Origin of the sequence: Roseobacter sp. HKCCD6576-2 (genome assembly GCF_013179285.1) — a bacterium.
Taxonomy (GTDB): Bacteria; Pseudomonadota; Alphaproteobacteria; order Rhodobacterales; family Rhodobacteraceae; genus Rhodophyticola; species Rhodophyticola oceani.
The window spans coordinates 395,912-453,203 of sequence record NZ_WVNW01000002.1 but is presented as its reverse complement, the minus strand read 5'-3'; the positions used below and the strand labels follow the sequence as shown (position 1 = coordinate 453,203).

Here is a 57,292-nt window from a genome sequence, read left to right as displayed (position 1 = left end):
GGTGCGCGAATTTGCTGAGGAACTTCAGGCTCAGATCAAACCGATCCGACAGATCGCCGTCATGCAAAACCTTTTCGCGCATCAGGGTGATCGCGGTCATGAGATCGTCTTTGTCATCGAATCTGAGTTGACGACACCGGGCCTCGCGGAAGCCGAAAGCTTTATCCTGGAAGATAGTGGCGCGCGCGTCCGTGCAGCGTGGCGCCCGTTGGATGAATTCCGCTCCGAGCGTGCAGAGCTTTTCCCTGACGGCCTTCTGTCGCTGCTTTGACGTCTTGCGGAAGTGACGTGGCTTGCCTATTGCGATCCTATGAGCAGCACACCCCAATCCCGCCATCATGAGCGTCTGCTGATTATCGATTTCGGCAGCCAAGTCACGCAACTCATCGCCCGCCGTCTGCGTGAGCTGAATGTCTATTGCGAGATCCACCCGTTTCAAGCTGTGACGGACGCCTTTCTAGACGCCTTCGCGCCGAAAGCCGTGATCCTCTCCGGTGGCCCCTGCAGTGTGATCGATGAAGGCTCGCCGCGCCCACCCGAAGCGGTGTTTGAGATGGGCGTGCCCATCCTCGGCATTTGTTATGGTCAACAGGTCATGATGCAGATGCTCGGCGGCAAAGTCGAACGCGGCCATGGCACGGCCGAGTTCGGGCGCGCCTATGTGACGCCTGAGGCGGAGCGCATTGATCTGCTCAATGGCTGGTTCCTGGATGCCAAGGAACAGGTTTGGATGAGCCATGGCGACCATGTCTCCGCCATCGCGCCCGGCTTTGAGGTTTATGGCACCTCGCCCAATGCGCCTTATGCGATCACCGCCGATCTCTCGCGCAATTTCTTTGCCGTGCAGTTCCACCCCGAGGTGCATCACACGCCCAATGGCAAAACGCTGTATGAGAATTTCGTCAAGCTGGCCGGGTTCTCCGGCGACTGGACCATGGGCGCCTATCGCGAGGAAGCGATCCGCAAAATCCGGGATCAGGTGGGCGACAAACAGGTCATCTGCGCGCTGTCGGGCGGGGTCGATTCCAGCGTTGCCGCCGTGTTGATCCATGAAGCAATTGGCGATCAACTCACCTGTGTCTTTGTCGATCATGGGCTGTTGCGCCAGAACGAGGCCGAGGAGGTCGTGGGCATGTTCCGCGATCACTACAACCTGCCGCTGATCCATGCGGATGAAAGCGCGCTGTTCCTGGACAAACTCGACGGCGTGAGCGACCCGGAGACCAAGCGCAAGATCATCGGCGGCCTCTTCATCGATGTGTTCCAGAAATACGCCGATCAGATCGAGGGCGCGGAATTTCTGGCCCAGGGCACACTATACCCGGATGTGATCGAGTCGGTGAGCTTCTCCGGCGGCCCCTCGGTGACGATCAAATCGCACCACAATGTCGGTGGCCTGCCCGAAAAGATGGGCCTGAAACTGGTCGAGCCCTTGCGCGAGCTGTTCAAGGATGAGGTGCGCGCTTTGGGGCATGAGTTGGGCCTGCCCGCCAGCTTCATTGGGCGTCACCCCTTCCCTGGCCCCGGTCTCGCGATCCGCTGCCCCGGAGAGATCACCCGGGCGAAGCTCGATATCCTGCGGAAGGCCGATGCGGTCTATATCGATCAAATCCGCCGCCACGGCCTCTATGACGAGATTTGGCAGGCCTTTGTCGCGATCTTACCCGTCCGAACTGTGGGTGTGATGGGCGACGGGCGGACCTATGATTACGCCTGCGCCCTTCGCGCGGTGACCTCGGTTGATGGCATGACAGCGGACTATTACCCGTTCAGCCATGAGTTTCTGGGCGAGACCGCGACCCGGATCATCAATGAAGTCTCCGGCATCAATCGGGTGACCTATGACATCACGTCAAAGCCGCCGGGCACTATTGAGTGGGAATAGATAAAGCGAAGATACCCTTTGCCCACGGCCCTGGGGGACGAAGCAGGCAAAGGGATTTTCATGTTGCGGGGCTGGAGCACCCCTGCAAAAGAACCTTTGTGCGAAACAAGTTACCAAAAGGTTAACGCCGCGCGAGGATATTAATATTAGCGAAAAACGTCTCCGACGACAGCGGCGCGCATCTATCATTTTGTCTGGGGTACGGCCCGGTCTGCAGACCCGTGGCAATGCGCGGCGGTCGAAGGTTCCGCGTATAGCGGGGGGCGTGAGACGCCGCGCCGCCCGTCTCCCGCACAAATCCGAAGATCAGCGATAGGCGTGCAGCCGCCCGTCTTCACTGACAACATAAAGCGTGCCGCCGGCGACCACCGGATTGGCTGCCGCCCCGCCACGGAGCGGCAAGGTTGACAGCAAGTCCCCTGTCTCGGGCGAGAACATCCTGATCATCCCGTCACCCGACGCCACAACCAATTGCCCGCCGGCCAGCACCGGTCCGAAATGGGTGAACACGGCCTTCCGCCGCCGTTCACGCTCCCGCACATAAAGCGGCAGTTCGACGCCCCAGATCCGCTCTCCGGTCTCGGCATCGACCCGTACCAGTTCGTTTCGATCGGACACGAAGAAAATGCTGTCGCCGGCTGGCATAACCGGTGAATAGGCGCCATCGGTTGCGGTCCAAATCCGGTTCCCCGAAGCAGCTTCGAGGGCAACAACCCGGCCCGACTGATTGCCGGCATAGATGACATCGCCCTGGACCACCGGATCACCGGTGATGTCGTTCAGGTTGTTATAGGCCACGCCGCGCCGAGACCCTGCAACAGTCGTTCCCCAGACCCGCACACCGGACAGCCGAAGGGTGGCGACCAACTCACCAGAGCCAAACGGGAACACAACCAAACGGTCGGTGATCGCGGGGGCGGCACCGCCTGTCAAAACCGCCCCGGTTGGTGCCGCGGGCAATTGCCAGCGGATGCGCCCATTCTCGGTATTGATCGCCCAGGCCTGGCTGTCGCGGCTCACGATATAGGCCGTGTTGTTATCAATTGTTGGCGTGGTGATCCCCGCGCCAAGACGCTGCCGCCACTGCACCGCGCCATCGGCAACGTTCAGCGCAACCAGTTCGCCATAGGCCGTGGTCGCATAGACTGTATCGCCCGCGACCGCCAAGCCCCCGCCAGATACATTGCCGCCGCGATCAAACCCTGGTGTCAGATTGACCGACCAAAGCGGCGCGCCGCTGGTGGAGGTCGCCTGCAGGCCAGCCTGCGCATCCAGTGTGAAAATCCGGCCATCCGCGACAACCGGATCGGCCGTTATCCGCGCCCGGCGACTGTTGCCTGTGCCGATATTTGTCGCCCAGAGTTCGACCGGCGTTGAGGCAAGCGCGGCATGCGGCGGCAAATTCTGAACATTCGCGCCGCGTTGAGGCCAATCGGCATTTGTTTCAACGGCGGCAAGGGTAATTGGCCGCGCCGCGTCGATTTCGTCAGACGCCGCTGTCTCGACCTCGGCCCCCTCCTCCACCGGCAAGCTGGCCGATAACGGCTCCCGCGTCCCGAAACGCTCACCTTCCAAAACCACTTCCCGGTCACAGGCCGCAAGCGCCGTAACCAGGCCGATCCCCAAAATTCCGATCCGGACTGTGCTCATCTTGCCGTCTGCCCCTCTTACCCGTCGTCTCTGCCGATCACTGGCTGGCCGCATCTTCGACCGCATCGTCGGAGCCGTTTTCATTATCCGACGGGCTTGTATCCTCTTCCATCGCTGGCGCGCTGTCATCCTCGACCGGTGCCGTTTCGACGGCATCACTCGGGTCGGCCAACACGGCACCTGCTTCCAGCGCCACAATCAACTGCATCGCGCGTTGTTGCAAGCCTAGCGTGGCTTGCGGGTCGTCTTGCGCCTGCCGCAAGAGATCGATCCCCGCCTCGACATCTCCTTCGGAGAACCGGATATAGGCCTGCTGCTCCATCGCCAGGGCGCGATAGGGCGCACCGGGCTGTGCCAACCGATCCATTGTGGCCATGGCCATGCTCGGTTCCTCCGGCGACAGCATTTGCGCTTTCAACAGCGCCAAATCCCGATAACGCCGGGCAAGACCGGTATTGCCCGCGAAGGCGCGAAGCCGGGCCGCCGCCGCTTCAGCCCCCTCGCCTGCTTCTTCACCCGCCTGCAACAGGGCCAACACGATTTCCGCCTCCGGCGTCTCCGCAGGCACCTCGGCCAGCGCGGCGAGGCGCGCATCGGCATCATCATTGTCAAAGGCTGTCAGAAGCGTATCGCCAAAGGCTTCCGCCTGCTGCGTGTCTTGGGCGTTTTGGTATTCATTCCAAGCGGCACCGCCGACCAAAATCAAAATCGCCAGGGCGGCGACCCAGCCCCATTTTTTGAGAATACGGAACAGCCGCTCTCGGCGGACTTCTTCGCTGACCTCATCGATGAAACTGTCCGTATTGGCCATAAAAGACGCCTCATTTTTTGCCGCTTTGGGGCGGATTTGACCGCTTGTGCCCTCTTACCGCGAAGCAACCGGGGTGAACAAGGGGCGGCGCATGCGGATTGCCTCATTCTGGCCCTTTGGCATCCATATGGCAGGAGTGTTTCCAATCCTTGCTGAACTGGTTCGTTCAATCTTGCACGGAGCCCCGGAAATAACTAATCTAAACGGAGCGGTTTAGCGTAGTGCACTTTAGATCGCCGCGAACAGGATATCGCCTGTCGGCAGCAGGCAAGCGAGGCTTTGATGAAGATATTTCCGATTGTGACCGCAGTTATTGTCTGCGCGGTCCTCTATATGGTCATTTTGGAACGCGATAGATTGGTTGAATTTGCAGCCGGTTTCTCTGCTGATCCTGCGGAAGATGCCGCGACCGACGACATGGCCGAAGACGCCGAAACCCTTGCAATCGCGCCGGATGAAACGGGCGCTCATGTCGTGCATGTGGTGGCCCGGCGCAGCGAATCCGCGATCGCCGAAAACGCCGTGCGCCTGCGCGGACGGACGGAGGCGCTTCGTCAAGTCAATGTGCAGTCCGAGACATCGGGGTTGATCATCTCGCCACCAATCCGCGCCGGTGCCTTCGTCGAGGCCGGGCAATTGATGTGCGAGATCGATATGGGCACGCGCGGCGCCGCCTTGGCCGAAGCCGAAGCGCGGCTCGCCGAGGCGCAATCGCGCTTGCCGGAGTCCGAAGCCCGCCTCGCCGAATCCCGGGCGCAGTTGACGGCGGCTGAGATCGACAACAATGCGGCCTCTCGGTTGAGCGAAAGTGGCTTTGCATCGGAAACCCGCGCGGCAACCACGGCCGCCACCGTGTCGGCGGCCGTTGCTGCCATTCAATCGGCCGAAGCCGGTGTTGAAGCCGCGCGCAGTGGCATCCGCTCGGCGGAGGCAGGTGTTGATCAAGCCCGCGAAGAAATCTCACGGCTGCAGATTCGCGCACCTTTCGAAGGCCTGCTGGAAAGCGATACGGCCGAGTTGGGGTCGCTGATGCAACCCGGCGCGCTTTGCGCCACGGTGATACAGCTTGATCCGATCAAACTGGTCGGCTTTGTGCCCGAAGCCCAGGTGGACCGCGTCGAAATCGGTGCGCCGGCTGGCGCGCGTCTGGCCAGTGGACGGGAAGTCCAGGGTGAGGTGATTTTCCTGTCCCGGTCCGCCGATCTGCAGACCCGGACATTCCGTGTGGAGATCGAGATCGACAATGCTGACCTGGCCATCCGAGACGGTCAAACCGCAGATATTCTGATTTCGACCGACGGTATCCCGGCCCATTTGCTGCCGTCTTCGGCCCTGACATTGAACGACGCCGGTGCGCTCGGCGTTCGTGTTGTAACCGAAGAGACCGAAGCACTGTTCATGCCGGTTACGATGTTACGCGACACGGCACGTGGCGTGTTGTTGACTGGACTGCCGGATCAAGTGGATGTCATCACCGTCGGCCAGGAATTCGTCACCGATGGCGTCGCCGTCGAGGTGACATATGAGGAGCTCACCCAATGACAGGCCTTGTCGATTGGGCCGCCTCGCGCGCCCGAATGGTGATCGCCTTTGTGGTCCTCTCCCTGACCGTCGGGACCGCGGCTTATGTTGGCCTTCCGAAAGAGGGCGAACCGGATATCGACATTCCGGGCCTCTTCGTCTCGGTCCCCTTCCCCGGCATTTCGGCGGAAGACAGCGAGCGGCTGCTGATCCGCCCGATGGAGGCGGAATTCCAGGATCTTGATGGGTTGGACTCGATCAACGCGACAGCGTCTGAAGGGTTTGCCGGGATTTTCTTGGAGTTTGAATTTGGCTGGGACAAGTCCGCGACCATCGCCGATGTGCGCGACGCGATGGGGCGCGCCGAGGGCGAATTCCCCGATGGATCGGAGAACTGGCAAATCTCTGAGATCAACTTCTCCGAATTCCCGATCATCATCGTGGCGCTTTCGGGGGACGCGCCCGAACGGACCTTGCTGCGCTTGGCCAATGAGATGCAGGACCGGTTGGAAGCGCTCTCGCCGATCCTAGAGGCTGGCTTGGCCGGTGATCGGCAAGAGATGCTGGAGGTCATCATCGATCCGCTGGCGCTCGAGGCCTACAACGTCACCGCCGCCGATCTGATCAATGCCGTGGTCAACAACAACCAGTTGATTGCCGCAGGCGAGGTCGAAACGGAGTCGGGGGCGATCTCCGTCAAAATACCGGCGAGTTTCGATGGCGTCGAGGATGTCTATGATCTGCCGATTTCGGTGAATGGCGACCGGGTCGTCACGCTTGGCGAGTTGGCCGATATTCGTTTGACCTTCGAAGATCGCGCCGGCACGGCCCGGTTCAATGGCGAAACGACCGTCGCGCTGCAAGTGGTCAAGCGCCAGGGCTTCAATATCATCGACACCGCCGCGTTGGTCCGCGCGGAGGTGGAAGCCGTGCGCGCGTCCTGGCCGATTGAGCTGCAGGATTCGGTGCGGGTCTCGGCGACACTCGATCAATCCGTGACCGTCGGTAGCATGGTGCGCCAGCTGGAAGGTTCGGTCCTGACCGCTATCGCGCTGGTGATGATCGTGGTTCTGGCCGCGCTTGGCACACGTTCGGCGCTTTTGGTCGGATTTGCGATCCCGACCTCGTTCCTGCTCTGCTTTATCCTGCTTGGGATCATGGGGATCGCGATTTCGAATATCGTGATGTTCGGCTTGATCCTTGCTGTGGGTGTGCTGGTCGATGGCGCGATTGTGGTCGTGGAATATGCCGATAAACGGCTAAATGCCGGCGCGCGCCCGATGCAAGCCTATACCGATGCGGCCAAGCGGATGTTCTGGCCCATCGTGTCGTCCACCGCGACGACGCTGTGCGCCTTCCTGCCAATGCTGTTCTGGCCCGGTGTCCCAGGCGAGTTCATGGGGATGTTACCGGTTACGCTGATCTTCGTGCTCTCGGCCTCTCTGATCGTGGCGCTGATCTACCTGCCGGTTCTGGGCGGTGTGGCGGCGCGATTCACACGTGTTGTCGAGCGCGGGACCGCGTTGGTTTCCGCTTTGATCCCTTGGTATGCCGTGCGCCTCGCCGTGACCATCGCGGTCGGGTACGGCATGTTTATGGCCGCGATGATCACGATCAATCCGGGCATTCTCATTGAGCAAGATCCCGATACATCGGCCCTCATCGCAATGCTTCCGGGTGCGGTCTTGTTCGTGCTTGCCTCGGCGTTGATGTCGGTCTTCATCGGATCGATACAGATCAACCGCGCACCGCGCCCGGTTCAGGCCGGGTATCGCCGAACACTCTTTGGATCGTTCATCCACGCCATCGTCGGCAATCCATTTATGCCCTTGGTCATGATCGGCCTGGTCGGAGCGTTCGTCGTCAGCGTGTTTTTGTACTTCGCCGAGAATGGAAACGGCGTGGAGTTCTTCGTTGAAACAGAGCCGGAGAACGCGGTCGTCTATGTTCGAGCGCGCGGCAACCTGTCGGTCGGCGAGATGGACGCGCTTGTGGCCCAAGTCGAAGAGATCGTGTTGGAGGCAGAAGGTGTGCGTGATGTCTTCGCTTTCTCCGGCGATGGCGGGTTGAACAACAACACTGGCGGCGCCGCCGCCCCTGCCGATACCATTGGTCAGGTGCAGATGGACCTCGAACCGTGGGGCACCCGGGAAGACGGCAACGTGATCCTCGATCGATTACAGGTCGAGTTGGACCGGATCCCAGGTATCGAAACTGAAATCTTCGAGCAGGCGCAGGGCCCTGCCGATGGCAAGCCAGTCAGTCTTCGCCTGTCCGGCGATGACTGGGATGAGTTGCAAGACGCCACCCGGATCGCCCGGGCGTATTTCGAGGACCTGCCTGGGCTGACCCTTGTGGAAGACAGCCTGCCGCTCCCCGGTATCGATTGGCAGATCAATGTCGATGTTGAGGCGGCGGGCCGCTACGGTGCCGATGTCGCAACGGTCGGCGCAATGGTGCAGCTCATCACCCGCGGCATCCTGCTCGACACGATGCGTGTGCCAACTTCGGATGAAGAGATCGATATTCGGGTGCGCTTCCCTGATGAGGCGCGCGTGCTGTCGACCCTCGACACACTCCGTGTCCGGACCTCGGACGGGCTCATCCCGCTGTCGAATTTCGTCACCTATGAGCCGACGCCGCAACTGGCCACGATTGAGCGCATCGACCAAAGCCGGGTCTTCGACGTGAAGGCCGATGTGCTGACAGGTCTTTCTCGTGTTGATACGACCGATGGCGATACCTTGGGCCTCATCCAAGCGGTGCCGGAGGGCGCGAGCGCGGAGCTGACAGGCTCCGACGGGACAGGGTATCGGATTTTCGTTCTTTCTGCCGATGTGGCCGCTGCCGATGTGATTGACGGGGTTGAGGCCAGCGACCTTTCCGTGACACCGGTAAACGCGAACGAGCGGATCGCAGAGATCACCGAGTGGCTCGAAGCAGAGGCCCCCTTCCCCAACTCCGTTAGCTGGGAATGGGCCGGCGACCAAGAAGAGCAACAGGAAAGCCAAGCGTTCCTTGGGCAGGCCTTTCTAGGGGCGCTTGGCCTGATGTTCATCATCCTTCTGGCGCAGTTTAACTCGATCTATAACGCTGTCCTGGTTTTGCTTGCCGTAGTTTTGTCGACGACTGGCGTGCTGATCGGCATGTTGGTGATGGATCAAACCTTCTCGATCATCATGACCGGGACGGGGATCGTCGCCTTGGCCGGGATTGTGGTGAACAACAATATCGTTCTGATCGATACCTATCAGGAGTATTCCCGTTACATGCCCCGTCTTGAGGCGATCACACGGACGGCAGAGGCCCGGATTCGTCCGGTTTTGCTGACCACGATCACGACCATAGCGGGTCTAACGCCGATGATGTTTGGCGTTAGCCTCGATTTCGGTGCTGGCGGCTATACGATCAATAGCCCAACAGCGCTCTGGTGGAAGCAACTCGCGACGGCCGTGGTCTTTGGTCTCGGGCTCGCAACTGTGCTGACGCTCGTCTTCACACCGTCGCTCCTGGCCCTCAGGGCCTGGTCGGGCACCATCGCGATGTGGAGCGGGCGAGCGCTTGGACGTTTGGGCGCGAATACGATGAGCCGCCGGGCGCAGGACTGGTCTCTGGCCCGCGCCGCAAACCACACATATGATCCGATGATCCTCTGGGAAACGGCATCAGAAGCCGCCGGTGCGGGAGGCCAAGATGACGGTCCAATGGCGGCCCCGGCCGCGTCAACCAAAACAAAAGCCGCAGACACATCGGTCGAGTCATCCGAAGAGGACGCCGCCCCAACGGGTCGCCCTCCACTTCGGGCCGCAGAATAAACGGTACAGACCATGGGTGGAGGCCGTCTTCGCTTTGCAGCCATGGTCCAATTTCCGGCTCGTGAACAATCATGTAGGCGGTTCTTGCTGGACGATTGAGAACCTCGTCAGCGTCGCATCTCTGTCTTCGAAGCGCCCAAAATGCATAACGCGCCACCTCACAGGAACGGCAGCTTTCTTTATTGCCACTGGGGATCAAGCTGACTACGCTCGATTTCAAAGGAGTTAGACCATGACCTTTACTCTCGTCGTCGTAGTAAACCAGAGGTGCATGGTCTGATAAAGTTCTCCATGAACGTTTCCATGCGCCCCCGACATTCTCGGGGGCTTTTTGTTTCTACAGATCAGAACGCCAAGATGACCCGCATAAGAACACCTCCGCATTTAGATACACTGATCCTGTTGACCGGGTTCTCACCCATGTCGCTCAACATGTTCTTGCCTTCTCTGGCCAACATCGCTGTCGATCTTGAAACCGACTACGGCACCGTGAGCTGGGCAATCTCTAGATATCTGGCAATGACTGCTATCATTCAGCTCATCATAGGCCCCTTGTCGGACCGGATTGGCAGGCGACCGGTCCTGTTGGTGGCTCTGCTTGTGTTTGCAGTTGCGTCCGTGGGGTGCGCCTTTGCCCCGAACATCGAGACCTTTCTGCTCTGCCGGATGCTCCAGGGTGGCGTCATCGGCGGGTATGCTCTGTCTCTCGCGATAGTCCGGGACACAAGAACGGAACGAGAGGCCGTGAGCCTGATCGGATATATCGGGATGGTCATGGCAATCGCCCCAATGATCGCTCCCATGCTGGGTGGCGTTCTGGACACCTTCTTTGGGTGGCGGTCTGTCTTTGGTTTCTACGCTGTCGGGGGCTTTGGATTGCTATTGCTTTGCTGGTTGGATCTTGGAGAGACGAAGCCACAAAGAGCACCGGATACCGGCCCTCCAGTGTCTGTCACGACGACGCTTATCCGCGAACCACTTTTCTGGGCCTACGCGCTCTGCGGCACTCTCTCTGTCGGCGCATTCTACATCTTTTTGACGGGCGTACCCCTCGTCGCCCAGTCCAGCTTTGATGTCACAACCGCCGAACTTGGGGTCTACATCGGGACAATCACGGTTGGCTTTATGATCGGCGGGTTCCTTGCCGGTCGCTTAGGGAAGCGCTTTGAGCCGACAACCATGATGATTGCGGGTCGGGTTGTTGCGTGCTCTGGCCTAGTGGCTGGCTTGGTGCCGCTCGCTTTGGGGATCACCTCGACGGAACTCTTCTTTGCCAGCACTCTCTTCGTCGGGCTTGGGAACGGGATTACAATGCTCGGAAGCAATGCCGGGGCTATGTCGGTGCGTCCTGATCTCGCCGGGAGCGCTGCAGGACTAAGCGGTGCTCTCATCGTTGCAGGCGGTGCCCTCCTTACCGCCGCGACGGGCAATCTCGTCTCAGAGAGCAACGGTCCACAAACCTTGCTTGTCCTGATGCTTATGGCATCCGCGATGGGTCTGGGCTTCGCCATCTGGGCGGCCTGGCTCAAGCAAAGATATGCTGATCGTCAGGCCTAAGAGCGGCCATCGGCGCACCAGTTCCGCAATCGCATCTGGGCCGACGATCAGAGCCTCAATCTAACACCCCAACTTCGATCGAGATATAGAAGCATAAACTGACCCGAGCCAAAACTCCGTGGCAACGCCGGTCAAGAAGGGCTCCCGAAGGGGGCGTGACGCGGCCCGCCGCCTCCCTGCTTTAAGCGGCGTTCTCTTCCTCGGCCATCTGGCGATGCCACATCGCCGCATAACGCCCGGCGCGGGCCACCAACTCATCATGGGTTCCACCCTCGACGATTTCCCCCCGCTCCAACACGATGATCTGATCGGCGTCCACAACTGTCGAAAGCCGGTGCGCAATGGTGATGACGGACCGCCCCTGCCCCATCATTCGCAACTCTTCCTGAATATCGCGCTCGGTTTCGGTATCGAGCGCCGAGGTCGCCTCATCCAAAAGCAGGATCGGCGGGTCTTTCAGCAAGGTCCGGGCAATGCCCACCCGCTGCTTCTCGCCGCCCGACAGTTTCAAACCGCGTTCGCCCACCGCGGTCTCGTACCCCTCGGGCAGTGCGGCAATAAAGTCATGAATCTTTGCCGCCCGCGCCGCCGCCTCGATCTCAGCAAATGTCGCCTCAGGGCGGCCATAGGCGATGTTGTAGCGGATGGTGTCGTTGAACAGCACCGTGTCCTGCGGCACCACCCCAATCTGCGCATGCAGACTGTCTTGCGTGATCTCGCGCAGATCCTGCCCGTCGATCCGGATCGCGCCGCCATCCACATCATAAAACCGGAAGAGAAGCCGCCCGATGGTGGATTTGCCCGACCCCGACGGCCCGACCAAGGCAACGGTCTTGCCTGGGGCCACGCGGAAACTGACACCTTTCAAAATCGGGCGCGCCGCGTCATAGCCAAAGGCCACATCCTCGAAGACAACGTTCCCTTCGGTGCAATCCAGTTCCGGCGCACCTGCACGATCCGTCACCTCGGCGGGCTGCTCCAACAGATCGAACATCTCGCCCATATCCACCAGGCTCTGCCGGATTTCGCGATAAACCGTGCCCAGGAAGTTCAGCGGCATGGTGATCTGAATCATATAGGCGTTGACCATAACAAAATCGCCCACGGTCAGGCTGCCATCCTGCACGCCCAAAGCCGCCATCACCATCACAATCACCAACCCCGTGGTGATGATCAGCGATTGCCCGAAATTCAACGCCGCCAGAGAATAAGACGTCTTCAGCGCCGCTGTCTCATAGCCCGCCATCGCGCCATCATAGCGCATCGCCTCGCGGTTCTCGGCGCCAAAATACTTGACGGTTTCGAAGTTGAGCAGACTGTCGATTGCCTTCTGGTTCGCATCCGTATCTTGGTCATTCATCTCTTTGCGAATTTTCACCCGCCATTCGGTGACCTTGAAGGTGAACCAGATATAGATCGCAATCGTCACCGACAGCACGATCAGATAATTGATGTCGAACACGACCGCCAGAATGATGCCGGTCAGCGCGAGTTCCAAAATCAGTGGCCCAACCGAGAACAACAGAAACCGCAGCAAAAACTCGACGCCCTTCACGCCACGCTCGATGATCCGACTCAAGCCGCCCGTCTTCCGTGTGATGTGATAGCGCAGGCTCAGCGCGTGGATATGGCGGAAGGTCTCGAGCGCCAACTGTCGGAGCGCGCGTTGCGCTACCCGGGCAAAAATCGCGTCCCGAAGCTGTTGGAAGCCGATATTGGCCGCGCGCGCGACGCCATAGGCGATGGTCACGCCCACCGCGCCGAAAATCAAAAGCCACGCGGCGGAGCCTTCCCCCTCTCCGGCCAGCGCATCAACGGCGGCTTTATAGAGAAACGGTGTGAACACCGCGACCAGTTTGGCCACGACGAGCATGACCAGCGCCAAGACAACCCGGTACTTCACCCAAGCTTGGCCTTTCGGCCACAGATAGGGCGCGACTTTGCGGATCGTGCGCCAGCCGCTGCGGCGCTCGCGGGCTTCAATATCGGTGCTGTCGTCGGAGATCGAGATGTCGGAAGGCATGGGCTGGCACGGAATTCCTGCTGGCGGCGCTAGAAGAGGTAATCTAGGCGCTCCGCCAGGGGATGACCAGGGGACAAGGCTTACTCTGCCGCCAATTCCGGGATGGTGAAGACCTGACCTGGGAAGATCAAATCCGGGTCGCGGATCAGATCTTGGTTCGCCTCATAAACCTGAACATATAGAATGCCTTCGCCAAAACGGTCTTTGGCGATCCCCCATAGGGTGAAGCCCGGCTGGACGGTGACGACCGATACACCGGAGTCCGCTTGCGGCAACGCGGCCAAAACCGCGGGCTCTTCACGCAAGAACGGCGTCTCGACGCGGCTGACAACTTGGCCCCCGGCATCGACCTGATCGACGCGCAGCGTGTAGGTGCCCGGGTCGACCTCCGGCAGTTCGGCGCGCCATTGCCCTTCGGGATCGATCTCAGCCAGTCGGATCGGTTGATTGTCGAGATAGACCTGCAATCCACTGGTCGCCTGCCCACGCCCGGCGAGCACCACCTCGCCCTCCAGATCATAGGTGATGGTATCGAGCACGATCTGATCTTGCACCGAGGGACCGGCACCGTCCGACGGCTGCAGCACACGCACACCGCTGTCATCGGCAACCAGAACCGTGGGGGCCTCCGGCTCCGATGTGGGCGTGGGTTCCGCCGCGCTCTCAGTCGCGTCTATCGCAGCTGCCAACTCTGTCTCGGCCGTGCTCGCATCACCTGATGGCGCTTGTGTCTCCTCCGCCGCGGTTTCGATTGGCCCGGTGGTCGGCGCGATAATGAGGCTCTCCTCTGCGGCCAAAACCTCGCCGCCGTCCGACGTCGTCTCCAGGCTCAAAACGCGCGGCGTTTCGGAGGCCGGCAGGGACAGCATCGCAACAAAATCGCCGCTGTCATCGGCGCGCGCCACGTCAATCTCATCACCATCCAGCATCAGCGTGACATCCGCGCCTGGCTGCGCTCGGCCCGCAATGACAGTCGCACCGGTCGGCTCAACCCGCACCACGTCAATCTCGGGCCCGCGCGGCGATGAGGGCTCGACTGAGGGCGTCGCAGCAGCATCAGATACGGCGCTGTCCGTATCGGCGGCCTGGTCTGTCACAACCTCAGTTTCTTCGATGATCGGCGCGCCATCTTGCTCCGACCCTGCTATTGACGTTGCGATCTGATCCGGATCGACCGGACCCGGCGCCAAGAAGACCGACCATCCAACAATCGCTGCGACAGCCACCGCTGCCGCAGCGCCTGCGCCAATAGCAACGGCGCTACCGTTGAACCCTGTACCAGTGCCTAAGGCCATTTCCCCATCCAAGCCGAGTCCCGGTGCTTTTTGCCGCGTCTTGAATGCGCGCACGCCGGGTTGAGTGACTGTATCAACACGACTATCAGGGGGCAAAACACCTCTTTGTGCAAGGGTTGCGCGTTTGACTTTCTCCGTCTGTGTCTATTGCGGCTCGCGTCCGGGGGCCGATCCCGAATATATGGCCGATGCGACGGCGCTTGGTGAAGCGCTGGCTCAGGCTGGCATGCGGCTGGTCTATGGGGCTGGCGATGTTGGGCTGATGGGGGCCGTGGCACGCGCGGCCCAAACCAATGGTGGCGACACATTCGGGGTTATTCCGACCCATCTTTTGAGCCGCGAAGTTGGCAAGCGCGATCTGGGCCGGTTCATCATCACTGAGAATATGCATGAACGCAAAAAGGTGATGTTCATGAACTCCGATGCCATCGTGGTTTTGCCCGGTGGCGCGGGGTCGCTGGACGAGTTCTTCGAAGTGCTCACCTGGCGGCAACTGGGCCTGCATCAAAAGCCGATCCTTTTGATGAACACCGCGCAGTATTGGGACCCGCTGATTGGGATGATGACCCATCTGGTCGATCAAGGGTTCGCCGAGGCGAGCTTGCTCGAGTTCTTCCGCGTGATCGACACGATCCCGGCCATCATGACGGCTTTGGACTCGGCCCGCGCCTAAGACTGGCCCAGGAATAGATCGCCAACGCGAGCCAGATGATCGGAAAGGCGATGGCGTGCCAGAGGGTGATCACCTCTCCAAGTATCAGGACTGCGGTTGCGAATTGCAGGGTCGGGTTGAGATATTGGACCAGCCCAATCGTCGACATCGCCGCGCGTTTCGCGGCGTAGGAAAACAAGATCAGCGGAATGGCGGTCATCGGTCCGGCCAGCACAAGCAGCAGGCTCAGCCAGATATCATGCCCAAAGGCACCCTGCCCCGCACCCAACCAAATCAGATAGCCCAAGGCAAGCGGCGCAAGCAGCAAAACCTCTGCCGAGACCGACACGACAGGCCCCGCCGCCACCCATCGCTTCAACAAGCCATAAATGCCGAAGGTCACCGCCAAGGTGATAGAAATCCAAGGCGCAACACCGAGCCCGACCGTCAGGACGGTCACCGCGACGGCGGCCAACTCCACAGCGACCCATTGCGCCGTACCGAGCCGTTCGCCAAGCACCACCGCCCCAATCAAAACGGCGACAAGCGGAAAAATGTAATAGCCCAGGGCGGATTCGACTGTGCGCCCGACTTGCACCGAATAAATGAACAAGAACCAATTGGCCGAGATCATCAGCGCCGCGACAAAGACCAACCCCAAGGCCCGCGCGCCGGACAAAGCCTTGGGCAGCTCGCGCAACCGCCGCTGCCCCGCCAAGACTAGGCCAAACACCGCCAAAGACCAAAGCGTACGATGCGCCAAAACCTCTAGCGGCGGCACCTCGGACAGCAGCTTGTAGAAGATCGGCGATAGGCCCCAGATGACACAAGCCGCCATCATCGCCAGCACGCCTTTGGCTGCCTCGCTCATTCCCAATCCCTTCCAACGGACCAGCCGTTTCACGACGTTTTGGCAGCGTCAAGACATGAAAAAGGCCCGCGCACTGGCGGGCCTTGTCTCAGTCACTCGGGAAAGAAAGGGGTTAGCCCAACCGGCTTGCCACATTCTCCCAATTCACCAGGTTGTCGAGGAAGTTGGTGAGATAGGCCGGGCGTTTGTTCCGGAAATCAATGTAATAGGAGTGTTCCCACACATCGCACCCCAAAAGCGCGGTTTGGCCGAAGCAGAGCGGGTTCACACCGTTTTCGGTTTTGGTGATTTTCAGCGTGCTATCAGTGTCGACCACCAGCCAGGCCCAGCCAGAGCCAAACTGTCCGGCGCCCGCGGCGGAGAATTGCGATTTGAACTCATCGACCGAGCCGAACGCGTCGGTGATGCGGCTTTCCAACTCGCCTGGCATGGCGGCGACGCCCGGGCCCATCATTTCCCAGAACTGGTTGTGGTTCCACAGCTGGCTGATGTTGTTGAAGATACCATTCTGCGCCACGGCGGTCGCGTCATAAGTGCCGGTGATGATCTCTTCGAGCGATTTGCCGTCCCATTCGGTGCCGGCGATCAGCTTGTTGCCATTGTCCACATAGGCCTTGTGGTGCAGGTCGTGGTGATATTCCAACGTCTCTTTCGACATGCCGTTATCGGCAAGCGCGTCATGAGCGTAAGGAAGATCGGGAAGTTCGAATGCCATGGTCGGGCCCCTCTTTGTTGGCTTGATGCGTCTCCAGACATCTCGGGCGATTGGGCCGCGTCGTCAAGGGCAGAGCCGCGAGAAAGCCAGACTTTATGAAGGACCGCCTTGAGGATAACGCGCCTCAGGTCTGCGAGGGCGCGGGCCAGTGAGGTGGCAACTCGAGCGGTCGCCGGGATGCAACACGGTTCAGCAGGTACCAAGTCCGGCATTCTTCGCGTGAGAAGGTGCGCAGACGATAGCTTTCGGTCGCGTTTCTTCCAATTAGATCCAACCGGTCCACAGGGCCTGAGAACAAACGACCAAAAGACCGGCAAAACGAGCGATAAAGCAGTTCCTGCGGTGGCATCTCGCTCGCCACGCTGGCCAAATCTTTGTCAGGCGGAACATCAAGGATGATCATGAAGACGCGGCTTTCGTAGCGAAACTCCGAAAGCGGGCCATCTGGACCATCCGACAAGGCCTGCGCAGCGTAACTGGCGATCTCCGCTGCCGCCAACGGCTGGGTAATCGCACTCTTCAGATAGCGCTCGCTGTAGGCAATCCCGCCGAAGACCAGGCAAAGCGCAAGCAAGAGCGCGCTACGTCCCAACCGGTGTTGGCGCTCAAAGGCCAGCAGGATCGTGATGTACAAGATCAGGCCAATGACCGGAACGATCAGCAAGATGCCGAGCATGTTGATCATCTGTTGCTGCGCATCGAGGAACTCGGTTGGCATATAGAAACCACCGTCAAGCCGCTGTCTCCTTATGTACCAAAGCGAAAAGGCAAAAGGTAGCAGCGCGAACACAATAACTAGCGTCAGAGGTTTCGGACCACGCTGCCGCGGGCGCGGCATGGCGACAGTGGGTATTGCGTCGCGAGACATGAAAGACACTCCATCACTAGGTAAATAGTGATCCAGGTCTATTTCTTGATTCTGGAGAAAATGAGGCTAAGAGCGGGCGCTTATAGGCCGCGATAGTAATCCACCTCTCCGCCGGGTTTTGCCGACAGGGTCAACAGATCAAACACATAGCGCGCGACCGATCGGAAGCAGATCAGCCGAAAGCTGTCCGGGCCGGTCATCCAGAAGGCCGCCGGAACCTGCGCAAGACGCGTGCGGCGCATCTCGCCCGGTTCAAACACACCCGGGCGCAGGTCGACCGGCGCAAGCTTCGCCAGGACCTCGCGCGCGCCCGCACCTTCAATCGCGAAAAACGCGCGGGCGTCCGAGACATTGACCGCCAAGTGATGTGCGCCCGTCAATTCGGAGCTTAGGGTTGCAACGCAGGCATCCGCCTGGTCATGCCCGCAAAGAATCAAAAGCTCATCGCGCGCCATCCAAGCGACGGCCCCAGACTCGCCTTCGGCGATTCCCCTTTGGGTCGGCAAAGCCAGCCCGGTGGCGGCCTGCACCGCCTTTGCGGCCTCCGGCGTGGACAGGTCCGCCTTCAGCGTCACCATGCCTTGCAGCCCGAGCTCTTTCACCGCGGCAAAACCTTGGGCCGTGGCCCCCATCAACGCACTCACCTTAGACATTCTGCTTCTCCCCGTCCGGGTCATAGAAGACCGGGCTGACGATGCGGGCTTTGATCACTTTGTCGGTCACGGTGTTGAACTCCAACACCTCCCCCATCCGATCCGGTCCATGGCGGACCAGCCCCATGGCAATCCCCCGGTTCAGCGTCGGCGAGTGATAGGTCGAGGTCACGCGGCCTTGGGTGTTGCGCTGCCCATTGGCGTTTCGTCCATCGGCCAGCGCATAGCTGCCATCGGGCAGAACGGAACCGTCCAAGGTCTCCAGACCGACCAGTTTCCAGCGGTCCGGGTCGGTCATATAGCTCCGCGCCTGCGCCCGCTTGCCCAGGTAGTCCTCTTTCTTCTTGGAGATTGCCCAATCGAGGCCCAAATCTTGCGGGATCACCGTGCCGTCGGTCTCGTCACCGATCATGATGAAGCCTTTTTCGGCCCGCATCACATGCAGCGCTTCGGTGCCATAGGCCGTGGCATCGAACTCGGCCCCGGCCTCATGCAGGGCATCCCAGAATGCCCGTCCCTGGCTGGCCGGCACGGCAACTTCGAAACTCAACTCGCCAGAGAAGGAAATCCGGAACACCCGCGCGTCGAATTCGCCGATCTTGCCCTCGGCCCAAGCCATGAAGGGCAAGGCCTCCGCCGACAAATCCATATCGCCGCCGAGTTTCTCCAGCACCGCCCGCGCTTTCGGACCCACAACCGCGATCTGCGCCCATTGCTCGGTGACATTGGCGGTGTGCACCCGCCAATCCCACCATTCGCATTGCAGCCAATCTTCCATATGGGCGTAGATGTGATCGGCACCGCCCGTGGTGGTGTGCACCAGGAACGTCTCGTCATCGAGCCGCGCCACAACCCCGTCATCCATCAGGAACCCGTTCTCCGAGCACATCAGCCCATAGCGGCACCGGCCCGGTTTCAGCGTGCTCATCATATTGGTGTAGAGCATGTCCATGAACCGGCCCGCGTCGGGGCCTTTGACGATGATCTTGCCCAAGGTCGACGCGTCGAGCAGGCCAAGGCTGTTCCGGGTCGCGGTGATCTCGCGGGCAACGGCTTCGGCATGGCTTTCCTCGCCGCGCGGGAAGCAATATGGCCGCCGCCAGCCGCCGACCGGCTCAAACACCGCGCCATTGGCCTCATGCCAGTCATGGATCGGCGTGCGCCGGATCGGCTGGAACACGTCGCCGCGGGCCTCACCCGCAATCGCGCCCATGGAGATCGGGGTATAAGGTGGGCGGAAGGTGGTTGTGCCGACCTGTGGGATCGGCGCGTTCAGCGCTTGAGAAAGCACCGCCAATCCATTGATATTACTTAGCTTCCCTTGATCGGTTGCCATGCCGAGCGTGGTGTAGCGCTTGGTGTGTTCGACGCTTTCATAGCCCTCGCGCGCGGCGAGTTGCACATCCGACACTTTCACGTCGTTCTGGAAATCCAGCCACATCTTGGCGCGCTTGGCCTCATCCGCGCCCTGCGGCATCACCCAAACTGGCGAGATCGGCGCTTCATCGGGCATGTCGATTGCGAGTAAGTCCGGACCGGTTTCGATCGGCGCGCCCAGAGCCGCCGCGACCTGCCGGGCGACGGCATCCGCATTCGCGAACACTTCACGGGTCAGCATTGCGCCATCTGCGGCCCCGGCGCAGGTCACAAATCCCTGCCCGTCATGCGAAGTCGGTGGGCGATCCGGGTCGGGGCGAAAAAACGCGCCTGCTTCATCCCAGTTTAACTTGCCGCCGCAATGGGACCAGAGATGCACCACCGGCGACCAGCCGCCGGACATCGCCACCGCATCGCAGGCGACCTCTTCACTGACCGCGCCCTCGCCCGCTTGTAGACAGAGTGCAACGCCGGTGACCTTGCCGCGTCCTTTGACCTTGGCGATGCCAGTGCCGGTCTTGACCGGAATGCCAAGCGCCCGCGCCTCTTGCGGCAGCGCGCCGTCTGCCGCAGGTCGGGCATCGACGATGCAGGGCACATCAAGGCCCGCTCGTTTGATCGCGATGGCGGTGCGATAGGCGTCGTCATTATTGGTCACAACCACTGTGCGGTCTCCCGGCGAAACCGCGTGGTTCACCACATAGTCGCGCACCGCCGAGGCGAGCATCACGCCCGGAATATCGTTCCCGGCAAAGCTGAGCGGCCGCTCCAGAGCGCCGGTGGCCGAGATCACTTGCTTCGCCCGGATCCGCCAGAGCCGGTGACGGGGTGCGTCCGCATCCGGCGTGTGATCGGAGATGCGTTCATAAGCCGTCACGTACCCATGATCATAGACGCCCGCAACCATGGTTCGGGTCCGCAGTTTCACAGCCTCGCTTTGGGTCAACGCTTCGACGGTGCTCTTGACCCAGTCTGCTGCCGAGGTGCCCTCAAGACCGATCCCATCGACCAATGCGCGCCCGCCCCAATGGGCAGTCTGCTCGACCACCAGGACCGACAGCCCGGCCCGCGCGGCGGTCCGCGCCGCTTGCAGACCGGCGACACCGCCGCCCACAACCAGCACATCGACAAAGGCATAGAAATGCTCATACCGATCCGCATCGCGGTCCTTTGGCGCAGCGCCCAGACCGGCGGATTGGCGGATAAATGGCTCAAACACATGTTTCCAGAAGGCGCGCGGATACATGAAGGTCTTGTAGTAAAACCCGCCTGGCAGCGCGCGGGCGGCAAGCTGGTTCACCGCACCGATATCGAATTCGAGGCTCGGCCAGTGGTTCTGGCTCCGCGCCGCTAACCCGTCGAAGAGCTCGGTCGTGGTCGCCCGCTGATTGGGTTCGAATTTGCCTCCTTCGCCCAAATTGACGAGTGCGTTCGGCTCTTCCGCGCCGGAGGCCATGATGCCGCGCGGACGGTGGTATTTGAACGAGCGGCCAACGAGGGTCTGACCATTGGCCAGAAGCGCCGAGGCGAGCGTGTCGCCCGCAAAGCCTTTAAGGCGTTTGCCGTTGAAGGAGAACTCAACTTGAGCGCTGCGGTCGATGAGGTGACCGCCAGTGGCGAGACGGGTGCTCATGCGGGGCTCCAGTCAGGGCGTTTGTCTTTAATCTTGGCGATGATGTCGGCAGGCGGTTCGGTGGTCTGAGCCGAATAGGTCCCGAAAACCTCGAGCGTCGCCGTATCTCGCGCCGCAAGGAACCATTTTCCACAGCCATAGGCGTGACGCCAACGCTCGAAATGCACGCCTCTCGGGTTGTCCCGCTGGAACAGATACGCCTCGAAATCCGCATCGTCTGACCCAGGTCCAAAGCGTTTCAAATGCGCTTCACCACCCGGGGCCAGTTCGGTTTCCTCCACGGCGAGGCCGCAATTTGGGCAGGTTAGGATCAGCATATCTGGGCCTCAACTCTGGGCGTATGTATTTGGAAAACAACGGGCTTCGAGACGGATTGCTCGACGCCCTGCGAGAGAATGGCATGCCTTGGAAAACCGTCACCGCCGCCGCCGCGAGGCCCGTCTGCGCAGAAAACAGCGGTGGCGTTCAAAGACCCCGTCGGGATCATAAACAAGCAAAGGACAGACGCCGAAAGGCGCCCGTCCGATGCGATTGCGGTTTTATAAGCGGGGTTATTGGCCGGTTGTGGGTGCCACCGGCGCGCTTGCCGCGCCATCGGTTGCCGGCGCGGTTGCGGCGGCAGGGTCGGTCGGCGCTGTCCCCTCTCCATCGCCGCCGATGAAGAGCATGGCAATGAAGAAAAGCACGATGATCCCGACAACGAACGCGAGCGCCCCCAGGGCCCCGCCCGAACTTCCCTGCGAGTCATAATCGAAGGCGTTGTTTCTGTGGTGATAGTCAGCCATGGGGAGTCCTCCTTTGCTGCGCGACACAGCATGGAAGACGTGGACGAAGGCTCAATCGCTCTGCCGATGGGCCTCTGATCTCGGCCAAAAAGGGCCGGTTCGGTCCTATTTTGGCAGCCAGAACATGCCAGTGACGCGGATTTTCCGGCGCGGGCCGGGATGAAGGCCGCCGAGCGCTGATTGAAGCGGATCGTTGTCAATGCGCCACCCCCGCCGCGACGCTTTCGTCAATGAACCGGCCCTCGCGGAACCGCTCCAGGCCAAACTCGGCGGCCAGCGGGCCGGGCGCGCCGTTCGCGATCATTTCGGCGGTGGCCCAACCGGAGCCAGGAATGGCTTTGAACCCGCCGGTGCCCCATCCGCAATTGATAAAACAACCGCCAAGCGGCGTCGGTGAGATGATCGGCGAGCGGTCGCCGGTGACATCCACGATCCCGCCCCATTGCCGCAACATCTTCAAACGGCTGATCATTGGGAAGGTTTCGACCAGGGCACGGACGGTTTCCTCGATATGATGGAAGGACCCGCGTTGGGTGTAGTTGTTATAGCCATCGGTGCCGCCGCCGATCACCATCTCGCCCTTGTCGGACTGGCTCATATAGCCATGGACCGTGTTGGCCATCACCACCACATCCATGCAGGGCTTGATCGGTTCCGACACCAATGCCTGGAGCGCCACCGATTCAATCGGCAGACGGAAGCCCGCCATATCTGCCAGGACCCCGGAATGGCCCGCCACGACGATGCCAAGCTTGCCGCAGGCGATCGCGCCCTTGGTGGTCTCGACGCCGGTCACTTGGCCGTTTTCGGACCGCACGCCGGTGACTTCGCATTGTTGGATGATGTCCATGCCCATATCGGAACAGGCGCGGGCATAGCCCCAAGCGACCGCATCATGGCGCGCGGTGCCGCCGCGCGGTTGCCACAGCGCGCCCAGAACAGGGTACCGCGGGCCATCAATATGAATGATAGGGCAAAGCTCCTTCACCCGCTCCGGCCCGATGAACTCTGTTGAAACGCCTTGCAGCGCATTGGCATGCGCCGTGCGCTGATAGCCGCGGATCTCATGTTCGGTCTGGGCCAACATCATCACGCCGCGGGGGCTGAACATGACGTTGTAGTTCAGGTCCTGGCTCATCGTCTCGTAAAGCGAACGGGCCTTTTCGTAGATCGCTGCCGAGGGGTCCTGCAGGTAATTCGAGCGGATGATTGTGGTGTTCCGGCCGGTATTGCCGCCACCAAGCCAGCCTTTCTCGATCACGGCGACATTGGTGATGCCGTGGTTCTTGCCCAGGTAATAGGCGGTGGCGAGGCCATGGCCCCCGGCCCCGACGATGATCACGTCATAGCGCGGCTTCGGCGCAGGGGACGCCCAAGCCCGTTCCCAGCCCAAATGGTGGCGCATGGCCTCACGGGCGATGGCAAAGGCGGAATAGCGGCGCATGGGTCTCCTTCCCGATTTGGGTGGCCCTGGTGTGCGGGAACGGGCGAGATGAGAGGATACTCGGCGCGGCATTTCAAGGCCGGATTGCGACAGCGGATCGGATTAGGTGGATATGGGCTGCGGCGGATTGTATCTTTTGCCCAAGCGATTGGCGGCTTAGATGATCAGGACGGCGTGAACGAACGAGAGGCATTATGGGATTTTGGATTGTCGCAGGCGCGACGTCAGTATTTGTGGCCCTGGCCATCTGGGCGGTGTTCTTGCGACCGCGTGGCGGGGATACGCCCTCGGCCGCCTATGACCTGCGGGTCTATCGCGACCAGTTGAAAGAGTTGGATCGCGACATGGCGCGCGGCGTCTTGAGCGAGGCGGAGGCGACCCGCGCCAAGGCCGAAGTCGCGCGCCGGGTGTTGGAAGCCGACCGGGCCTTACAAGCCGCTGGCCGTCAAACTGAGTCCGGCGGCCCGCGCGGCAAGCTGGTCCTGGCGCTTGGCTTGGTCGCGATGGTGGCGGGCAGCTTTGGCATCTATTGGCAAGTTGGCGCGCCCGGCTATCCCGATCTGCCCCTGGCGCTTCGGGTCGAGTTGGTGGAACAGGCCCGCGCGGAGCGGCCCAGCCAATCCGAGGTCGAGGCAGAGATCGGGGTGCGCCCGACCGTCGATGTCGATCCCGAGCGGGAAGCCTTGGTCGCCCAACTTCGCACCGTGATGGAGCAACGCCCCGATGACCCGGAAGGCATGTCGCTTTTGGCGCAGAACGAAGCCGCGCTTGGTAATTTTCGCGCTGCACGGCTGGCGCAGGAACGCCTGATTGATCTCCTGGGGGAAGACGTGACCGCGCAACATCATGTGGACCATGCCGAGATGATGGTGCTCGCGGCGGGGGGCTATGTCTCCCCCGAGGCCGAATCCGCTTTGGCGACGGCCTTGGATATGTCCTCCGGCAATGGCACGGCGCGCTATTATGTTGGCCTGATGTATGCGCAACAAGGCCGCGCCGATCTGGCGTATCCGATTTGGCGCAACCTATTGGCCGACAGCCCGCATGACGCACCTTGGCTTGAGCCGATCCGGCTGCAAATCGAAGACGTCGCCTATCTCGCAGGCGACAATGTGAGCTTGGCCGATCTGCCGCAGCCGCGCGCGCCGCGCGGCCCCAGCTTGGAGCAAATCGAAGCCGCCGAAGATATGGCCCCCGAGGATCGGCAAGCGATGGTCGAGGGCATGGTCGGCGGCTTGGCGGCGCGCCTGGCCTCCGAAGGCGGCCCGCCCGAGGATTGGGCGCAACTGATCCGCGCCTTTGGTGTCTTGGGCGAGACCGACCGCGCGCAGGCGATCCTGGACGAGGCGCGCGTGGTCTTTGCGGAGCGACCCGACGCGCTTGCCCTGGTGGAGGCTGCGGGCGAGACGTTGCCCAGGCCCGTCGAATGATCTTCGACACAATCGAAGACTTTGCCGCGGCCCTGCCCCAGGGCCGCGCGCTGATCGGGCTCGATTTCGGCACCAAGACGATCGGTGTCGCGGTGAGCGACAGGTTGCTGAGTGCGGCCACGCCGTTGGAGACCGTGAAGCGCAGCAAATTCACCCTTGATGCCGCGCGGTTGGTCACCCTGATCCAAGAGCGTGAGATCGGCGGGATGATCCTTGGCCTGCCGCGCAATATGGACGGGTCGGAGGGCCCGCGCGCGCAATCGACCCGCGCATTTGCCCGCAATCTCAGCCGATTGCCCGAGCTTGAGACCCTGCCGATCAGCTATTGGGACGAACGCTTGAGCACCGTGGCCGCCGAAAAAGCCCTGCTTGAGGCGGATACGACACGAAAACGTCGCGCCGAGGTCATTGATCATGTGGCGGCGGGATATATCTTGCAAGGCGCGCTCGACCGGTTGCGCTATCTACGGGATGCTTGAATGACTGACCAAGTTTGGAAACGCGACGAGATCGAGAGTCCGTGTATCAAGATTTGCGTGGTGCATCCCGAAACGCGGCTCTGCACCGGCTGCAACCGGTCGATCGATGAGATCAGCCAGTGGTCGAAACTCTCCGCCGAAGTTCGCGCCCAGATCATGGCCGAGTTGCCGACCCGCGCACCGATGCTGAAACAGCGGCGCGGCGGGCGGGCGGCCCGGCTGGCCAAGTAACGCATCCCTCTCCGCATCAAGATCGATTTTGGCAGGCTAGAAGACGTCGGAATGGCAGAGAGCTGCCACCTAAGACCCACTAGGCGTGTTCAGTCGCCATCATCTGTTTGAATTGTGCAACAGTCTCTCCGGGCAAGCCGACCGACTCAAAAACCGCAGCCGCAAAGCTTACGGGCGCTGTACCTGGGGCGGTGATAATGCCATCTGATGATACCGCCGATGCGCGGATCATGTAGTTGGCCGCGCCGCCATAGTCGGTTGCGTTCTGTATAAGGAAGTCCGCGTCATTCGAGGTGTGCGCGGTGTCATCCAGCAACCCCGCCCGGGCCAAGGCAAGTGTCCCGCCACAGATACCGGCAACAGTCGCACCTCGCGCCCGCGCCGCAACGAGGACGTCCGCGACATCCGGGGCTTGCGCAGTTTCCCAGATCATGCCGCCCACTACGACCACCACGTCTGGCTGCCAGGTCGCGAGGTCATCCATGTCTTGCCCAACAACCGCCTTGAGGCCGCCTTGCGACTGAACCGCGCCGCCCTCGGGCGCAAAATAATGGACATCGAAGCCATAGAACGGACGACCAGTTCCGCCGATCAGAGCATATTCCCAATCTGCGAAGCCTTCCGTCAAAACCACCGCGATCTTTGCCATGATCATTCTCCTATCCGAGCCCGACATGGACCAAGAAATAAGCAGGGCCTCTGTTCACAACAACACATACGCCCGTGGTTCTTCTGGCCCCCAAAGCGGCGTCCCGTAAGGCCCTGCCTTATGCAAGTGTCACCCAGTCGAAGACACCACCCGGCAGTTCCGGGCGAAAATAGGCGATGGCACGTAGGGGGGCCGTCGAACCTTTCGACGACCATGGCGCCACGCCATGCAACGTCAGACGATGCAGCAAGATCGCCTGACCAGGCATTGCCGTCACCTCAACCCGGTTTAAGCTTTCGAAGCAGTGGCGTCGGGCGGCGTGATACGCCTCGGTCACATCCACCTCATGCCATTGTTCTGGCGGTTCGTCTTGCAACGCGCGCCTCATCGCATGCCGCATCACCTCATGACTGCCCTCCCAGACGACCAAAGGCGCGTCATTTGACCCGTTTTCGGTCAGCGGCAGGCCGAGGATATAGCCATGCGGCTCCCGGATCATCCGGCGGCGCTTGGGACCAATTGGCAGGAGACCGTCCAGATGTGCCGCATCACGGGTCTTGCGGAACCGATGATTGGCGTCACTTTCGTCAGGGTCTTGCTGCGGATAGCCCGGATAGGTGATCGAGATTTGCGCTTTGTGGAGCGGCAACCTACCGGTGATGCGCTCGGCTTCCTCCAGCGCCTGACAGGTGAGCCGTCCGGAGGTACCCAATCGCCCCTCCGCGTCATTCTCCAGCACATCAACACCCGCGAACCAGGTGCCGCCATGCCGATGCCATTGGGCATGCGCCGGGTCATCAGCCGTGGCCAGCGCCGCCGGCGTAATCTTCGCCAGCCAGTCGAACAGGCGCGGGTCCGGATCGAAAACCTGCCAGCCTGTCTGAAGCCAACTCATCCCGAAAAGGCGGACCAAAGCATGTTCAGAGCCATCACCATGATGAAGACGGCAAAGACTCGCTTCAAAGGTTTAGGGTCCATCGCATGAGCCAGCTTCACGCCCCAAGGCGCCGTGATGAGAGTCATCGCAACCACCACAACAAAGGCCACGAGGTTCACCGACCCAACGGTAAAGGGTGGCCGCCCTTCCGCAGCCCCCTCGATAAAGAAAAAGCCGAGAACAGATGGCACCGCGATGATCACGCCAAACCCGGCCGCCGTGGCCACGGCGCGGTGGATCGGCGTGTTGTAAAGGCTCATCAGCGGCACTCCGAAACTGCCGCCGCCGATCCCCATCAGAACCGAGAGAAAGCCCAGAATAGGCGAGGCAATCGCGCGCGGCACGCCCTTTGGCATCGCATCGCCAAGGCGCCATTCCGGTTTGCCGAACCCGAAATAAAGGCCGACCAACACACCGAGAACGCCAAAAATCCCCATCAGGATCTCGCTGCGCAACCCCGCGGCCGCGACAACGCCAAACGCCGCACCGATCGCAATACCCGGTCCCCAGGACCGCAAGATCGTCCAATCCACCGCGCCCTTTTTGTTGTGCGATAAAAGCGAGCGCACAGAGGTCACGATGATGGTCGCCAACGATGTCGCCAGACAGATTTGCATCAGATCGACGGTGTCGTAGCCCAGATAGGAAAAGGCGAAGAAAAACGCAGGGACCAGGATGATCCCGCCGCCGACCCCCAGAAGACCGGCAACGACGCCCGCAAAAGCCCCGATCAGAAGGATCAACGCCAACATCGCCATCAAGTCGCCCATATCCGGCATGTTATGCCCTCCTGCCCTGCTCGAAACTTGGTTTCGGATACACATCCCCGCCGGTCTTGCCAAGCGCGGCACCGCCCCCGTTGCATCCGACGGTTTGACACGTAGCTCCCACTGGCACGCCGATAGCTCCCGAAGGGGGCCTGAGATGGGCCATCACCCGGGTGCCGGCGGTCACGCCGCGCGCAATACAATCTCAGATAACGCAGCCTCGACGACCTCAACCCCGGCGCCGGGACGATGCGCACGCTCCGACAAAACGCGTTTCCAACCCCGCGCGCCCGGACGTCCGGCAAACAGACCCAACATATGCCGCGTGACATGGGCCAGTTTGCCGCCATTGGCCACATGCGCGGCGATATAGGGCAACATCAGACCGACGATTTCTTCGGCGCTCCGCGGCTCGCAGTCCAGACCGAAAATCTTCTGATCGGCAGCGAGCAAAATGTTCGACGGGTCATGGTAAGCCGCTCGCCCAATCATCACGCCATCCATCCCTTCGGCCAAATGGGCCTGCGCCTCATCCAACGACATCACGCCACCATTGATCGACAGATGCAGCTCAGGGAAATCGCGTTTCATCTGATAGACCAGCGGGTAATTCAGCGGCGGTACATCCCGGTTTTCCTTTGGGCTCAAGCCCTGCAACCACGCTTTCCGGGCATGGATCGCAAACCGCCCGACACCAGCTGCCGCGACCGTCTCCAGAAACGTTGGCAGCACCTCTTCGGGCACTTGGTCATCGACGCCGATCCGGCATTTAACCGTGACCTCCACCGGGCTGGCCGCAATCATTGCCGCGACGCAATCGGCCACCAGCTTGGGCCGTTCCATCAACACCGCTCCAAAACAACCCGACTGCACGCGATCCGACGGGCAGCCGATATTGAGATTGATCTCATCATACCCATATCCGACCGCAATCTCCGTCGCGTTGGCCAGCTCGGACGGATCAGACCCGCCAAGCTGCAATGCCACAGGATGCTCTGCCGGATCGAAGGCCAACAAGCGATCTCGATCACCATGCAAAATCGCGGGGGCCGTGACCATCTCGGTATACAACAACGCTTCCCGAGACATCAGCCGGTGCAAATACCGGCAATGACGATCGGTCCAATCCATCATCGGGGCGATAGAAAGTCTAGCGTGCTGTTTCATTTCAATTTTTCTGCATCTTCAAACTGTTGCAGGGCAAAGCTGCTCGTCTGGAACACGTCTCAATATCTCCCGATTTGCCTCTCCACTGCAACTCGTTGGCATGTGAGCCGCGCACGCAGTGTCGATCAGGCCTTGTTACCGAACAAGCCTTCCACCGTCCTTCGTGCGATGTTGGCAATCTCGTTGATCTGCATATAGTCGACCTGTGCGCGGATGGGAAACCATCTCACAGAAGTAAGGCCGCGACCATGCGCCGACGTGTCAAATAATGCTATTCAGACCCGCAATCACTAACGTCAGACAGGACAAGGCACCGGGCTAGCAACAGTTATTATGCCAGCAGGCGCGATCTGCTCAGCGGCCCGCGCCTTGGCCAAGCCAGCCCTCATAAAACCGGCTGACCGGCTCTATCAGGTCCCGGGAAAGGCGCTGCATGCTGACCTCGGATTCCGAACAGGGACGAGCGAGATCGCTTGCGATCTCTTCCAAGACTTGCTCGCGGTCGATATTGGTGAAGCGGCCTTCATCATAAACCACGTTGCCACCGATCAGAACCGTAGCGACAGCCCCGGATTTTGCGCGCCGGATCAACACATCAACCAAGGGCATGGTCGGGTCCTGCCACGGTTTGGTGACAGCCTGCCAGTCCAGCAACACGATATCGGCCAGACGCCCCGGTGCCAGACGCCCAATCCGCCCTGCGAAGGGCGTCGTGGCGGCCCCATGTTCCGTTGCCATCCGCAGAATCTGCGATGCGGTCGGATGCGGCGCATCATGCCCGGCAGGCCGATGCAGCGTCAGCGCAAGCCGCATCTCCTGCAACATGTCACGATCGTCGTTGATCCCCGCCTCGTCGAGGCCAAGCGCGACCGGCACGCCGCTGGCAAGGAAGCCATTCAGATCGGCTGTGCCGCTCTTCAGGCGCAGGTTGGACGAACAATTGTGGCACAGGCAGCCGCCACGCTCCGCCAGCAGGGCAACATCATCCGGCGTCATCCAGACCCCGTGACCAATGGTCAGTTGCGGCCCGACAAGGCCAAAGCTGTCGATATGCTCCAGCGCAGAGCCGCCAGTGCGACGGCGGGCGTATTCCTTCTGATACGGCGTCTCCAAAAGGTGCATATGCATCGGTGCGCCGGTCTCTTCGGCCATCTGCGCGGCACTTTCGAGCGCCGCATCCGACAGCCAGTGCAGGTTCGACGGCGCAATCTGGATGCCTACAAGCGCATCGTCTTGCCACCGGGCGCGCAACGCATGGAACACCGCGATCTGGTCAGACAATGGAAGGCCGAAGCCGGCAAGATAATCCGCCGTTGGTTTTTGCAGAGCGGCGGGTAGCGAGGCGATGAACTCTTCATCCGCCGCATAGATCATGCGGTTCTGGTCACGCAGGGCAAAGGAGTAGCTCGCCCTCATGCCGAGGTCCTTATAGGCGCCAATGATGGTGTCGGCGCGAGCCAGCACGGCATCGGTATCGCCCGGCGCCCGGCTATGAAGGTGCTGCACGGTAGTCACACCCGAGGCGATCATCTCGAAGGCCGCATAGAGCGTATCCAGCCGGGGCGCGACATCGCGCATCGCAAGGCGTTCGGGAAACCACAGTTCCAGAGGTTGATCGCGCGCGCCCATCTGGAACGGGGTCAGACCGACATGGTGATGCGCGTTGATCAGACCCGGGATGGCCACCCTGCCCTTGCCACCGGTCTCGGGTAGCCCCGGATGCGCCCTGCGCAAGGCGCCGGCGGGGCCGATCTCGACAATTTGGTCTCCGTCGATCAGGATGGCCCCGTCGGCAACGATCTGCGCCGCGCCGCCTTCATCGAACCCGGTGATAATATGGTCGGCGGCGACAATATGGCGGGTCATCTAGAAGCTCCTTTGGTGCAGCGGGCAAGGCTGAGCCGGACGGCTGCGGGCAGCGGTTCGATCAGCGGCACTGGGGATGAGGCTGCGAGGCTTTGGGCGGCTTCGGCCAGTGGTCCGCCGCCAATGATGATCGCCTCGGCTCCGGCTTCAACGGCACGGTCGCACGCTTCGGCCAACGCGGTTTGCAGTGCGACGGCATCATGGGTCAGAACCGCCGGATCGCCGGGCGTCGTCCAGGTGCCAAGGAACGCCTCATGGCCGTAGGAACGGGCGGCTTTGGCAATGTGATCGCTTAAATCCGGCGTCGTCGTCACAACTGCAAATTGTGCCCCAACCTGCGCCGCCTCGGCCATACCCGCCTCGGCAATGCCCGTGACTGGCACCGACAGCCGTCCGCGTAGGTCCATCAGGCCGGGATCGCCAAAGGCCGCGACGATCACAGCCTCGGCCCTGCCCACACGCGGCGCAAGCGCTGCGACGGCGTCTGCCGCGCGGGCCAGCGCGAAAGGGTCGGTGATCAACGGCGCCCCGAATGCCGCGGTCAGCCCGTCGACCCGCACCGCCGGGCCCGCCACCTGCCGTGCAATCCGCAGCATGGCCTCGGTGGTCGTCTCAGACGTGTTGGGATTGATCAGCACAATCATGCCGGACAGGCCCAGTCAAAGACCTCGGCAATTTCGATCCGGCGCGCCAGCCACAGCCGATCCCGGCGGCGGTCCAGTTCGGCGAGGACCTGCTCGAACGCCTTGAACCGACCCGGGCGGCCAACGATCCGCAAGTGGAACCCGATATTCAGCAGGCGCGGCATGCCACGCGCGGCCTCGGCCTCCAGCACGTCCAACGCGTCGGTCACGTAATCGACCATGTCCGATGCGCGCACAAAGCCGTTGGGATGGAAGAATTTCATATCGTTGGCGTCGAGCGCATAGGGCACCACGATCAGGCCCGAGCCATCCCTGTACGGCAGGTCGTCATCAAACCCGTTAGAGGTGTAAAGGTAACCCCGCTCGGCCAGAAGGCTGCGCGTCCAGGGGCTTTCGGCCCCGCGGCAGAAAAACCCGCGTGGGACGTCGCCCGTCGCGGCCGCGATGGCCACATCGGCACGATCGAGGTCAACGGCCTCGGCCTCTGGGCTGTCATAATCGGCATGAGGGCGCCAAAGCCAGCCGTGACAGGCGGTTTCGTGGCCATCGCGCGCCAGCATGCGCAGAACCGGCCCTACCCGTTCCGCCGCGCGCCCGCAGGCGAACAGGGTCGCGGGAACCCGGTGGCGGCGTAGCGCATCGGCCATGCGCCACGCTCCGGCCCGCGTGCCATAGGCAAAGATCTGCGCCTGACCGGGGTCGGGCTTGCCCTCGGGCACGACCGAGAGCACCTCGCCGATCCGCTCGCTGATCGGGTCGCCATCGAGCACCTGTTGTTCCGCCCCTTCTTCGACATTGACCACCACCGAAACGGCCAGCTTATGGCCTCCAGGCCAAGTCAGATCCGGCCAGGCACCTCCATATCCGATCAGATCGCGAGTCATACGCTCCCTCCGGGCGCAAACCCCTTGGGGCACGGACGCGGCGTCCACTCGGGCAGCCCTACGGCGCTGCGCCAAGCATGGGCGATTTCGGCCCGGGTCGCGAACCAGACATCATCGTGACGCACAGCGTGGTCCAGAAACGCTTCAAGCCCTCCGATCCGTGCCGGGCGCCCGATAATCCTGGTATGTAGGCCGATCGACAACATGCGCGGGGCTTTCTCGGCCTCGACCAACAGCCGGTCGAAGGCTGCGATGCAATAGCGGGAGAAGTCCTCGGCAAAGACAAAGCCGCCCCCGTTGTAAAACCGCATGTCATTGGTGTCGAACGCATAGGGCAGCACCACATGAGCGCCATGTGCGGTATCGACCAGATACGGTATGTCGTCATTATAGGCGTTGCTATCATAGAGAAACCCGCCCTGTTCGATAAGCAGATCCCGGGTGCGTTCGGAGGTGGCAGAGCGCGTGTGCCATCCAAGCGGCGGCGTCCCGGCCGTCCGCGTGATGGTCGCGACGGTGCGGGCAATCGCGGCGCGCTCCGTCGCATCGTCCAGGCCGACATGGCGTTCCCACCGCCAGCCATGGGCCGAAACCTCATGACCGTCCTGCACCGCCTGCGCGGCGATCCAGGGCGTCGCCTCCAGCGCGCGGCCGCAGGCATTCAGCGTCGCTGGCAGGTCACGATCCGACAGCGCATCTCGGATCCGCGGCCAGCCCGCACGCGGGCCATATTCGAAATGGCTCTCCATACAAAGGTCGCGGGCGCCCTCGACTCGCTCAACCGCCTCGTAGATATGCTCATTGCGGTCGTCGCCGGCGCCAAGGCTCAACTCGGCGCCTTCTTCGACATTCACGACGATAGAAACGGCAAGCCCTGCTCCATTTGACCAGCGCATCGCCGGCGGCTGGCCCGCGTAGCCGGTGAAATCGCGCGCCGCCCCGCTCATGCAGGAACCCGCACCGCATCCATGAAGCGGCTGCACAGATCGGCATCCCATTGCAGCAGATCCTCCGGCGCCGCATCGCGCCGCATCAGTGCACTGCTGACCACCACGCCATCGCCGGCGGCCATCGCCTCGGCCACATTGCCATCGGTCACGCCACCACCGATCAGGATCGGTTTGTGAATGCCTTTGCCGCGCACCGCGTCGATCCGGGCCAGCGTATCGGAAAAGCTGCTGCCGGTGATGACCAAGCCGTCGGCCCCGGATTTGGCGGCCCAGTTTGCCGCGAAAGGCTGGCTCTCGCCCGAGAGCGGGATCGCCGTGCGGTCATGCACGTCGGCCAAGATCGCAATATCAGGCCGCCGCAACATGGCGCGGTAAGAGACAGTTTCTGCGCCAAGCCCATCGCGCGGGCCTTGCGCGGTCATCGCGCCGCCCACAAACACCTTGAGCCGGACGAAATCGGCCCCCGTGGCATGGGCCACCGACATGGCCGCAACTGGGTCATGCGCCTCGACAATGATACCCAGGCCAAGCCCGGGGACCTCTGCCCGGATCAGGCGCCCTATTGCAGACATCAGCGCCAGGGTGTCCGAGGCGGCGGCTCCCGCAGTTTTGGTCTGATCCTGCAGCTTGATCCAGGGGATGCCAGCTTGTGCGAACACACGGGCGTTGGCGACGGCATAATCCTCGTACCACGCGACCGACCGGTGCCGGTTTAGGGCAAAATCCGGCAGATGAAGGGCGGCAATAACCGGCTTGGCACCATCGAATAGCTTCAGCGACATATATTGGGTTCCTTTTGCAATGTGGCGCGCGCGGTCGCCTGGTCTGCCGGGAGGGCACCGGCGGCGCCGAAACTACACACGACCCCCGCCGCAGAAACCGCGCCAAAACTGGCCGCCTGCACCGGGTCGCCAGTTTCAACGAGGCCCGCCAGAAACCCGCCGCAAAAACTGTCACCGGCGCCAGTCGGGTCGCAGGCCTCTACCCGTTGTGGTGGGACAGCTATGGCGGTGCGCGTTACACGGTCCCAGATCAGCGCGCCTTGCGGCCCCATTTTGACCGCCACCACGCCGCGACATCGCTCAGAGATCACCGCCAAAGCATCGGCTGGCGCGGCGTCTGGCACCAGCGCATGCAGCTCAACCTCACTGGGGATGAAGGCATCGAGCCGCGCCAGGACTGGGGCGATGTCTTCGAGCCTCTGGCTCGCCAACTGCCAACCCGGATCGGCGGTGATCACTGCCCCCCTCGGTTCGAACAGATCTAGCATCTCCAGCAGTACGCGCGGCGCGCTGGGTGCCAAATGAACGCCTTTCACCCCGCGCCAGGCCTGCGGCACCTGAGCCGCCCGCAACGGATGCTGCTCCCTAAATTCCGAATAGCCGATCTCGTTCAACAGTTTGCGCGCCTCAAGACGCGCGCGCCACGCCACCACCTGCTCAGCCGAAAGCCGGTCAGTCGGAAACCCCGCCTCGGCCAACGCGGCACCCGGCGCCGTCAGCCCCTCGTCACGCCGCCCTGCCCCATCATAGAGAAACCAGCTGCCCGCGGTCAGGGCCGCGTCGGACCAGACCACACCCGCAAGGTCGACCCCGCCCGCCTCCAGCCGCGCTATGGTGTCTTTCGGATAGGTCGCGACCGCGCAGCTGACCAGCCCGACGCGGTTCACCCAGTTGAGCGCGCCAACGGCGGAAAAAGCGCCGTTGCCACCCGCAAGATCCAGCGCAACGGTGCCGTCGGCAGCAATGACATTGTCAACCGTAAGCCCTCCGACCGTCACAAGATCCGGCGTCACATCAGCCCCCAAGCCGGGGCGCACCAAGGCCGAGTGCATCGCGTTCGACCGCTGCGTGATAGCCGAACAAGTGCATGGGCACACTGTAGACAATCGGCGCAGTCCCCGCCGAAACGTTTGGTAGATGCCAGGCGACATCGACAATCTTTGCTATCTCGGTTTCGTCCTCCGGTACAATCGCCACGCAGTAACCTTCTACACCCCGCGACATAAGCGCGGTGTCCAGGGCGCGGGCATGGCTTGCCTTGTCCCCCGCGATCAGGAATAGCGGATCGCCGGCCTTCTGGGTCCGATAGTGGTGATACTCCTCCAGCGGGAAAGAGTAGGCATGGATCGGTGCCAGTTCTTTCAGCTTGGCCGCGCCAAACTCAGCTGGCGCGTAAAACGGACCTGCGCCAGTCGTCAGAACCAGATCAGCGCGGGCAAGACGCTTGGCCACCTGTCGGGCCGGTTCAAAAAACTCGCGCGCCACGGAATCGACCTGATCCGGCAGTGCAACCAGCGCTGCGCTCAAGGCAGATGCATCTCCACCTTTTGCGTCTTGTACGGCCGCAGCCATGGCCAGCATCAACGCCATCGCCGCCGTGCTGGACTGCGTCGGCCAGCCGCCGCGCGTGGCCCGGATGTGCAGCGCACCGGGGCATTGTTCCATCAAGGGCGACTCGAGCGTGTTCGAAAGGCCGATCGTGTAAGCCCCACGCTCTGCCGCGCCCGTTAGACCGTCGATCACAGGCTCGGTCTTGCCTGAGGAGCTGAGGCCGATGACCACGGTTTCATCGTCGATGGTGTCCAAGCCGTAGGTCGCGAAGTCGAACGCTTCGATTGGCTCGCAGGGTGCGCCCAGAGCGGCCTCCAGCGCCGGGCGCACGCCGTGACCGGCAATCCAGCTATCGCCACAGCCAACGGTGACCACGCGGCGGATGCTACGGTCCGCAAGATCGCGCCCGATGGCGGCCAGGGGCACGACATTGGCTGCAAGCGTTGCCCGAATGGCCTCGCCTTGAGACATCATTTCGTGCTCGGTCAGAGCGACGCGCCGAAACCTTTCCGGATCGCCAGCGGCATCCGAGGATGATTCCCGGCGGATTTCCGTTAGTAACTGCTCTATATTCATGTCGCTCTCCGTACTTGGCGGTCAGGTCAGGACAGGCACGCGAAAAAGATGGCACCTATCGATTTCTTTCGATATTTGTCATTACGACAGAAAACGCAAGACGCGAAGGTATTAGTAATGGATTATCCGCAGAATTCCCCCCTGCCGTACCGCCATCAGCGCATTCTTGAGATCCTCGACACGGAGCGCATGGCTGAGGTGGGTCAATTGTCTGATGCGCTGGGCGTCTCAGCTGTCACCATCCGCTCCGACCTCGATTCGCTGGAAAAACGACTGCTGCTTAGACGCGTGCGTGGCGGCGCGATGGCCGCCAAACCCGCCCGCTTTGAGCGCCCCGTTGATGTGCCGAGCCACAGCTTCACAGACGAAAAGGAGAGAATTGGAGCCTTTGCAGCGAGCATGGTCCGCAGCGGAGAGACGATTATTCTTGATGCGGGGACCACCACATTGGCCATGGCCATGGCCCTTCCGGAGCACCTGCGCGACGTCATGATCATCACTTCAAGCCTCGATATCGCCATCGCGCTGGAGACACATCCGGGCGCATCCGTGATGGTGACCGGCGGAAAACTTAAGAAAACGGGCCGAAATCCGCACTCGCGCTCATTGGTGCCGCCATTTGCGGGGCTGCTTCTTGAGCAACTCAATGCCGATTGCGCCTATCTGTGCTGCGCTGGCATCGATGCCGAACGCGGCTTCACGAACGCCCACTTGGAAGAGGTTGAAGTAAAGCGCGCGATGCTTGCCGCCTCCCGGCGGGCAGTGATGCTCGGGGATCGCGGAAAGATCGGGCATGTGGCAGGCGCACGCATCGCCACCGCGCGGGACATTCACACACTCGTCACCGATCGCAAGGCCACCCCCGCCGACATCGCCGCACTCGAAACCGCCGGCACCAAGGTTCTTCTGGCATGACCGCAGACGCCACTTCCCGCTGCGTGTCGCCTAATTTCTAGGCACTTTTCCTCTAAAGTCGCTATTTTCGCTTTTTTTCGTTGCGTAGCTTTTCGAAAGTCCCCCTACTTAATGCACCGTCGGGGAATCCGGCGCAAAGAAGCCTGACAGGAGCACATCATGAAACTGACCCGAAGAAGCGTCCTGGGCAGCCTGACAGCTGCCACGGTACTTGCCAGCCCAACGATCCTACGGGCTCAGACCCGCGAGTTGGTCATGGTCGGGTACGGCAACGACTCCGACGCCCCGCTGATCGCTGCCGGTGAAGAACTTGGCCGCCGCAACCCGGGCGTAACATTGCGCGTCATTGGCGGCTTGTCGTCGGAAGCCCTGGCGCAGATCAAAGCCGCCCGCGGCAACTCGCCCTACGACCTCGCAGTGATGGGCTCGCCCGCGATCATCAACGCTCTGGCCGAGGATGTGCTAGTGCCGCTCGATTTCTCGCAGATCCCCAACGCTGCCAATGTGGACCCGAAATTCCCCTCCTACGGCTATGATGTCGGTCAGCCGATCTGGTTCGAAGGGATTGGTGTCGCCTATGACACTACCAAGATCACGACGCCACCTACCACCTGGGAAGAGCTGTGGAGCGGCGCCTATACCGGCCGGATCGGCATGTGCCGCCCGCAATCGAATCTCGGCCTCGGCGTGCTCGCCGCCACGAGCGAGGCCTTCGGGATGCCCCAGAGCGATATGGAGTTTGCCCTGAACAAATGGCTGGAGCTTGATCCGCTGGTCGGTCGCTCGCCGCCTCTGTTGCAGCAGATGATTGAACGTGGCGAAGTGGACCTGGCGCCCTTGTGGCACGTAAACTCGGCGCTGGCCGCCAATTCAGGCCTGCCCATTGGCTACACCAAAATCACTGGGCCGGGTCCGCTGATGTTGCCGACCAACATCGTGCAATTCGTCAACACCGCCGACGGCACCGCCGATCTGGTTCATGAGTTCACTGACATCCTGCTGACACCGGAGATTCAGTCGATGGCTGGCAGCGCACCGATCTATTTCGGCACGGTGGTCGAAGGCATCGCGGTGCCGGAAGAGGCCGCGCCCTATGTGCCATCCACGCCCGAAGAGCTTGCGACCACCACGTCCCTGGAATGGCCGGACTTCGCGCCGTTGCGCGGTCAAACGGTGGAAACCTTCGACCGCATGTTCGCATCGTGATGATGCAGGAAAAGACTGATCTGATGTATGGATCGGACATTGCCGCCCCGGTGCTGAGCATAGGGGCGGTTTCCAAACGTTTTGGCTCTATCACGGTGTTGCAGGACTGCTCACTTGACGTTGCCGAAGGAGAGATCGTGACGCTTTTGGGTGCGTCGGGCTGTGGCAAGACCACGCTTCTGCGCTGCATCGCCGGGTTCTGGGATGCGGAACAGGGAGCGATTGAGATCGACGGTCGCAATGTCAGCGGCATGCCGGTGAACCGGCGCCCGGTTGGCGTCGTGTTCCAAAGCTACGCGCTGTTTCCGCATCTTACGGTTGCGCGCAATGTCGGCTACGGGCTGCGCATGCGCGGCGTGTCCCGGTCCGAGATTGAGGCCCGCGTCGCGGAGGCGCTTGATACTGTCTCGCTGGCAGAGTTCGCGGATCGGTATCCGGCCCAACTCTCCGGCGGTCAACAACAGCGCGTCGCGGTTGCCCGCGTGCTGGTCCTGCAGCCCCGCGTGTTGCTGCTGGACGAACCATTCAGCGCCCTCGACGCAAAGCTGCGCAGCGCGATGCAGGTCGAGCTTCGGCAGCTGATCAAACGATTGGGCCTGACTGCAATCTTCGTCACCCATGACCAGGAAGAAGCGCTGACGATGTCGGATCGGATCGCCGTTATGCGCGCGGGGCAGATCGAACAGGTCGCCGCCCCCGATACAGTGTTCGACCATCCCTCGACGGCTTATGTCGCGGATTTCATCGGCACGTCGAATTTCTGGGGCGCGGAAGCTGGAAATGGCACTGTCGCACTGCCCGATGGTCAGACGGCGCAGACCGACCTATCCGGCAAAGTTCAGGTCATGACCCGTCCTCACAACCTTCGTGTCGCCCCCGAGGGCACAAGCCCGTGGCGCGGGACGGTCTCGTTTCACCGCACCGTTGGCGCGCTGATCGAATACCATGTCGACATGCCCGATGGCACAACGATCCAGGTGGCGGCCATGCGGCAGGAGCGGGCCAGCCCCCTTCAGGCCGGGGCGGCCGTCAGTCTGTCCGTCATCGACCCGTCCTATTGCGCCGTGTATCCGATCTGATGACCGAGGCAGCCTTCTCTCAGACCGCCTCAAAGGCCAGCCTGTCTGAACAGGTTCTCGACAAGCTTTTGTCGGGCCGCGGCATCTGGCCCGCGGTTCCGGCGATCATTGTGCTGTCCGTTGTCGCGGTCATCCCGTTCGTGATCCTTTTGTCCCTGGGGTTTTCGGATATCGTGGTCTCACGCGGGGCCATCGTTTCGCAGACATTCTCTCTGTCGCATCTCACCAACGCGCTCACCGACCCGCTGTATTGGACAACCTTCCAGCGCTCGCTGACGCTGGCGATCAACACCACGCTTCTATGCCTGCTCTTCGGCTATCCGGTGGCCTATCTGTTCCTGATTGGCGGCAAATGGACCCGTCGGCTGATCCTGATCCTGACCATCGCGCCGCTGCTGACCAGCGGGATCGTGCGGACCTATGCCTGGCTGGTGATCCTTGGCGGGCGCGGTGTCGTGAACTCCACGCTGATGAGCCTCGGGCTGATCGACCAGCCGCTGCGCATCATGAACACCCATTGGGCGGTCCTGATCGGCATGGTGCAGATCCACCTGCCGGTTATGATCCTGCCGCTGATCGCGGTCATGAGCCGCCATGAGGGTGGCCTGTTCGAGGCGTCGGCCAATCTTGGCGCGTCCCGCCTGGGCACGCTGCGCACCGTGATCCTCCCGTTGAGCGCGCCGGGCATCGGCACCGGGGCGGCGCTGGTCTTCACGCTGAGCTACACGACCTTCGTGGTGCCGCAGTTGCTGGGCGGCGGCAACTACCTGAACGCGGCAACGATGATCTATGAGCAGGTCGTGTTCTCGTTGGAATGGAGCAAAGGTTCAGTCAGCTCACTGATCCTGATGGTGACCTGCCTCGTCGTGCTGGTGGCGATTGCGATGATCACAAACCTGTTCACTCGCTGGACAAAAGGACGAGACGCATGATCAAGGCCCTGCGCACCGCCTCCCTTGGCGACATTCTCGGCATCGGGTTGATCCTGTTCGTCGCCGTCTTCTCTCTGCTGCTGCTGATCGCGCCATCGGTCATTGTCATCCTCATCTCTTTCGACACACGCGCCTTTGTCAGTTTCCCACCCGAAGGGTTCACCTTGCGCTGGTATGCCGAGGTCTTTGAGCAGACCGAACTTGTCGGTGCGATGTGGACCAGCCTCAAGGTTGGCCTGATGGTGACCTTCCTGTGCGTCGTCCTGGGCGTGCCCACAGCGCTGGCCTGTGTGCGCGGCAAGTTCCGTGGCACGACCGCCCTTTCGGTTTTTGTGCTGGTGCCGCATATGGTGCCTGGCATTGTGCTCGGCGTCGCGGTGCTGTTCGCTGGCGCGCTGGTGGGGGTTTCGCCCTCAATCTGGTTGCAGGCGATCTCAATCACCGTGTTCATCATGGCGGTGATGGTCCGAACCGTTCAAAGCCGCCTTGTCCGGCTGGATCCATCGCTGGAGGAAGCGGCCACCAATCTTGGTGCGACCTCGTTCCAGAGTCTGCGCACCATCACCTTCCCACTGCTGCTGCCCGCGATCCTGGCGGGCGCGGTCTTCACCTTCGTCGAAGGATTCGACAACCTGTCCGTGGCGATCTTCACCCATGGCTTCCGCGACCGGCCTCTGCCGGTGGAGTTGTTGGCGCTTGTGCAATACACAAGTTCACCGCTGGTCGCGGCCGTATCCGGCGTGCAGATCCTGCTTGCGATCCTTGCGCTGGTAGCGGTGTCGATGAGCGTCGGATTGGACAAGGTCAACGAGTGACGCCCGCCCCAGTCCTGCGCCTGCAGGATCGGTCTGATGGCGGAACCGGCGGCTCTGACCGCCCCTGGCTTCAGCGCGGTAGCGTTCGCGAAGCGGGGCGTGCGCCGCAGGCGATCTCCGGTCACTTCTCCTTTGACAAATATTACAACTTCGACGCTAAACTGGTCGCGACAATGGGCTCAACCGGCCCAGGTGCGCAGATTTTCCAAAGAGACCGAGCAAGCAATGAGCAAAAAACCTTCTGTCATCGCCGCCGGACCGGCAAATGTCCGACGTGACCGTTTGGGACAGGGGCGGCTGAGCAGCAAAGTCTATGACGCAGTCCTCTCGGACATCATGGAAGGACACTACAAGGAGGGGGACCGTCTGCCGACCGAAACGGCACTTGCGGAGCAGTTTTCGGTCTCCCGTCCTGTTGTGCGCGAAGCGCTCGCGCAACTGCGCGACGATGGCCTGATCCACGCGCGGCAAGGGTCAGGAAGCTACGTGCAGAAGCCGCCGAATACCGCACTTCTCCAGTTCGCCCCGCTTGGCAGCATCGCCGATATGCAGCGCTGCTTTGAGTTTCGGGCAGCTTTGGAACCAAGGGCTGCGGCGCTTGCGGCCGTTCGTCGAAGCAAGGATGATCTTGCCCTTTTGCGCTCCGCGCTGGAGACACTGGATGCAGCCGTCAACAGCGGCGCGATCGGCACCGATCATGATTTCGCCTTCCACAAGGCAGTCGCAGCGGCTTCAGGGAACAGGTTTTTCGAGGTTACGCTCAGCTCCCTTGAAGAGGCGATTTCCTCCGCGATCTCGGTCAACCGCAACCTATCGCTGCTCGATCCGCAGGCGCGTCTGGCGCTGGTTCAACGCGAGCATGAGCGCGTTTTCGAAGAAATCGAAGCCGGCGATGCGGATGGCGCAGAAGCCGCCATGCGTCTTCATATCGACGGCGCGCGGCGCCGTGTTTTCGACGGGGACGGAGGCGCGAGCGGCAACTTGTAAAATCGGAGTTGACAAATTTTTGCAAATAGTCATTTTGTCTGACAACTTCGATATCAAGCCACCTGATCAAGGACGCCGCCGTGACGATGCAAACCGACGAGACCGTCTCGCCAGAAACGATCGAGCGGCTGAAACGCTGCTCGACCGCGACACTGACAACGCAGCTCTTCAAGCGTGGTCTCAGCAATCTCTATATTCAGGGCATAGCCCGCCAGACCGCAAAAGGCGGAGCCATGGTCGGTCCGGCAACCACGCTGCGCTACATTCCGGCGCGCGAGGATATCGATCATCTCGGCGTGTTCGAGGATCGCAGCCACCCGCAGCGGAAAGTCGTCGAGGACATTCCAGGCGGGCATGTTCTGGTCATGGATGCCCGTTGTGATGCGAGCGCCGCGTCCGCCGGACATATCCTGCTGACCCGGATGCAGATGCGGGGTGCGGTCGGTATCGTCACCGATGGCGCGCTGCGCGACCTGCCGGAGATCGCCGAGATGGACTGGCCGGTCTACGCGCAGGGCGGCTCGGCCCCCACCAATCTGATCCGTCACCATGCAGTCGATATCGACGTGCCGATCGCCTGTGGCGATGTCCCAGTCTATCCCGGCGATATCATCGTCGGCGATCACGAAGGCGTCGTGGTTCTGCCTCGGTATCTGGCCGATGAGGTCGCAACCGACGCGGAAGCGCAGGAGAAATTCGAAGCCTTCGTCCTAGAGGAGGTTCAGGCGGGGAAATCCATCTTCGGCATCTATCCGCCCGACGACGAAACAAAGCGCCGCTACGAAGCGCTGACCGGCATCCGGCCCAAAACACACGGGTGACCATGCGTATCGCCGGGCTTGCCCGTTCGGTCGCAAATGACTTCAGAAATGCGCATCAGGGGAGGAACCAGACATGTGCATCGCTTTGACTTCCATCCGACAGACCGGCTTTGCAGCGGTATGCGGGATTGCACTGACGGCGGCAGGGCCCGCTACCTTCGCATCGGCACAGGACGTGACGCTGCGCATGGGTCACATACATGCCCCCTCGGGGCCGACCGGACGGGGCGCGGATATGTTCGCCGAGTTGGTCGCCGACTACACCGACGGACGTGTCGAGGTGCAGGTGTTTCCGTCCTCTCAGCTCGGCGGCCTTCGCGATCTTTTTGGTGCCTCCAGAAGCGGCGCAATTGACATCGCGCTCACGCCCTACCCGCTTCTGTCGGACATCGTGCAGAGTTACTCGATTTTGACCGCGGGCTATGTGTTCGACGACTTCTCGCACCAGCTTGCCGTCCTTGATCACCCTGAATACGGCCAGGCCTGGAGCGCCGAGCTTGCCGAAGACGGCGGCCTCGTTGTTCTGGGCAACTACTACTTCGGTGCCCGCACCTTGACCACCACGGAGACAGAGGTGCGCACACCCGCCGATCTTGACGGGTTGAAAATCCGCGCCGTCGGCAACCCGCTGTCGCTGGCGACGATCACGGGCTTGGGCGCAAACCCGACACCTCTTCCGCTGTCGGAGCTATTCCAGGGGCTGACGCAAGGCATCGTGGACGGGCAGGAGAACCCGCTGCCGACAATCTTCAACCAGAACTTCTTTGATGTGCAGGACTACCTGATCCTGACGCGTCATCAGCTGATCCCAATCCCGATCACAATCAATGCGGACAGCTGGCGCGAGCTATCGCCGGAAGATCAGGAGGCCGTGCGCCGCGCAGCTGTCGAAGCGACCGCATTCATGACCGAGACGGTGGTGGCGGAGGAAGGCGCGCTTCTTGCAAGCCTCGAAGCCGAAGGCATGTCCGTGATCGGCGTCGAACAGGGCCTTGATATCGACGCCTTCCGCGCTTCGGTAACAGCGCAGATTGAGATGCTGGACGGGGCGGAATGGCCCGAAGGCCTTCTCGAACAGGTCAAGGCGCTGGCACCGCAGGGTTGATCTCCATCTAACAGCACAAGGCGCGCGCCCGGCGGGCGCGCGCCGCCCCCGCCCCCTCAATCGACGGATCAAGCGCCCGTGTTTCCCACCGACCCCGATGTCAGCCGATGGACGATCCTGCGCCGTGAACCTGAATTCACGATCGCACAGATATTCCTGTGGTTTTTTGTGGCCCTGACCAGCCTTCAGGTCATCATGCGCTACGTCTTCGACGCGCCACTGCAATGGCCGGAGGAACTGACGCAGATCCTTCTGGTCTGGATGACGTTCATTGCAGCCGTTGGTCTGTCAAGGCAAGGCCTCCACATCCGGGTCGAGATCCTGGAAAACTTCCTCGGCTATAGGGGACGGAGCGTGATGGAGGCGATCTTCAACCTCCTGACCATCGTCTTCATGGCCGCACTCATCATCGGCGGCTGGTCCATGTACGAACAGCTGAGCTTCGAACGAACGGCCGCCCTACGCTGGAAGCTCAATATGATCTACGCGATCGTTCCCCTGAGTGCGACGGCCATGTTCGTGGTCCATCTTTGGCAGCTGGTCGGGAACCTTTCCGTCGTCTTCGGGGCACGCAGCAATGGATCTTAGCTTGTTTCTAATCGGGTTGGTTATTGCCAGCCTCGTGCTTGTGCTCGGCGGCTATGCCCTCGCCTTTGCCTTGGGCGGCTTGTCGATCCTCTATCTGTGGTGGAACGATTTCCCGTTGTCCTTCGCGGTCGTGGAGCTGGGCGGATCGCTTCAGAACTTCACCATGCTGGCGATACCGCTTTTCATGCTGTCAGGTGCCTTGATGAACGCAGGCAAGATCACGGATCGGATCTTCGCATTTGCCAAGCTCATGGTCGGACGGATTCCCGGTGGGCTGGGCCATGTGAACATCTTCGCGAGTCTGGTCTTTGCCGGCATGTCGGGATCGGTGCTGGCCGACGTCGCGGGGCTAGGGCGCATGGAATACAAGGCCATGCGCGATGAGAACTACAAAGAAGATTTCGCGATGGGAGTAACGCTGTCTTCTGCCGCGATCGGTCCGATCCTGCCGCCGAGTGTGCCGATGGTGCTTTTCGGGCTGGTGGCGGAGGTCTCGATCACCGGCCTGTTTCTTGGCGGCATCATGCCCGCCTTCGTGATCACCGGCTGCCTGATGATCTATGTCTACCTCGTGGGCCGCAAACACGGCTACTACACCACGGACAGTCAATGGAGCCTTGGGCGCCTGGGTATGGCGTTTCTCTACGCGCTGCCACCGCTTTTGACGCCGGTCCTGATTGTGGGCGGTATGGTCCTGGGGATCTTCAGCCCGACCGAGGCGGCGGTGGTCGCCGTCCTGTATGCCCTGTTTCTCGCCGTCATCGTCTATCGCGACCTGGGGCTGGCCACATTTTTCGACGTCAGCCGCGAGGTCGTGATCGGCACAACGCGCCTTCTGTTTGTGATCGCCATGTCATTGTTGTTCGGGTGGGTTCTTTCCGTAGGACGCATGCCACAGGAATTGGCTGGCTGGATCGGCGGCACTTTCGATCAACAATGGGCTTTCCTGCTTCTTCTGATGGTGGTCATCATCTTCTTGGGCGCGATTGTCGCCGATGCGATCCTGCTGTTGATCCTGGCGCCGATGATCGTCCCGATTGCCGTCGCCAATTACGGCATGGACCCGCTACACTTGGGTGTGGTTATGGTCTTCACCATCATGATCGGGCAGTTCACCCCGCCGATGGGCATGTCGCTCTTCATAATGCGGGATATCACCGGGTTGCCCTTTACCCGAGTCTGCATTGCGGTTGCGCCGTTCCTGCTACCGCTCGTAGCCGCGCTTTTGGTGATGGCCTATGTCCCTGAGGTGGTGCTGTTCATCCCGCGTGCGTTCGGGTTCTAAGGCGCCGATTGGAAGGAACCAAACCATGCAATACGATATCCGACATCCCGATTTCGAAGCGGTCATCGTTCCGGACGCGACGGTGTCGCAACTCGCGACAGGGTACGAGTTCGTCGAAGGCCCGGCCTGGCATCCAACCGAAGGCCATCTGACCTTCAGCGACATCGCGGGCGATGCGATGTACCGCTGGCGACCCGGAGATGCGATGCCATCGGTCTTTCGCCAACCCAGCCACAAGGCTAACGGCAACACCTATGACGCGGCGGGCCGGCTTCTGACCTGCGAGCATGCAACCAGCCGTGTTGTCCGGCTTGAGGCAGACGGGTCTCTGTCGGTCCTCGCCAGCCATTTCGGAGACAAGGAGTTGAACGCCCCCAATGACATCATCGTCACTCGCGACGGCACCATCTGGTTCTCCGACCCGCTTGCAGGCCGAAAGCCGTTCTTCGGCGTCGAACGCGATCAGGACCTCGATTTTCAGGGCGTCTGGCGGATCCGGCCCGAGGCAGAAACGGCTGAACCTGTCGCCCGCGACTACGAGCTGCCGAACGGGCTTTGCACCAATGCCGAAGAGACGGTGCTCTACGTCAATGACACCCTTCGCAAACACATCCGCCGCTACGATGTGACGGCTGACGGAGAGATTTCGGGAGGCGCGGTGTTCGCGGAACTCACTGGCGCGGGCGAGGGTGTGGCCGATGGCATGAAATGCGACGCCGAAGACCGGGTCTGGTGCACCGGACCCGGCGGCGTGCAGGTTTTCTCACCCGATGGCGTGTCGCTCGGCGTGATCCTGATCCCCGAAAAGACCGCGAACTTCACATGGATGGGGGCGGATCGCCGGACGCTGGTGACAACCTCATCGACATCGCTCTATACGATCCCGGTGAACGCCACCGGCCATCACCTGTTTTGACCGCCATGAAGAACATCCTCTTCATCATGGCGGACCAGCTTCGCTACGACTATCTCGGTTGTGCTGGCCATCCGTCACTAGAAACGCCGAATATTGACGCCCTGGCGGCGCGCGGTGTTCGCTTCTCGCAGGCCTATGTGCAATCGCCCGTCTGTGGCCCGTCGCGGATGTGTTTCTATACAGGCCGTTATATCTCCACCCATGGCGCCACCTGGAACTATGTGCCGCTGCCGACCTCTGAGATGACGATGGGCGATCATCTGCGCCCGCTTGGGACCGATGTCTTGCTGGTCGGCAAAAGCCATGTCACCCCAAACCTCGACGGCCTGGCGCGCCTGGGAATCGATCCAAACACCAAGGAGGGCCGCCTGATGGCGGAAGGCGGCTTTCGCGTGTTCGAACGCGATGACGGGATCCATGCCGATGCCGCCGTCAAGCCGGATTACGCTTATAATCGATACCTTGAGGAGCACGGCCTCGGAGGTCCGAACCCGTGGCACTACCGAGCGAATGCCACCGGCGACGCGGAGCCAAAATCCGGCTGGTATCTGCAGAATGTCGGTGCGGCCGCGCGTGTTCCGGCGGAACACTCCGAGACGGCTTACATGACCAATCGCGCGATGGAGTGCATCGCCGCACAGACCAACCAATGGTGCCTGCATCTGAGCTATATCAAACCGCACTGGCCATATGTGGCACCGGCGCCCTATCACGCGATGTACGGAGCCGCGGATGTGCCCCCTGCCCTACGTGACCCGCGAGAACTGGACGATCCCCACCCTGTGCTCGCCGCCTATCACGCGCGCGAGGAATGCCGGACCTTCTGCAGGGACGAGGCGCGCGACACGGTGATCCCCATTTACATGGGCATGATCAAACAGATCGATGACGAGATCGGGCGTCTTATGGCCTTCCTCGAAGACCGCGGCGCGCTTGATCAAACCATGATCGTCTTTACCAGCGATCACGGCGATTACCTTGGCGATCACTGGTTGGGCGACAAAGAGATGTTCCATCGCCAATCGACGCGTATACCGCTCATTGTGGTCGATCCCGACGCAGCGGCTGACGGCACGCGCGGCACCGTCTCCGCGCGCCCCGTCGAATCTATTGATCTGTTGCCGAGCTTCGTTGACTGGCTCGGCGGTGAGGTGCCCGATCACATCCTAGAGGGCCAGTCGTTGCTGCCGCTGCTGCATGGGCAAGATATCCCCTGGAGGGATACGGTTTTCAGCGAGCTGGACTATTCCTTCCGGCAGCAGCGCCGCGAGTTGAATGTCCCACCGCACGCCGCACGCGCTTATAATCTACGCAATGCGCGCTGGAACTATGTCTATTTCGAAGGCTTTCCGCCACAACTCTTCGACCTGGAAACCGATCCTGACGAGTTCGTCGATCTCGGCCGCGACCCGGCCTATTCAGACATCTGTGCCAAGCTTGAAGCGCGCCTGTTCGCGTGGTTGCGCGCTCGCAAACGTCGCGCGACGATCTCAGACGCAGCGATCGAGGCAAAGACCGAAAGCTGGCGCAAGAATGGCGTCTTCGCCGGCGCATGGAGTCCTGAGGACCAAGAATGATCGTTGATGTGCGCCGCTACACCCTGAAACCGGGACATCTCGCCCCCTATCTCAGCCGCTATGGCGCGGCGGGCTACGCGGCGCAGGAACGCCATCTGGGCACAGCTCTGGGCTGGTTCATTGCCGATGTCGGCCCACAAAACCATGTCCTTCACCTATGGGGATATGACGACACCACAGACATGGAAACCCGACGCGCCGCCATGGCTCAAGACCCTGAATGGATCTCTGTCAGACAGGATTTCAAGGGCCTGTTCTCCGATCAAGAGACCGAGGTGATGCGGCAAATCCCTGACCTGCCTTATACGCGATCCGCGACCACGCCGGGCCTCGTGGACGTTCGCTGCTACGCACTTCATCATGGTGACATGTCCGCGTTCCTCGACATTCTCAAGACACGGTCCGCGCCTGTCCAGGCCCGACATTGGACGGACAACATCACCTATCTGATTAGTCAGACCGGCAGACAGAACCGTATCCTGCATATCTGGGGCCATGCCGATCACGCCGAGCGCCTTGCCCGGCGGCAAGCGCTTCTGGCAGACCCCGACTGGCAAGACTGCATGAAGGCCTTCCTTCCGATGATGGCCGATATGCAGACCTTCACGGCGACGCCGGCTCCGTTCTGGACCCGACCGGAAAGGAGGGCCTGAGCCATGGATCTTCGGCTGACGGGAAAACGCGCCTTGGTGACCGGCGCTTTGGGCGGTGTTGGCCGCGCCACGGTCAACCTTCTTCTTGCCGAGGGTGCATTGGTCTTTGCCACCGATCTCGCGCCGACAACAGACGTGTGGGACGACACCGGCGGGGTAACCTATCACCCGGCAGAGTTGCGCGATCCGGACGCGATCCAGGGCCTCGCAGCCGCCGCACAGGATGCGCTTGGCGGTCCGGTCGAGATTTGCATCAACAATGCCGCCATTACCCACAGGACCGATTTCCTGGATATGGAAGGCGAGGATTTCGACCGTGTCTATGAAATCAACCTGCGGGCGCCGTTTCTGTTGGGACAAGCCGTTGCCCGGGCGCTGGTCGCCGCAGGCGCCCCCGGCAGCATCGTTAATATCGGATCGGTTAACGCGCAACTCGCGCTCCCTGACAATGCGGCCTATGTGGCCAGCAAGGGCGGCCTCTTGCAGCTGACCCGCGCCATGGCCATCGCGCTGGCCCCCGATGGCATCCGCGTGAACATGGTGGCCCCCGGCAGCATCGACACGCCCCTGCAACGCAAAGGGCAGTCCCGCTCTCCCGCGCTCCGCGCCCGGGTTCTGTCACGTACTCCGCTCGGCCGCCTTGGGGCCCCGGAGGAAGTCGCCGACGCGATCATCTACATGGCAAGCCCCCGTTCCAGCTACATCACCGGCGAATGCCTGTTCGTCGATGGCGGGCGAATGCCGCTCAATTTCACCATGCCGGGTCCCGGCACGAACACCTGACCCAACGGAGGCCTCCAATGTCCAAAGGACAGCACCTCATCGCCGGGACATGGATCGGCGGCGAAGACACATTCAGGAACACCCCCATCGCCGGTGCGGCCGAAGCCTTCGCCAAGGGCACACCCGCCCTCATCGAGCACGCCGCTGTTGCCGCCGAAGACGCTTTTGCCGCCTTTGCCGCCACCAGCCGGGCCGAACGAGCGGCGTTGCTGCGTGACATTGCAGTCCGCATCGACGCCGTCGGCGATGCCATCACCGAGATTGGAACCCGTGAGACCGGCCTTCCGGCGGCTCGGCTGGAAGGCGAGCGCGGGCGCACGGTCGGCCAACTTCGGCTCTTTGCCGACCACATCGACGCCGTCGGCGATGCCATCACCGAGATTGGAACCCGTGAGACCGGCCTTCCGGCGGCTCGGCTGGAAGGCGAGCGCGGGCGCACGGTCGGCCAACTTCGGCTCTTTGCCGACCACATCGACGCGGGCGATTACCTTGACCGGCGCCATGATCCGGCCATGCCCGACAGAACGCCACTGCCGCGCCCGGAGCTACATATGATCCAGCGCCCGATTGGCCCCATCGCCGTGTTCGGCGCCTCCAACTTCCCGCTGGCATTCTCGGTCGCAGGCGGCGATACGGCCTCGGCTTTGGCTGCCGGATGCCCTGTCGTCGTTAAGGGGCATGAAGCTCACCCCGGAACGTCCGAAGTCGTGGCCGAAGCGATCGCCGAGGCGATCGCCGCCGCCGGTTTACCTGGGGGCGTGTTTTCACTTGTCCATGGCGGCGATCACGCCGTCGGTACGGCGCTTGTCACCCATCCGCTGATCCGCGCCGTCGGTTTCACCGGGTCGCTCGGCGCAGGCCGCACGCTGTTCGACATGTGCGCAAACCGGGCCGAACCAATCCCCTTCTATGGCGAGTTGGGCAGCATCAATCCGGTCTTTCTGATGCCTGCGGCGCTTGCGGCCCGGGGCGTTGAGATTGCCAAGGCTTGGGCCGGATCGCTGACCATGGGGGCCGGGCAATTCTGCACCAACCCGGGCGTTGCCATCGCCATCGAGGGTGCCGACGCGGACATCTTCGCCGCAGAGACGGTCGCGGCCCTGTCCGGTGTCGCGGCGCAAACCATGCTGACAGACGGCATCGCCTCGGCCTACCGCGCAGGGCGGGATATGCTTGTCGGCGCGCCCCGCGTGGAAACGCTCTTTGTCTCGGACGATGCATCGCGGGCTGCGGGCCCGGATCTGTTCCGCGTTTCGGCCCGAGACTGGATGGTGGACGACACCCTCCGCCACGAGGTTTTCGGGCCCGCCGCGATACTGGTGGTGGCGGCAGATAGCGCCGAAATGGAAACTGTCGCCGCCCAGCTTGATGGACAGCTAACGGCCACCCTGCAGATGGACGATGCGGATCACGATGCGGTGCGCCGCCTTCTCCCCAGTCTGGAGAGAAAGGCGGGGCGCATTCTGTTCAACGGATTTCCAACTGGCGTCGAAGTGGCTGACGCCATGGTCCATGGCGGTCCCTATCCGGCCTCGACCAACTTCGGGCAGACCTCGGTGGGGACACTCGCGATCAGACGTTGGCTTCGACCGGTCTGCTACCAGAACACGCCGGAGACGCTACTGCCGAGCGATCTCAGATCGTCTTTCGTCAGGGTTTCTGGCACGAAGAGCGGCCTAGTTTAGGAGAGATTTTGGCCCCTCTGTCTGATTGCATTATGCGGCACGTTTTCTGTGTTGTACCCGACGCGCTTCGAGTGTCTTTCGTTTGATCCTTTCCCTTTGTTGTGGAATGGCCTTGTCGCGCCCGGAGTAAACGTCAGCGAGTGTGACGTTGTCGCTGACCACAATGCAGGAATGCCTCCGCATTTCTGCGATCCGATCCAATTCTCCCGCGACCCGAGTGCGCGAGAGCAACATGTCCACGACGGCAGCCCGGCATTCCTGGCTGAAATCACCGATGATGCAAAGGATGCGGAACCACGAGGCGTCCGAGAATGCGTCCAACATGAGACCGAGCGGCCAGTGTTTGTTTGGCCACTGCGGAATCGCCTTAGAGGCTCTCGTACCGATCGCACGCTTGCGTCCGCTCTGTTTTGCGTAAGGCCAAACCCATCGGTTCCGATGCGCTTCAATCTGGCTAAACCCGCGCAACCGCCAAACGCACGATATGGCGCCTCAGAAGGCGACTTCACGTTGCAAGCACGGTGCACAAAACTCCTCTTAAGGTATTGAAAAGATAAGTAAACCTGTCCAATCCATCATCGGGGCGATGGAAAGCCTCGCATTTTGCCTTGCTGATAATCTCTGCATCTTCAAATCGTTGACACACGTTGTTGAACTGTTTGAGCCCTCCTGCTCCGATCATCGTGCCAGCCAATGGCCTCTCATGACGCAGATAGCGCGCAGGGAAAAACAGCGTCCTTCATCGGGCTCGCCTTTGAAACTGGGGTGAGGCTGTGACGTTCAAGCGGGCCATGTCCATCATCTCTAGCCGAAGCCGACTTGAACCTCAGAGCAGTGTTACACCGTGGAATGAACAATCGACTTTAAGGAAGCCAGCTTTCCACCTCTCCCAGATATGGAGCGGATCGGGGAGACTGAAACGACATGCCCCTCAGCCCCAGTTCTCGGCCAATCCACGCAAAATATCGGTGCGGCTGATCAGCCCAAGAAGTCGCCCGTCTTCCACCACGGGAAAGCGCCGATATGGGCCGTCAAGAAACTGCTGACAGGCGGTGAGAAGGTCCAGGTTGGGGTCCATTGTCACAACATCTTTGGCCATATAAGCGGAGACAGGTTTGCCCCATTCGCGGTAATAGCTGGCCTCCAACGCCGCGCGCAGACCGTCCTTCTCCGTCAGAATACCGACCAGCCGCCCCGCTTTGTCGACCACCGGCGCGCCCGAGATCTTGTGATCCAACAAGACATGAACGGCGCTGTTGATCTCTTGTTCTGGGCTGAGCGTGACCAACGTGCGATTCATGTAGTCGGAAACGAGGCTGAGTGTGCTCATCCCCCCTGCCCTCCGCCACCGGATTTCGGGCAAGCCGCGCAGCCGCCCGGCACCGCGCAAGATATCCCGCCGCAGGACCCTTTGATCGGCCCGCGCCCGAGCAAAACACCGATCGCAAGGCCCAAGATCATCAAACCGATGAGCGCCAAGGTGAACAGAAATGTCGTCATGCCGCTGTCTCCTTTCCGATCCTCTCAGGCCACGACATGGTCGGCAAAATCACCGGTCATGACAGTTTGCCCCGCCGTAGCCGCATCGAGGATGAAGAGTGCCGAGACCCCATTGGCCCGCGCGAACGCGGGGCCGCCTGCGCCCATCGCCAGCAGCGCCGTGGCCATGGCGTCCGCCTCCATCCCCGTCGGGGCTAGGACAGAGACCGAAGCCGCGAAGCCTACCGCCGGGCGGGTGCTGCCCGGATCGATCACATGGCTGAGCGCGATGTCTCCCGAAACACCGTTGGCCCGATGTCCGGATGTGGCCAGCGCCAGCGCACCCGGCGTCACGATTGTGTGCGCGGCAAAGCCGGGCGCCAAGGGGTCTTCAATCGCCACCTGCCAGGGTCGTCCGGAAGGGTGCCTCCCAATCGCGCGCACCTCGCCGCCCAGTTCAAGCAGCATGTTCTCCGCGCCTTGCGCCACCAGCCCGTCGGTTAAGAGATCCAGGGCAAAGCCTTTCGCAATCCCGCAGAGGTCGAGCGTGACACCCGGCACCTCCTTCCGCACCGACTCCTGACCCAGAACAATCGCCTCGGCACTGCCCGCCTGCCCGGTGATTGGCCCAAAGCCAAAACGCTGCACCTGTGGCCCGATTGTGGGGTCAAAGGCACCCTGGGTGGTCTGGTGAATCTCCAAAGCCGCGCGCGCGACATGCGCCATCGAGGCGGGAACCGCGATCTTCTGCCCGACTTCCGCGCGATTGAAGCGCGACAACGGCGAGGTCTCTCGATAAGGCGACATGGCCGCATCAACAGTGGCGATTTGGTGGCTGATCCAGGGGCTGATCAAAGCCGGGTCTCGACCGCCAGAGACCAGCCGCCACGTGCTACCAAAGGCCGGGCCGCCAGCGATGCGTGCGCCGGTTGCGCCGGTGCCTGACCATCCCGCATCAGGCATCAGGCCGAGAGCCAAACCGCCAAGGATCATGTTGCGCCGGGTCTCATCCATCGCTCACACTCCGAAATCATCGTTGAAGATGCGGTCGGGTTCCACGCCCAGATCGTCCAGCATCTTGAGCACCGCCGCGATCATCATCGGCGGGCCGCAGAGGTAAAACTCGCAGTTCTCCGGGTTCGGGTGGTCGCGCAGATACCGTTCCCAAACGACAGTGTGGATGAACCCGGTCGCGCCGCTCCAATCATCCTCTGGTTCGGGGTCGGACAGGGCAACGGTCCAGTCAAAATTCGCATGCTTTTCGGCCAGCGCATCCAGCTCGTCGGCATAGAACAGATCCGCGACGCTGCGCGCGCCATACCAGAAGCTCATCTTGCGGGGGCTGTGCCGCGCCTCCAGCGTTTCGAAGATCATCGCGCGCAACGGCGCCATGCCAACCCCGCCGCCAAGGAACACCAGCTCACGGTCGCTCTCTTGCACGCGGAAGGTGCCAAAGGGCCCGGCAACAGAGACCGGATCGCCAGGTTGCACCGAGAACAGCCAGGATGAGACGATCCCCGGCGGCGCCCCCGCAGCTTTTGGCGGCGGCAGGGCCAGGCGGATGTTCAAAACCACGCGCCCGGCGCTGTTATCCTCCGGCCGGTTAGCGATGGAATACGCGCGGGTCACCGGCTCGTCGGTACGGACGGAAAGCGGGCGGAGCGGTTCCCAGACAGTCTCAAACGGCGCAGGCATCTCAATTTGATCAAAGCTCAGATCGTAAGGTGGCGCGGTGATCTGGATGAACGCACCCGCAAAAAGATGCTCGGCCTTGCCCTCAGGCAGGTCCAGAACGATCTCCCGGATCAGGGGCGTCAGCGCGGTGACGGAGGCGACGCAGGCCTCAAAGGCCTCGGCGGCCAACAGATCATCGCTGACATGGACCGCCATATCGCCACGCAAGGTAACTTGGCAGGCCAGATGCGTGCCATCGCGGCGCTCGGCCGGGGTCAGCCGGGCCAGCTCCACCGGTAAGGGCGGTGGGCCATCGCCGGTGATCTGCACCCGGCATAGCCCGCATGTGCCGGCCCCGGCGCAGGCCGAGGGGACCAGAACGCCGTGATCGTTCAGCGCGGTCAGAAGTTTCTGTCCGGTCACCGTTTCAATCCGGTTGGTGTCATTCACAGTGATCGTCGTGGGGCGCGCGGGCATCATGACCCGCCTGGCCAGGATCACCACGCCGGTCAGCGCCAGGGTCATGGCGACGAGAAAGACGATACCGAGGATCAGATTGCTCATAGCGGCACCCTCGCAAAGGCCGCGAAGCCAAGCGACATCAGGCCGGTGACCAGGAAGGCGCTGGCCAATCCCTGCACACCTGCAGGCATATCGCTATAGCGCAAGCGCTCGCGAATGGCCGCGAAGGCGATGATTGCAAGCGCCCATCCAACGCCGCTGCCAAACCCATAGACCAGGGATTCCGGGACGGTGTATTGCCGCTCGGCCATGAAGAGGCTGCCCCCAAGGACGGCACAGTTCACGGTGATCAGCGGCAGGAAGCTGCCCAAAGCAATGTAAAGGCGCGGGAAATAGCGATCCAGCGTCATCTCTAGCACCTGCACGATCGCCGCGATCACGCCAATGAAGGCCACGAGCCGCAAGAAAGACAGATCGACATCGGGCAGGCCCGCCCAGGCCCAGGCCCCGTCCACCAAAGCTCCGTTCAGGATCAGCGCGTTGACCGGCACCGTGATCGTCTGGACTGCGATGATGGCCAGGCCAAGCCCAATCGCCGTATCCACCCGTTCCGAGACGGCGAGGAAGGTGCAGATCCCGAGGAAATAGGCCAGCGCCAGGTTTTCCGAGAAGATCGAGGCGATCAGAAGTTCGGTCATCCGCGCCCCCTATCCCCGGCGAGCTGGTACTGCGCAGGCTCGACCTGATCCGCGCGGGCGCTGCGGATCGCCCAGATCAGCAAGCCGATGATGAAGAAGGCCGCGGGCGCCAGCTGCATCAGGCCGAGGGGTTGGAACCAGCCACCATCCTCCACTGGCGTCAGCAGCGTGACGCCCAATAGGCTGCCCTGCCCCAGAAGCTCCCGGATGCTGCCCACCACAATCAGGATCAGGCTATAACCCAAGCCGTTGCCAAGCGCGTCCAACACCGATGGCCCTACCGGATTGCGCATCGCGAAGGCCTCCGCCCGCCCTAGAACGAGGCAGTTGGTCACGATCAGGCCCACGAAGACCGACAAGGCGCGGCTCAACTCAAAGGCGAAGGCGCGCATCAACTCGTCGATCACGATGACCAGCGAGGCGATGATGGTGATCTGCACGATCAACCGGATCACATGGGGGATGTGGTGGCGTATGAGGCTGATGATGGCCGAGGCGAGGCAGATCACCGTCGTCAGCGCCAGCGACATCATCAGCGCCGTGTCGAGCGATGTGGTCACGGCAAGCGCCGAACAGACCCCGAGGATTTGCCGGGTGACCGGATTTTGGTCGATCAGCGGGGAGACAATGCGCGTCAGGGTGTTTGCCATATCAGAGACCTCCGTCGCGCAATTGGTCGAGAAATGGGCCAAAGCCATGCGGCCCCATCCAGTAGCGCAGCATATCGGCCACCCCATGACCGGTGCGTGTCGCGCCCGAGATACCGTCAACCTGATGCGGGCCGCTGGCTTGCCCGCGCACCACATCGATCACGATCTGACCACTGGCATCGGCCAGTTCCCGCCCGGGCCAAAGCGCTTGCCAGTCCGGATCTTCGATGCGTGAGCCCAAGCCGGCTGTTTCGCCTTGTGCGGTAATAGTCAGGGCCGCGACAGTGTTGAGATCGGCCTCAAGTGCCAACAACGCCTCGATCCGGGACTGATATCCCGTGCCAGAAACCGGCAACACGATCAGAGCAACGCCCCCGTCACGCTCGAGAATATGCACCGGGGCAAGCGGCGCGCGCTGCCGCAAGCGGGCGAGGTCTTGCGAAGCCGGGATCGCCACCGCCGTTTCCGGGTCATTGGCGGCAGCGTTGGCGTCATAATCGGCGGCGGACATGTT

At 61.7% G+C, this 57,292-nt stretch carries 54 protein-coding genes (2 of these 54 cut by a window edge); 24 read left to right on the top strand and 30 right to left on the bottom strand.

The features are described from left to right. Positions 1–271: the 3' portion of an NUDIX hydrolase gene (locus GTF44_RS09290; RefSeq protein WP_171560724.1), read on the top strand. The gene continues 245 nt to the left of window position 1, outside the view; 271 of the gene's 516 nt are visible here — the last part of the coding sequence; its start codon lies beyond the left edge, outside the window; its stop codon occupies positions 269–271. 39 nt (positions 272–310) lie between these two features. After that, positions 311–1,885: a glutamine-hydrolyzing GMP synthase gene (guaA, locus tag GTF44_RS09285; protein ID WP_171560727.1), complete on the top strand. Its 1,575-nt coding sequence runs from the start codon at positions 311–313 to the stop codon at positions 1,883–1,885. 306 nt (positions 1,886–2,191) lie between these two features. Here the strand turns inward: guaA and GTF44_RS09280 are convergent, their stop codons facing one another. Continuing rightward, a complete protein-coding gene (locus GTF44_RS09280) occupies positions 2,192–3,535 on the bottom strand; it encodes a PQQ-like beta-propeller repeat protein (RefSeq protein WP_171560729.1) in 1,344 nt (447 codons plus the stop codon). A 37-nt stretch (positions 3,536–3,572) separates the two neighbouring features. Beyond that, on the bottom strand, positions 3,573–4,346 hold the full coding sequence (locus GTF44_RS09275; protein ID WP_171560732.1) for a hypothetical protein: 774 nt from the start codon (positions 4,344–4,346) through the stop codon (positions 3,573–3,575). 282 nt (positions 4,347–4,628) lie between these two features. Between GTF44_RS09275 and GTF44_RS09270 the strand changes: the two genes are divergently transcribed. From GTF44_RS09270 to GTF44_RS09260, 3 genes are all read left to right on the top strand, one after another. After that, on the top strand, positions 4,629–5,888 hold the full coding sequence (locus GTF44_RS09270) for an efflux RND transporter periplasmic adaptor subunit (RefSeq protein ID WP_171560734.1): 1,260 nt from the start codon (positions 4,629–4,631) through the stop codon (positions 5,886–5,888). Further along, positions 5,885–9,682, top strand: a complete 3,798-nt coding sequence (locus GTF44_RS09265) for an efflux RND transporter permease subunit (protein ID WP_171560736.1) — start codon at positions 5,885–5,887, stop codon at positions 9,680–9,682. Before GTF44_RS09270 ends, GTF44_RS09265 begins: the two co-directional genes overlap by 4 nt. 357 nt (positions 9,683–10,039) lie before the next feature. Beyond that, the gene (locus GTF44_RS09260) at positions 10,040–11,239 is read left to right on the top strand and encodes a multidrug effflux MFS transporter (protein ID WP_171560737.1); all 1,200 of its coding nucleotides are present in this window, start codon (positions 10,040–10,042) and stop codon (positions 11,237–11,239) included. Between the two features lie 181 nt (positions 11,240–11,420). Here GTF44_RS09260 and GTF44_RS09255 read toward each other — a convergent pair whose 3' ends face one another. Next, positions 11,421–13,262 (bottom strand): ABC transporter ATP-binding protein/permease, encoded by a 1,842-nt coding sequence (locus tag GTF44_RS09255; RefSeq protein WP_171560739.1) that lies wholly within the window; start codon positions 13,260–13,262, stop codon positions 11,421–11,423. A gap of 80 nt (positions 13,263–13,342) precedes the next feature. Next, positions 13,343–14,557, bottom strand: coding sequence for a LysM peptidoglycan-binding domain-containing protein (locus GTF44_RS09250; RefSeq protein ID WP_171560741.1), 1,215 nt, complete (start codon positions 14,555–14,557; stop codon positions 13,343–13,345). A gap of 124 nt (positions 14,558–14,681) precedes the next feature. On the opposite strand from GTF44_RS09250, the gene GTF44_RS09245 reads away from it, so the two are divergent. Further along, positions 14,682–15,230, top strand: coding sequence for a TIGR00730 family Rossman fold protein (locus tag GTF44_RS09245; protein ID WP_145208971.1), 549 nt, complete (start codon positions 14,682–14,684; stop codon positions 15,228–15,230). Here the strand turns inward: GTF44_RS09245 and rarD are convergent. The 8 genes from rarD to GTF44_RS09205 form a co-directional block, all read right to left on the bottom strand. Next, entirely contained in the window at positions 15,199–16,080 is an 882-nt protein-coding gene (gene rarD / locus GTF44_RS09240; RefSeq protein ID WP_171560742.1) for an EamA family transporter RarD, read from the bottom strand. The two genes, GTF44_RS09245 and rarD, sit on opposite strands and share 32 nt — an antisense overlap. Positions 16,081–16,192: 112 nt before the next feature. Next, a complete protein-coding gene (locus GTF44_RS09235; RefSeq protein WP_171560744.1) occupies positions 16,193–16,795 on the bottom strand; it encodes a superoxide dismutase in 603 nt (200 codons plus the stop codon). A 124-nt stretch (positions 16,796–16,919) separates the two neighbouring features. Then, on the bottom strand, positions 16,920–17,513 hold the full coding sequence (locus tag GTF44_RS09230) for a hypothetical protein (protein WP_171560747.1): 594 nt from the start codon (positions 17,511–17,513) through the stop codon (positions 16,920–16,922). Between the two features lie 230 nt (positions 17,514–17,743). Next, entirely contained in the window at positions 17,744–18,316 is a 573-nt protein-coding gene (locus tag GTF44_RS09225) for a sarcosine oxidase subunit gamma (RefSeq protein ID WP_171560749.1), read from the bottom strand. Next, a complete protein-coding gene (locus GTF44_RS09220) occupies positions 18,309–21,326 on the bottom strand; it encodes a sarcosine oxidase subunit alpha family protein (protein WP_171560752.1) in 3,018 nt (1,005 codons plus the stop codon). Before GTF44_RS09220 ends, GTF44_RS09225 begins: the two co-directional genes overlap by 8 nt. Continuing rightward, positions 21,323–21,643, bottom strand: a complete 321-nt coding sequence (locus GTF44_RS09215) for a sarcosine oxidase subunit delta (protein WP_145208983.1) — start codon at positions 21,641–21,643, stop codon at positions 21,323–21,325. Before GTF44_RS09215 ends, GTF44_RS09220 begins: the two co-directional genes overlap by 4 nt. Positions 21,644–21,877: 234 nt before the next feature. Next, positions 21,878–22,111 (bottom strand): hypothetical protein, encoded by a 234-nt coding sequence (locus GTF44_RS09210; protein ID WP_171560755.1) that lies wholly within the window; start codon positions 22,109–22,111, stop codon positions 21,878–21,880. Positions 22,112–22,307: 196 nt separating this feature from the next. Beyond that, on the bottom strand, positions 22,308–23,555 hold the full coding sequence (locus GTF44_RS09205) for a sarcosine oxidase subunit beta family protein (RefSeq protein ID WP_171560757.1): 1,248 nt from the start codon (positions 23,553–23,555) through the stop codon (positions 22,308–22,310). Positions 23,556–23,749: 194 nt separating this feature from the next. On the opposite strand from GTF44_RS09205, the gene ccmI reads away from it, so the two are divergent. Genes ccmI through GTF44_RS09190 form a run of 3 tightly spaced genes read left to right on the top strand, consistent with a single transcriptional unit; the run spans position 23,750 to position 25,695 of the window. After that, on the top strand, positions 23,750–24,985 hold the full coding sequence (gene ccmI / locus GTF44_RS09200; protein WP_171560760.1) for a c-type cytochrome biogenesis protein CcmI: 1,236 nt from the start codon (positions 23,750–23,752) through the stop codon (positions 24,983–24,985). After that, on the top strand, positions 24,982–25,464 hold the full coding sequence (gene ruvX / locus GTF44_RS09195) for a Holliday junction resolvase RuvX (RefSeq protein ID WP_171560763.1): 483 nt from the start codon (positions 24,982–24,984) through the stop codon (positions 25,462–25,464). The genes ccmI and ruvX overlap by 4 nt, the downstream gene beginning before the upstream one ends. Next, complete coding sequence (locus GTF44_RS09190; protein WP_171560766.1) at positions 25,465–25,695, top strand: DUF1289 domain-containing protein; 231 nt, start codon at positions 25,465–25,467, stop codon at positions 25,693–25,695. A 79-nt stretch (positions 25,696–25,774) separates the two neighbouring features. On the opposite strand, the gene GTF44_RS09185 is transcribed toward GTF44_RS09190, so the two are convergent. The 11 genes from GTF44_RS09185 to GTF44_RS09135 form a co-directional block, all read right to left on the bottom strand. Then, complete coding sequence (locus GTF44_RS09185; RefSeq protein WP_171560768.1) at positions 25,775–26,344, bottom strand: DJ-1/PfpI family protein; 570 nt, start codon at positions 26,342–26,344, stop codon at positions 25,775–25,777. Between the two features lie 118 nt (positions 26,345–26,462). Further along, positions 26,463–27,239, bottom strand: coding sequence for a hypothetical protein (locus tag GTF44_RS09180; RefSeq protein WP_171560771.1), 777 nt, complete (start codon positions 27,237–27,239; stop codon positions 26,463–26,465). Then, positions 27,236–28,060 (bottom strand): sulfite exporter TauE/SafE family protein, encoded by an 825-nt coding sequence (locus GTF44_RS09175; RefSeq protein ID WP_171560773.1) that lies wholly within the window; start codon positions 28,058–28,060, stop codon positions 27,236–27,238. The genes GTF44_RS09180 and GTF44_RS09175 overlap by 4 nt, the downstream gene beginning before the upstream one ends. Positions 28,061–28,231: 171 nt before the next feature. Further along, a complete protein-coding gene (dusA, locus tag GTF44_RS09170; protein ID WP_171560776.1) occupies positions 28,232–29,215 on the bottom strand; it encodes a tRNA dihydrouridine(20/20a) synthase DusA in 984 nt (327 codons plus the stop codon). A 354-nt stretch (positions 29,216–29,569) separates the two neighbouring features. After that, entirely contained in the window at positions 29,570–31,081 is a 1,512-nt protein-coding gene (locus GTF44_RS09165; protein WP_171560779.1) for an amidohydrolase family protein, read from the bottom strand. Then, positions 31,078–31,725, bottom strand: a complete 648-nt coding sequence (locus GTF44_RS09160; protein ID WP_171560781.1) for an aspartate/glutamate racemase family protein — start codon at positions 31,723–31,725, stop codon at positions 31,078–31,080. Before GTF44_RS09160 ends, GTF44_RS09165 begins: the two co-directional genes overlap by 4 nt. After that, a complete protein-coding gene (locus GTF44_RS09155) occupies positions 31,722–32,609 on the bottom strand; it encodes a polysaccharide deacetylase family protein (protein ID WP_171560784.1) in 888 nt (295 codons plus the stop codon). Before GTF44_RS09155 ends, GTF44_RS09160 begins: the two co-directional genes overlap by 4 nt. Further along, on the bottom strand, positions 32,606–33,556 hold the full coding sequence (locus tag GTF44_RS09150) for a polysaccharide deacetylase family protein (protein WP_171560787.1): 951 nt from the start codon (positions 33,554–33,556) through the stop codon (positions 32,606–32,608). The genes GTF44_RS09155 and GTF44_RS09150 overlap by 4 nt, the downstream gene beginning before the upstream one ends. Continuing rightward, a complete protein-coding gene (locus GTF44_RS09145) occupies positions 33,553–34,341 on the bottom strand; it encodes a BtpA/SgcQ family protein (RefSeq protein ID WP_171560790.1) in 789 nt (262 codons plus the stop codon). Before GTF44_RS09145 ends, GTF44_RS09150 begins: the two co-directional genes overlap by 4 nt. Continuing rightward, a complete protein-coding gene (locus tag GTF44_RS22415; RefSeq protein WP_171560792.1) occupies positions 34,332–35,354 on the bottom strand; it encodes a PfkB family carbohydrate kinase in 1,023 nt (340 codons plus the stop codon). The genes GTF44_RS09145 and GTF44_RS22415 overlap by 10 nt, the downstream gene beginning before the upstream one ends. 1 nt (position 35,355) lies before the next feature. Next, positions 35,356–36,468, bottom strand: a complete 1,113-nt coding sequence (locus GTF44_RS09135) for an SIS domain-containing protein (RefSeq protein WP_171560795.1) — start codon at positions 36,466–36,468, stop codon at positions 35,356–35,358. 48 nt (positions 36,469–36,516) lie between these two features. Between GTF44_RS09135 and GTF44_RS09130 the strand changes: the two genes are divergently transcribed. From GTF44_RS09130 to GTF44_RS09060, 15 genes are all read left to right on the top strand, one after another. After that, a complete protein-coding gene (locus GTF44_RS09130) occupies positions 36,517–37,383 on the top strand; it encodes a DeoR/GlpR family DNA-binding transcription regulator (RefSeq protein WP_253261262.1) in 867 nt (288 codons plus the stop codon). 159 nt (positions 37,384–37,542) lie between these two features. Further along, complete coding sequence (locus GTF44_RS09125; protein ID WP_171560798.1) at positions 37,543–38,589, top strand: PotD/PotF family extracellular solute-binding protein; 1,047 nt, start codon at positions 37,543–37,545, stop codon at positions 38,587–38,589. A 23-nt stretch (positions 38,590–38,612) separates the two neighbouring features. Continuing rightward, positions 38,613–39,668 (top strand): ABC transporter ATP-binding protein, encoded by a 1,056-nt coding sequence (locus GTF44_RS09120; RefSeq protein WP_253261263.1) that lies wholly within the window; start codon positions 38,613–38,615, stop codon positions 39,666–39,668. Continuing rightward, positions 39,668–40,600: an ABC transporter permease gene (locus GTF44_RS09115; RefSeq protein ID WP_253261264.1), complete on the top strand. Its 933-nt coding sequence runs from the start codon at positions 39,668–39,670 to the stop codon at positions 40,598–40,600. Before GTF44_RS09120 ends, GTF44_RS09115 begins: the two co-directional genes overlap by 1 nt. After that, on the top strand, positions 40,597–41,415 hold the full coding sequence (locus GTF44_RS09110) for an ABC transporter permease (RefSeq protein ID WP_171560806.1): 819 nt from the start codon (positions 40,597–40,599) through the stop codon (positions 41,413–41,415). Before GTF44_RS09115 ends, GTF44_RS09110 begins: the two co-directional genes overlap by 4 nt. Positions 41,416–41,451: 36 nt before the next feature. Further along, complete coding sequence (locus tag GTF44_RS09105) at positions 41,452–42,402, top strand: FadR/GntR family transcriptional regulator (RefSeq protein WP_171560809.1); 951 nt, start codon at positions 41,452–41,454, stop codon at positions 42,400–42,402. Between the two features lie 86 nt (positions 42,403–42,488). Then, complete coding sequence (locus GTF44_RS09100) at positions 42,489–43,223, top strand: ribonuclease activity regulator RraA (RefSeq protein ID WP_171561072.1); 735 nt, start codon at positions 42,489–42,491, stop codon at positions 43,221–43,223. 73 nt (positions 43,224–43,296) lie between these two features. Further along, complete coding sequence (locus GTF44_RS09095) at positions 43,297–44,328, top strand: TRAP transporter substrate-binding protein (RefSeq protein WP_171560812.1); 1,032 nt, start codon at positions 43,297–43,299, stop codon at positions 44,326–44,328. Between the two features lie 78 nt (positions 44,329–44,406). Continuing rightward, complete coding sequence (locus GTF44_RS09090) at positions 44,407–44,916, top strand: TRAP transporter small permease (protein ID WP_171560814.1); 510 nt, start codon at positions 44,407–44,409, stop codon at positions 44,914–44,916. Further along, positions 44,906–46,201, top strand: a complete 1,296-nt coding sequence (locus GTF44_RS09085; RefSeq protein WP_171560817.1) for a TRAP transporter large permease — start codon at positions 44,906–44,908, stop codon at positions 46,199–46,201. The genes GTF44_RS09090 and GTF44_RS09085 overlap by 11 nt, the downstream gene beginning before the upstream one ends. 25 nt (positions 46,202–46,226) lie before the next feature. Further along, complete coding sequence (locus GTF44_RS09080; protein ID WP_171560820.1) at positions 46,227–47,117, top strand: SMP-30/gluconolactonase/LRE family protein; 891 nt, start codon at positions 46,227–46,229, stop codon at positions 47,115–47,117. Positions 47,118–47,122: 5 nt separating this feature from the next. Continuing rightward, the gene (locus tag GTF44_RS09075) at positions 47,123–48,694 is read left to right on the top strand and encodes an alkaline phosphatase family protein (RefSeq protein ID WP_171560823.1); all 1,572 of its coding nucleotides are present in this window, start codon (positions 47,123–47,125) and stop codon (positions 48,692–48,694) included. Further along, entirely contained in the window at positions 48,691–49,347 is a 657-nt protein-coding gene (locus tag GTF44_RS09070; RefSeq protein ID WP_171560825.1) for an NIPSNAP family protein, read from the top strand. Before GTF44_RS09075 ends, GTF44_RS09070 begins: the two co-directional genes overlap by 4 nt. Before the next feature lie 3 nt (positions 49,348–49,350). After that, positions 49,351–50,130: an SDR family NAD(P)-dependent oxidoreductase gene (locus GTF44_RS09065; RefSeq protein WP_171560828.1), complete on the top strand. Its 780-nt coding sequence runs from the start codon at positions 49,351–49,353 to the stop codon at positions 50,128–50,130. A gap of 17 nt (positions 50,131–50,147) precedes the next feature. Then, positions 50,148–51,815 carry an aldehyde dehydrogenase (NADP(+)) gene (locus tag GTF44_RS09060; RefSeq protein ID WP_171560831.1) on the top strand — a complete coding sequence of 556 codons (1,668 nt, stop codon included), beginning with the start codon at positions 50,148–50,150 and terminating at the stop codon, positions 51,813–51,815. Between the two features lie 931 nt (positions 51,816–52,746). Here GTF44_RS09060 and GTF44_RS09055 read toward each other — a convergent pair. The 7 genes in view from GTF44_RS09055 to nqrC are tightly spaced (at most 24 nt apart) and all read right to left on the bottom strand, a layout consistent with a single transcriptional unit that may run on beyond the window. Next, positions 52,747–53,145: a CBS domain-containing protein gene (locus tag GTF44_RS09055; protein ID WP_171560835.1), complete on the bottom strand. Its 399-nt coding sequence runs from the start codon at positions 53,143–53,145 to the stop codon at positions 52,747–52,749. After that, a complete protein-coding gene (locus GTF44_RS09050) occupies positions 53,142–53,315 on the bottom strand; it encodes a hypothetical protein (protein WP_171560838.1) in 174 nt (57 codons plus the stop codon). Before GTF44_RS09050 ends, GTF44_RS09055 begins: the two co-directional genes overlap by 4 nt. A gap of 24 nt (positions 53,316–53,339) precedes the next feature. After that, entirely contained in the window at positions 53,340–54,308 is a 969-nt protein-coding gene (locus GTF44_RS09045; RefSeq protein WP_171560841.1) for an FAD:protein FMN transferase, read from the bottom strand. A 3-nt stretch (positions 54,309–54,311) separates the two neighbouring features. Further along, on the bottom strand, positions 54,312–55,532 hold the full coding sequence (nqrF, locus tag GTF44_RS09040) for an NADH:ubiquinone reductase (Na(+)-transporting) subunit F (protein ID WP_171560843.1): 1,221 nt from the start codon (positions 55,530–55,532) through the stop codon (positions 54,312–54,314). Continuing rightward, on the bottom strand, positions 55,529–56,128 hold the full coding sequence (nqrE, locus tag GTF44_RS09035) for an NADH:ubiquinone reductase (Na(+)-transporting) subunit E (RefSeq protein ID WP_171560846.1): 600 nt from the start codon (positions 56,126–56,128) through the stop codon (positions 55,529–55,531). The genes nqrF and nqrE overlap by 4 nt, the downstream gene beginning before the upstream one ends. Further along, positions 56,125–56,778, bottom strand: a complete 654-nt coding sequence (locus tag GTF44_RS09030; RefSeq protein WP_171560849.1) for an NADH:ubiquinone reductase (Na(+)-transporting) subunit D — start codon at positions 56,776–56,778, stop codon at positions 56,125–56,127. Before GTF44_RS09030 ends, nqrE begins: the two co-directional genes overlap by 4 nt. Before the next feature lies 1 nt (position 56,779). Next, on the bottom strand, positions 56,780–57,292 hold the 3' portion of the coding sequence (gene nqrC, locus GTF44_RS09025; protein WP_171560851.1) for an NADH:ubiquinone reductase (Na(+)-transporting) subunit C. It continues 288 nt past the right edge of the window; only the last 513 of its 801 coding nucleotides appear in the window; its start codon lies off the right edge, out of view — the gene reads right to left on this strand; its stop codon occupies positions 56,780–56,782.

Bases quoted from the DNA above. Each gene is read 5' to 3' on its own strand.
- guaA (WP_171560727.1), top strand. From the start codon at position 311: ATGAGCAGCACACCCCAATCCCGCCATCATGAGCGTCTGCTGATTATC.
- GTF44_RS09280 (WP_171560729.1), bottom strand. From the start codon at position 3,535: ATGAGCACAGTCCGGATCGGAATTTTGGGGATCGGCCTGGTTACGGCG.
- GTF44_RS09275 (WP_171560732.1), bottom strand. From the start codon at position 4,346: ATGGCCAATACGGACAGTTTCATCGATGAGGTCAGCGAAGAAGTCCGC.
- GTF44_RS09270 (WP_171560734.1), top strand. From the start codon at position 4,629: ATGAAGATATTTCCGATTGTGACCGCAGTTATTGTCTGCGCGGTCCTC.
- GTF44_RS09265 (WP_171560736.1), top strand. From the start codon at position 5,885: ATGACAGGCCTTGTCGATTGGGCCGCCTCGCGCGCCCGAATGGTGATC.
- GTF44_RS09260 (WP_171560737.1), top strand. From the start codon at position 10,040: ATGACCCGCATAAGAACACCTCCGCATTTAGATACACTGATCCTGTTG.
- GTF44_RS09255 (WP_171560739.1), bottom strand. From the start codon at position 13,262: ATGCCTTCCGACATCTCGATCTCCGACGACAGCACCGATATTGAAGCC.
- GTF44_RS09250 (WP_171560741.1), bottom strand. From the start codon at position 14,557: ATGGCCTTAGGCACTGGTACAGGGTTCAACGGTAGCGCCGTTGCTATT.
- rarD (WP_171560742.1), bottom strand. From the start codon at position 16,080: ATGAGCGAGGCAGCCAAAGGCGTGCTGGCGATGATGGCGGCTTGTGTC.
- GTF44_RS09235 (WP_171560744.1), bottom strand. From the start codon at position 16,795: ATGGCATTCGAACTTCCCGATCTTCCTTACGCTCATGACGCGCTTGCC.
- GTF44_RS09230 (WP_171560747.1), bottom strand. From the start codon at position 17,513: ATGCCAACCGAGTTCCTCGATGCGCAGCAACAGATGATCAACATGCTC.
- GTF44_RS09225 (WP_171560749.1), bottom strand. From the start codon at position 18,316: ATGTCTAAGGTGAGTGCGTTGATGGGGGCCACGGCCCAAGGTTTTGCC.
- GTF44_RS09220 (WP_171560752.1), bottom strand. From the start codon at position 21,326: ATGAGCACCCGTCTCGCCACTGGCGGTCACCTCATCGACCGCAGCGCT.
- GTF44_RS09215 (WP_145208983.1), bottom strand. From the start codon at position 21,643: ATGCTGATCCTAACCTGCCCAAATTGCGGCCTCGCCGTGGAGGAAACC.
- GTF44_RS09210 (WP_171560755.1), bottom strand. From the start codon at position 22,111: ATGGCTGACTATCACCACAGAAACAACGCCTTCGATTATGACTCGCAG.
- GTF44_RS09205 (WP_171560757.1), bottom strand. From the start codon at position 23,555: ATGCGCCGCTATTCCGCCTTTGCCATCGCCCGTGAGGCCATGCGCCAC.
- ccmI (WP_171560760.1), top strand. From the start codon at position 23,750: ATGGGATTTTGGATTGTCGCAGGCGCGACGTCAGTATTTGTGGCCCTG.
- ruvX (WP_171560763.1), top strand. From the start codon at position 24,982: ATGATCTTCGACACAATCGAAGACTTTGCCGCGGCCCTGCCCCAGGGC.
- GTF44_RS09190 (WP_171560766.1), top strand. From the start codon at position 25,465: ATGACTGACCAAGTTTGGAAACGCGACGAGATCGAGAGTCCGTGTATC.
- GTF44_RS09185 (WP_171560768.1), bottom strand. From the start codon at position 26,344: ATGGCAAAGATCGCGGTGGTTTTGACGGAAGGCTTCGCAGATTGGGAA.
- GTF44_RS09180 (WP_171560771.1), bottom strand. From the start codon at position 27,239: ATGAGTTGGCTTCAGACAGGCTGGCAGGTTTTCGATCCGGACCCGCGC.
- GTF44_RS09175 (WP_171560773.1), bottom strand. From the start codon at position 28,060: ATGCCGGATATGGGCGACTTGATGGCGATGTTGGCGTTGATCCTTCTG.
- dusA (WP_171560776.1), bottom strand. From the start codon at position 29,215: ATGAAACAGCACGCTAGACTTTCTATCGCCCCGATGATGGATTGGACC.
- GTF44_RS09165 (WP_171560779.1), bottom strand. From the start codon at position 31,081: ATGACCCGCCATATTGTCGCCGCCGACCATATTATCACCGGGTTCGAT.
- GTF44_RS09160 (WP_171560781.1), bottom strand. From the start codon at position 31,725: ATGATTGTGCTGATCAATCCCAACACGTCTGAGACGACCACCGAGGCC.
- GTF44_RS09155 (WP_171560784.1), bottom strand. From the start codon at position 32,609: ATGACTCGCGATCTGATCGGATATGGAGGTGCCTGGCCGGATCTGACT.
- GTF44_RS09150 (WP_171560787.1), bottom strand. From the start codon at position 33,556: ATGAGCGGGGCGGCGCGCGATTTCACCGGCTACGCGGGCCAGCCGCCG.
- GTF44_RS09145 (WP_171560790.1), bottom strand. From the start codon at position 34,341: ATGTCGCTGAAGCTATTCGATGGTGCCAAGCCGGTTATTGCCGCCCTT.
- GTF44_RS09135 (WP_171560795.1), bottom strand. From the start codon at position 36,468: ATGAATATAGAGCAGTTACTAACGGAAATCCGCCGGGAATCATCCTCG.
- GTF44_RS09130 (WP_253261262.1), top strand. From the start codon at position 36,517: ATGGCACCTATCGATTTCTTTCGATATTTGTCATTACGACAGAAAACG.
- GTF44_RS09125 (WP_171560798.1), top strand. From the start codon at position 37,543: ATGAAACTGACCCGAAGAAGCGTCCTGGGCAGCCTGACAGCTGCCACG.
- GTF44_RS09120 (WP_253261263.1), top strand. From the start codon at position 38,613: ATGTATGGATCGGACATTGCCGCCCCGGTGCTGAGCATAGGGGCGGTT.
- GTF44_RS09115 (WP_253261264.1), top strand. From the start codon at position 39,668: ATGACCGAGGCAGCCTTCTCTCAGACCGCCTCAAAGGCCAGCCTGTCT.
- GTF44_RS09110 (WP_171560806.1), top strand. From the start codon at position 40,597: ATGATCAAGGCCCTGCGCACCGCCTCCCTTGGCGACATTCTCGGCATC.
- GTF44_RS09105 (WP_171560809.1), top strand. From the start codon at position 41,452: ATGGCGGAACCGGCGGCTCTGACCGCCCCTGGCTTCAGCGCGGTAGCG.
- GTF44_RS09100 (WP_171561072.1), top strand. From the start codon at position 42,489: ATGCAAACCGACGAGACCGTCTCGCCAGAAACGATCGAGCGGCTGAAA.
- GTF44_RS09095 (WP_171560812.1), top strand. From the start codon at position 43,297: ATGTGCATCGCTTTGACTTCCATCCGACAGACCGGCTTTGCAGCGGTA.
- GTF44_RS09085 (WP_171560817.1), top strand. From the start codon at position 44,906: ATGGATCTTAGCTTGTTTCTAATCGGGTTGGTTATTGCCAGCCTCGTG.
- GTF44_RS09080 (WP_171560820.1), top strand. From the start codon at position 46,227: ATGCAATACGATATCCGACATCCCGATTTCGAAGCGGTCATCGTTCCG.
- GTF44_RS09075 (WP_171560823.1), top strand. From the start codon at position 47,123: ATGAAGAACATCCTCTTCATCATGGCGGACCAGCTTCGCTACGACTAT.
- GTF44_RS09070 (WP_171560825.1), top strand. From the start codon at position 48,691: ATGATCGTTGATGTGCGCCGCTACACCCTGAAACCGGGACATCTCGCC.
- GTF44_RS09065 (WP_171560828.1), top strand. From the start codon at position 49,351: ATGGATCTTCGGCTGACGGGAAAACGCGCCTTGGTGACCGGCGCTTTG.
- GTF44_RS09060 (WP_171560831.1), top strand. From the start codon at position 50,148: ATGTCCAAAGGACAGCACCTCATCGCCGGGACATGGATCGGCGGCGAA.
- GTF44_RS09055 (WP_171560835.1), bottom strand. From the start codon at position 53,145: ATGAGCACACTCAGCCTCGTTTCCGACTACATGAATCGCACGTTGGTC.
- GTF44_RS09050 (WP_171560838.1), bottom strand. From the start codon at position 53,315: ATGACGACATTTCTGTTCACCTTGGCGCTCATCGGTTTGATGATCTTG.
- GTF44_RS09045 (WP_171560841.1), bottom strand. From the start codon at position 54,308: ATGGATGAGACCCGGCGCAACATGATCCTTGGCGGTTTGGCTCTCGGC.
- nqrF (WP_171560843.1), bottom strand. From the start codon at position 55,532: ATGAGCAATCTGATCCTCGGTATCGTCTTTCTCGTCGCCATGACCCTG.
- nqrE (WP_171560846.1), bottom strand. From the start codon at position 56,128: ATGACCGAACTTCTGATCGCCTCGATCTTCTCGGAAAACCTGGCGCTG.
- GTF44_RS09030 (WP_171560849.1), bottom strand. From the start codon at position 56,778: ATGGCAAACACCCTGACGCGCATTGTCTCCCCGCTGATCGACCAAAAT.